This is a genomic window from Paraburkholderia phosphatilytica (genome assembly GCF_003443895.1).
Classification (GTDB): domain Bacteria; phylum Pseudomonadota; class Gammaproteobacteria; order Burkholderiales; family Burkholderiaceae; genus Paraburkholderia; species Paraburkholderia phosphatilytica.
In genome coordinates this window covers 1-55,903 of the sequence record NZ_QQOA01000015.1, presented here as the reverse complement: position 1 = coordinate 55,903, position 55,903 = coordinate 1, and the positions used below count along the sequence as shown (strand labels likewise).

Sequence of the window (55,903 nt, the reverse complement as noted above, 5' to 3'; positions counted from 1 at the left end):
GGTCTTGCTGAACGCGGGCTTGAGCGTCGGGATCTTGTCGAGGTTCGCCTTGAACGGCTGCTCGTCGCGCTCGATCGTCGCGTCGCCCTTGCGGCTTTCCACCTTCACCGGCGCGATTTCCCATGCGAACGTGCCGTCTTCGTTCGCGCGCTTTGCACGCGTCAGCGATTCGATCGCGAACGCGTCCTGCGCGGCGCGCGTGAAGTCGAACGATGCCGCGCATTCCTCGGCGAACGTGCCCATCAGGCGGCCTTTGTCGTACGCGTCTTCGAGGCCGTCCAGGAACATGTGGTCGAGCACCTGGCCGTGACCCATGCGCATGCCGGCGCGCGCCTTCGGCAACAGATACGGCGCGTTCGTCATGCTCTCCATGCCGCCCGCCACCATCACGTCGACGGAGCCGGCCGTGAGCATGTCGTGCGCGAACATCGCCGCGCGCATGCCCGAGCCGCACATCTTGTTGACCGTGGTCGCGCCGGTGGACAGCGGCAGGCCCGCGCCGAGCGCCGCCTGGCGCGCGGGTGCCTGGCCCTGGCCCGCGGGCAGCACGCAGCCCATCACGGCTTCGTCGATCTGTTCGGGTTTCAGGCCCGCGCGTTCGACCGCCGCAGCGATTGCCGCGGCGCCGAGCTGCGGAGCGGTCAATGCCGCGAAGTCGCCCTGGAATGCGCCCATCGGCGTGCGCGCCACCGATGCGATCACGATCGGATCGCGCGTCGTCTCACTCATGTTCACGTTTAAGCTCCTTGATCACACCTTCCACTATTGCCGGCACATCGCCGAGTTGCGCGGCATCGGCGGCGACCACGTCGTTGTCCGCCTTGTGGGCGCGACTTGCCGATACCGCGGCGACGCAACGTTCATACGTTGCATCGAGTTCACCAGGTGCCGAGACGGTCATGCCGAGGTCGCGCATGCGGCCATCGTGCACGCCATACGCCCAGCCATGCACCGTCAGCGCCTGTCCGCGCGACCATGCGTCGTTGACGATGGTCGTGCGGCATACGTTGACGACCTGTTCGATCGTATTCAGTTCGACGAGGCGGCGGTGCCGCGCCTCGCCGAGCGGCCACTCCTCGAGCATCGCGGCGTGCTTGTTGCGCACGTCCTGCACGTGATGCAGCCAGTTGTCCGCGAGGCCGACGCGCTTGCCGTGCAGCGCCGCGCCGACGCCCGAGCAACCGTAGTGGCCCACCACCATGATGTGCTTCACCTTCAGCAGGTCCACCGCGAACTGGATCACCGAAAGGCAGTTCAGATCCGTATGCACGACGACGTTCGCGATGTTCCGGTGTACGAACACTTCGCCCGGCGGCAGGCCGATGATCTGGTTCGCGGGCACGCGCGAATCGGAGCAGCCGATCCACAGATACTCGGGCGCCTGCTGATGCGCGAGGCGCGAAAAATATTCGGGGTCCGCGGCGAGCTTCGACGCGACCCACTTCTCGTTGTTGTCGAAGAGGTGCGCGAGGGTGTGCTGGGAGGATTCGTTCGGTGAAGTCATGAGGTTTGCGTTGCGAGTTGGTCTGCCGGGCGCTGCGCATCTTTTTCGTCCGCGGCAGGCGTCACGAAGCGTTCGGGGTAGCGCATGCAGAAGCGCACCGCTTCGTCGTACGGAAAGAAATCGGGTAGCTCGCCCTGGAGCAGATGATCCTTGTGGCTTTGCCACAGCGCGGGTTCGAAGAAGTCCGCGTGGTGCTTCATGAAGTATTCGCGCACGCGCGGATCGCCGAGCAGGAACGTGCCGTAGGTCTCGGGAAAAATGTCGTGCGGGCCGACCGCGTACCACGGCTCGCCGGAGAGCTCGTCTTCTTCGTTGCGCGGCGGCGGCACCGCGCGCACGTTGCAGTCGGTCAGGTATTCGATCTCGTCGTAGTCGTAGAACACCACGCGGCCGTGACGCGTCACGCCGAAGTTCTTGTACAGCATGTCGCCCGGGAAGATGTTCGCCTGCATCAGCTCCTTGATCGCCTTGCCGTATTCCTTGATGCCGTGCTCGACCGCCGCGTCGTCGCCGCTTTGCAGGAAGAGGTTCAGCGGCACCATGCGGCGCTCGATATACAGATGCTTGATGACGAGGTTCTCGCCCTCGAACTCGATCATCGACGGCACTTCCTTTTCGAGCTCGCGCAGCAGTGCATCGTCGAGACGCGACAGCGGCAGCGCGACGCTCGAATATTCGAGCGTGTCCGCCATGCGGCCCAGGCGGTCGTGTCGCTTCACGAGCAGATACTTCTGCTGGATCTGTTCGCGCGTGGTTTCCTTCGGCGGCGGGAAACTATCTTTGATCAGCTTGAACACGTACGGGAACGACGGCAGCGTGAACACCAGCATCACGAGGCCCTTGATGCCGGGCGCGATCACGAACGGGTCGCTCGAATGCGACAGATGATGCAGCAGGTCGCGATAGAACAGGTTCTTGCCCTGCTTCTGCAGACCCACGGAGGTATAAATCTCGGCCTTCGGCTTGCCGGGTAGCAGCATGCCGAGAAACGACACGTACGCCGACGGCACTTCCATGTCGACGAGAAAGTACGAGTGCGAGAAGCTGAAAATGATCGCGAGCTGTTCGCGGCGCAGCAGCACGGTATCGAGCGCGAGCAGCCCCGGCTGCGTATGCCGGATCGGCACCGCGAACGGCAACATCACATCGCCGTTGATGATGCGGCCCACGATATACGCGGCCTTGTTGCGGAAGAACAGCGACGACAGCACGTGAATCTGGAAGTTGGGCGCTTCGTCGAAGTCGCCGAAGCCGTCGTGGATCGCCTGCATCGCGCAGCCGACGTCGCGCGTCAGGTCTTCGAACGGCGGTTCCAGCTGGAAATTCGTCACGATGCGTTCGAGCGTCGCGGCGAGCCCGTCCTTGCCCGGGTAATACGCGCGATAAGTCGGCTTCGCGGCGGGCTCGTCGTTCTCGATGTATTCGGTCGAGATCGCGGGCCGCACGAAAATGAAATCGTTGTTGAAGTACGAACGGTGCAGGATCTTGCAGCACACGGAGTTGAAGAACGTCTCCGCGCATTCGGGCTGGCGGTGCGTCGTCAGCAGGCCGATGTAGTGCAGCTTGATCTGCTGCCACACTTCGTCGTCGATGTTTTCCGCGTCGTACTCGTCTTCCAGCAGCTCGACGCATTCTTCCACGCGATCGTCGTACGACGTGATGCGTTCGCGCGCGAGCCGCTGCAGGCCGTGCCAGTCGCACGCTTCGAACAGCGTCTTCGCTTCGACGGCCGCCTCGCGGAAGATCCGGTAGTGATGGTTGAATCCCTCGAGCATCGTCTGCGCGACGTCGAACCCGATCTGCGACGACAACAGTTTGGGGAAGTGATTCATGGCGCCGGTGCGTTCGTCAGTGTGAGGAGACTTCGTTTGCGTTGCCGCTTTCGGTGCCGCTGCTTTCGTTACCAGCCTGCGCGTTGCCCCCGGTCGTGCGCTCGAGCAGCATGCGCGCCTGGCTTTCGTACTGCACGAGGTCTTCGAGCGTCGCGTCGAGATCTTCGCGCTGCCGCTCCAGTATCTCGCGATGACGTGTCACCGTCGCGAGAAACGCGTGCAGTTGCGGCACCGTGTCGGTCGGCGATTCGTACAGGTCGAGCAGCGTGCGGATCTCGGACAGCGTGAAGCCGAGCCGCTTGCCGCGCAGCGTGAGCTTCAGCCGCGTGCGGTCGCGGCCCGAGTAGACGCGGCGCAGTCCGCCCGATCCTTCGCGGCTGGGTGAGAGTAAACCCTGGTCTTCGTAGAAGCGGATCGCGCGCGGCGTGACGTCGAATTCCCGCGCCAGTTCGGTGATCGTGTAGTGAGTCGTCATGATTCGCGGGCGGCGAACGCGGCGGCCCGCCGCGTGTGGCGGGTGAGCGGCCGCGCAGGAAGCCGGATTGAACGATAGAATCGACGTTTACGTTATCGTCAACCTGAGCGAAGCGCAATCCGATCTCATTCCCCACGATGAACGCACTCGAACACCAACTCGACTATCCGTTCGGCGCCACGCTGCCGGAGCCCGGCCATGTTTTCGACGTGGCGCCCGGCGTCAAATGGCTGCGCATGCCGCTGCCGTTCGCGCTCGACCACATCAACCTCTGGCTGCTGCGCGATGAGATCGATGGCGAGGCGGGCTGGACGATCGTCGACTGCGGGATTGCGTCGGACACGATCAAGGCGCATTGGGAGCAACTGTTCGACAGCGCGCTCGAAGGCCTGCCGGTACTGCGCGTGATCGTCACGCACTGCCACCCGGACCACCTGGGCCTCGCGCACTGGCTGTGCAACGGCGGCGACCGCGCGCGCTGGAACGTGCGGCTGTGGATCACGCTCGGCGAGTACATGCTCGGCCGCGTGATGTCGGCGGGCGACGGTTCGAATGCGGGCGGCGAGGGCGCGGCGCGACATTTCGCGCGGCATGGCCTGACCGACGAAAACTCGCTCGACAAGCTGCGCAACCGCAAAAGCTACTACTCGAACCTCGTGCCGGCGGTGCCGAGCCAGTACCGGCGCCTGCGCGAAGGCGCGACGGTCGCGATCGGCGGGCGCTCGTGGCGCGTCGTGACGGGCTTCGGCCATTCGCCCGAGCACTGCGCGCTGTGGAGCGAGGCGGACGGCGTGCTGATCTCCGGCGACATGGTGCTGCCGCGCATCTCGACGAACGTGTCGGTGTTCGACATCGAGCCGGAGGGGAATCCGCTCGCGCTGTATCTGGAATCGCTCGGCCGCTACGAGACGATGGCGGCGGATACGCTCGTGCTGCCGTCGCACAGCAAGCCGTTTCGCGGCTTGCATACACGCATTGGGCAGCTACGCGACCATCACACGGCGCGCCTTGCCGAAGTGCGCGACGCGTGCAGAGAGCGGCCGCACAGCGCCGCCGACATCGTGCCGCTGATGTTCAAGCGCGAACTCGACATTCACCAGATGACGTTCGCGATGGGCGAAGCGCTCGCGCACCTGCATCTGCTGTGGCTCGACGGCACGCTCACGCGTTCCATCGACGAAGATGGCGTGATCCGCTTCGCGCTGGCGCGTTGACTGACGGCAGCGCTGAGCGGATCACGTGGCGTGACACGACGCTAACGGCTTACTGCACGCTCACCGTCGTGAAGTTCTGCCGGCCGAACGGGCTCACGCTGTAGCCGCTGACGTCGGTGCGCGTGATCGCGGCGGCCGTCGGGTAGCCGAGCGGAATCCACAGCGCCTGATCGTGGATGATCTTCTGCGCGGCTTCGTAGTCTTTCGTGCGCTGCGCGATATCCGCGGTTTCCTTGCCCTCCGCGATCAGCTTGTCGAGCTGCGGGTCGCAGAAGCGCGCGAAGTTGATGCCCGATTTCACGCCGTTGCAGCTGAAGAGCGGCGTCAGATAGTTGTCCGGGTCGCCGTTGTCGCCGGCCCAGCCCATGAACAGCGTGTCGTGCTGACCCTGCTTCGCTTCCTTGATCAGCTCACCCCACTCGATCACCTTCACGTCCGCCTTCACGCCGATCTTCGCGAAGTCCGCCTGCAGCAGTTCAGCGCTCACCTTCGGGTTCGGGTTGAGCACGCTGCCGTTCGGCCGCGTCCAGATCGTCGTCTGGAAGCCGTTCGGGTAGCCCGCGTCCGCGAGCAGCTTCTTCGCCTGCGCCGGATCGTACGGATACGGCGAGATTGCCTTGTCGTAGCTCCACGTGTTCGGCGGATACGGATTGTTCGCGGGCGTCGCGGTGTTGTCGAACACCGTCTTCAGGTAGGTCGCGCGGTCGAACGCGAGGTTCAGCGCCTCGCGCACCTTCGGGTTGTCGAGCGGTTTCTTCTGCGTGTTCAGCGCGACGAACGCCGTCATGAACGCGGGCGTCTCGACCACCTTCAGCGACTTGTTGCCCTTCGCGTCCGCCACATCCTGCGGCTTCGGCGACAGCGCGATCTGGCATTCGCCCGTCTTCACCTTCTGCGCGCGCACCGATGCGTCCGGCGTGATCTCGTAGATCAGCTTCTCGACCTTCGGTTTGGTGCCCCAGAACGACGGGTTCGCGTCGTAGCGGATGATCGCGTCCTTCGTGTAGCTCTTCAGCACGAACGGGCCGGTGCCGATCGGCTTCGCGTTCAGATCGGTCTGTTTGCCGGCCTTCAGCAGCTGGTCCGCGTATTCGGAAGAGTAGATCGACGCGAAGCCCATCGTGAGGATCGACAGGAAGGTGGCGTTCGGTTCGTTCAGATCGAAGCGCACCGTGTGGTCATCCACCTTCGTGATCGACTTGATCAGCTTCGGCAGACCCATCGACTGCGCGTGCGGGAAGCCGCTCGGCCCCGCGACCTGGTGCCACGGGTTGTTCGCATCGAGCATGCGGTTGAAGGTGAACAGCACGTCGTCGGCGTTCAGCGGCCGCGTGGGCTTGAAGTAGTCGGTGGTCTGGAACGCGACGTTCGGGCGCAGATGGAACGTGTAGCTCAGGCCGTCGCTGCTGACCTCCCACTTCTCGGCGAGCGAGGGCACGACCTTCTTCTGCGCTTCGTCGTACGCCACCAGCGAATTGAAGATCACGTCCGCCGACGCGTTGGTCGTGACGAGCGAGTTGTACTGCACGACGTCGAAACCGTCGGGGCTCGATTCGGTGCAGACGGTCAGCGGTTTCGCGAGGACGGACGCGGGCGCGGCGATGAGTCCGGCCAGTCCGGCGAGCACCGCGGCAGCGGGCAGATTGAAGCGCATAAGGTCTCCGTGACGAAGCGTGGCCGGCAGGCGTGTGGCGATCGCGTCCGGCGCGTTGCACGACTGCGACGCGCAGTCTCAATCGAAAAGCTTAACGAACGGCGATTGTGGCGACAACAATTTAATCCGCATACCGGTATGGCGCATTTCATTGCGCGGTGTTGCGCGGCTTATTGGGTGGCCTGCTGCGTGGCGTAGCGCATCAGGTAGCCGATGCCTTCTATCGCGCGTGAGCCGTACCACGACGCCATTTCGCCGTCGATCAAAGCAATCTGCTTGCCCGCCAGCCGCGGGTCGCCGCGCAGCGTATCGACGTGCGCGGCCGTGAAGCGGTAGGGCTCGGACGACAGCAGCACGCGGTCGACCTCCGCGAACCATGGCGCGTCGAAGTCGAACGACGGATAGCGTGCCGCGCCGTGCTCGCCGCCGTCCGCCGCGGGCAGCGTCTGCCAGTTCACGAGCCGCAGCATCGCCGAGATGTAGGTGTCGCGCGCGACCGTCATCCACGGTTCTCGCCAGATCGCGTAGAGCACGCGTTGCGGAGGCCATGCGCGTGTTGCGACGTTATGCAGCTGTGCTTCGAGCTTCCCGGAGAGCTGCGCGGCTTCAGCATCGCGGCCGAAGATCGCACCGAGCAGCGCGTAAAGCGCGAGGTTGTCCTGCGGCGTGAGCGGATGCGTAACCACGATGTGCGGCACGAACGCGCGCAACGCATCGACGGTGTCGCGCTCGTTCTCGTCGATGTTCACGATCACATGTGTGGGCCCCAACGCGCGGATCGTGTCGAGCTTCACGTCTTTCGTGCCGCCGACTTTCGACACCTCGCGCACCGCGTCGCGCGGATGCACGCAAAAGCCCGTGCGTCCGACGATCTGCGCGGCGAGCCCCAGCGCGAACAGGGTTTCGGTGACGCTCGGCACGAGCGACACGATGCGCGCTTCGACGCCTGCTGTGTCGTGTTCGACACCGGCTGCATCGATCGCGCGGGAGGCCATCGCTAGTCGGCCGCGGCGCGCGGTTTGCGCGGCGCGCGCTCGAACAGGCGGTCGTAGAGCCAGCGCGGCATGCCGTGCAGCAGCGTTGCGGTGACGCGCATCTGCCACGGAAACACCGCGAAACGCGTGCCGCGCGCGACGGCGTTGGCCACCTTCGCGGCGAAGCGGTCGGCGTCCATCAGGAACGGCATAGGGTAGGGGTTGTGCTCGGTCATCGGCGTGCGGATGTAGCCGGGCGCGATGGTGACCACCGACACGCCCTTCGGCCGCATCTCGACCCGCAGCGCTTCGAGATACTTCAGCGCGGCCGCCTTCGATGCGCTGTACGCGCCGGAGCCCGGCAAGCCGCGCACGCCCGCAACGCTTGCGATGCCGACCAGCGTGCCGCGCTTCGCGTCGGCCATCGCGGCGGCGAACGGCTCAAAGGTGGCGACCATGCCGAAGTAGTTGACGTCCATCACTTCGCGAAACGTGCGCAGGTCGCCATGACCGGTGACGGCGCCGCGGCTGATGCCCGCGTTCGCAATCACGACGTCGGGCATGCCGTGCTCGGCGATGAACTGCGCGGCCGCTTCGGCGAGCGCTTCCGCGTCGCGCACGTCGACGGGGTAGATCGAGATGGAATGCTGGGGATGGGCTTGCCGGAATCCGGCGAGGGCCTCGCCGCGGCGCGCGACGAGCCCGAGGGTGGCGCCGCGCCGCGCATATTCGGCGGCGAGCGCGAGACCGATACCGCTGGACGCGCCGGTGATGAATACCTTCAGCGGTGTGCTCATATTCATGCCGGCGCCCCGGGGTTACATCTTCTTCGCGCGGACCTGCGAGACGAGGTAGTCGAGCACCTGCAGCGTGCCGGGCAGGCTGTTGGTGGCGGCCGGGCCGGTTTCGTACTTGCCCTGCACGGCGAGCGTCGGCACGCCTTCGATCTTGTAGTCGTTGATCATCTTCGCGTCACGCTGGATCGCGCTTTGCGTCGAGAACGAGTTGTACGCGTCCATGTACTTCTTCGGATCCACGCCCTGGGTGGCGAGGAATTTCGCCTGCGCTTCCGGCGTCAGCAGATAGTCCTTCTTCACGTGGATCTCGTTGAACACGACCGGCGTGAGCTTCTGCGCGAGGCCGAGCGCGTCGAGCGCGTGATACATCTTCGAGTGCGGGATGAAGTCGTCGCGGAACGCTACCGGCACGCGCTTGAACACGACGTCCGGACCCTGCTTCTTGATCCACGATTCGAGATACGGGTTGAATTCGTTGCAGTGCGGGCAGCCGTACCAGAAGAACTCGATCACCTCGATCTTGCCGGCGGGGACGTCGGTGGGTTGTGCGTTCGGCAGGACCGAGTAGTCCTTGTTGACGGCGGGTGCGTCGGGCGAGGCCTGCGCGGCGCCGGCGACGACGCCGAGTGTCAGGAAAAGAATGCCAAGCAGTTTCTTCATGTTCGGTGAGCCCAAGGTACGTTGGTACGGTGTCTGGTCGGTGGCGGAGACGGCGCTTCGAAACGTCGGCGGATTATCGCCCGCGGCACGGTTTCGTGCCGCGAACGTGACCGCAACTTACTGTTTCGTAAAACGGATGACGGCCGTCTCGATGCCGGCGTCGGCAAGGCGCTGACGCGTGGAATTCATCTCGTCGAACTTCGCGAACGGCCCGATCCGCACGCGGTAGTACGTGATGCCGCCGGCGTCGCGCTGCGTGACCTTCGATTCGAAGCCCTGGAACGCGAGCCGTGCGCGCTGCTGCTCGGCGTCGGAATCCGTCTTGTACGCGCCCACCTGCAGGAAGTAGCCGGTGTTCGCGTCGTTCGCGCCGGGTGCGGGCGCGGCGGGGTTCGAGCCGTTCTTCGCGGCCTGCGCTGGCTTTGCCGCGGAGACTGCGTTCGCCGTGGCCGGGTTCGAAGGCGGCCGCGGCACGCTCGCGTTTGACGCATTGTTTTCCTGCGCCGGCTGCGGCGGCACCGCGACGCCGTTGGACGACGGCGGCACTTCGACGATCTGCGGTTCTTCGAGCATGCCCGACGACTGCGTCTGGTTGGTGCTCTGGCCAGGCGCGGTGTTGGGCGGCGCCGGCTGCGCGGCTTGCGGCACCGGCTGGCCCGGCGTCTTGCCTTGCAGCACGCGGTTCGGATCGAATTGCGCGGAGCTCGCGCCCGCGTCCGACGCGGACGGCGGTGCGACCTTCGAGACGAACGGCGTGGGTGCGCGCGTGATGTAGAGCGCCACCACGACCGCGATTGCGAGGCCGACGATCAGCCCCAGTACGACGCCGAGGAACGTGCCCCCGGATTGCTTCGACTGCTTCGGAGTGCGGCGCGGTTTTGCCATCGTGCGAATTACCTGCGAAAAGTATCCCGTAACGACCGTCGATTATAGCGACGGCCCCGTGCGTGCCCTGCTAACTTGATCACATCTTGTCGGGTGCGGACACGCCGATCGTCGCGAGGCCGTTCGCCAGCACCTGGCGGGTCGCGGCGAGCAGCGCGATGCGCGCGTTACGCGGCGCCTCGTCGTCGACCAGAACGCGTTCGGCATTGTAGAACGAGTGAAATTCGCCCGCGAGGTCGCGCAGATAGAACGCGATCGCGTGCGGCGCGAGTTCGTCGGCGGCGTGCGTGAGCACGTCCGGATACTCGGCGAGCTTCTGCAGCAGCGCGAGCGCGCGTTCGCTGGACAGCGGCGCGAGGTCGACCGACGGCAGCACGGCTTCGTTCGCGCCGAAGCGCGACTTCCACTCGTTCATCACCGAGTTGATGCGGGCGTGCGCGTACTGCACGTAGTACACCGGGTTCTCGTCGTTCTGCTTCAGCGCGAGATCGATGTCGAACACGAATTCCGTGTCGGCCTTGCGCGAGATCAGGAAGAAGCGCACGGCGTCGCGGCCGCGGCGGATGGTGGCTTCGTCGAGCAGATCCGGCGAGGCTTCCTCGCCCGGCGTCGCCCCGCCCGACCATTCGATCAGGTCGCGCACCGTCACGTAGCTGCCCGCGCGTTTCGAGATCTTCACTTCCTGGCCGTCGCGCATCACGGTGACCATCTTGTGCAGCACGTAGTCCGGATAGCCGGCCGGAATGCCGACGCCGAGCCCCTGCAGGCCGGCGCGCACCCGCGCGATCGTGCCGTGGTGGTCCGAGCCCTGCACGTTGATCACCTTCGTGAAGCCGCGCTCCCACTTCGTCTCGTGATACGCGACGTCGGGTACGAAGTACGTGTAGGTGCCGTCGGACTTGCGCATCACGCGGTCCTTGTCGTCGCCGGCGTCGGTCGTGCGCAGCCACAGCGCGCCTTCCTGCTCGTAGGTCATGCCGGAGCCGATCAGCTCGTTCACGGTCTTTTCGACGCGGCCTTCCGTGTACAGCGACGACTCCAGGTAGTACTGGTCGAACTTCACGCCGAATGCCTGCAGGTCCATGTCCTGTTCGTGACGCAGATACGCGACCGCGAACTTGCGGATCGCTTCGAGGTTCTCCACGTCGCCCTCGGCTGTCACCGGTTCGCCGTCGCTGGCCGTCACGGTTTCGCGCGCGAGGTAGTCACGCGCGATGTCGGCGATGTACTCGCCGTTGTAGGCCGAATCCGGCCAGCCGGGCTCGTTCGGCTTCAGGCCGCGCGCGCGCGCCTGGGTGGACACCGCGAGGTTGTGGATCTGCACGCCCGCGTCGTTGTAGTAGAACTCGCGGTGCACCGCGTAGCCCTGCGACGCGAGCACGTTCGACAGCGCGTCGCCGAGCGCCGCCTGGCGGCCGTGGCCCAGGTGCAGCGGACCGGTGGGGTTCGCGGACACGAACTCGACCAGCACGCGCTTGCCGGCCTCGCGCTGCGAGCGGCCGAACCGCTCGCGCGCGGCGAACACGGCGCCGACCACCGCCTGCTTCGACGCTGCCGTGACGCGCAGGTTGATGAAGCCCGGGCCCGCCACTTCGGCGCCTTCGACGAGGCCTGCTGCGAGCGGATGCGCGAGCACGCGCTCGACGATCTGCTGCGCGAGCTGGCGCGGATTGGCGCGCAGCGGCTTCGCGAGCTGCATCGCGACGTTGCAGGCGACGTCGCCGTGCGCGGCGACTTTCGGCCGCTCCAGCGTGATCGTGGGCGCGACGAACGCGGCTTCGGCCGCGCCTTCGGTCGCGGTAGCGACCTCTTTCACGGCGTCCGCGAAGAGGGTTTCGAGAGTGTGCTTGTGGTCAGGCAGCATGCTTGGTGCGGGTCCAGTGTGTTGTCGGCACCCGCGCCGCGATGGCGCGGCGCGGGGCCGTCGATCGGTGGAAAGCGGGCGGATGCCGGCGCGAGGGCGGTTGGTTCCGTTTGGTTCCGGCAGGTCGCGGTTTGTGCGCTGCGCGAGGGCGGCGTGCACCGCGGCAACCCGGACCGCGTGACCGCCTCGCGCGACGGGAACGTGCCATGCTTTTCCGTTTAGGCAGATTTTAGCAGGTGCTAATATCTCCTTTAGACTTGCGCCGCCGCGAGGACGCTGACGAGCGCGCCGCTGGATGCCGTGTCGCGCATCCGGCTACGCGCCCGCTTGCGCCATCGGACGGTACGCGGTCGGACCGGATGGGGACTATCCGCCGAACCACACAAAACGAAAAGGGAATTGTGATGTTGATTACGTTCAAATGCCGTGCCACGCCGGATGTCGTGATGCTCGAGAATCTCGCCCAGTACCTGGTCGGAATCGTCGGCAAACGGCTGGGTGAGCGCGGCGTGATTACGCACGAAGAACTCGACGCGGCGATCACGAAGCTCGAAGCAGCCATCGTGACGGACAAGCAGGAGCGCGCGGAGCACGACGGCCATTTCCACGAAGACGAAGAAGGCCACGAGCATCACGAGATTCCGATCGGGCTCGCGCAGCGCGCTTATCCGTTCCTCGACATGCTGCGCGAAGCGAAGAAGGAAAACTCGGACATCATGTGGGGCGTTTAAGCTTCCGCTTACATTCGCGCATCGCATGACACGTGCATTCCCGCGCGCTGATGGGCGCGCAGGCGGCGTGTGCTGCGGCTGAAACGACAGGAGCCCGCTTCGAGCGGGCTCCTGTCGTATACCGCTGGCATCGTCGCGATCGAAACAGCCGGCGCGCGATGACGAGCCCGAGCTCCGGGCTTTACTGGCTCGCGGCTTCCGCTGCCGAAGCCGCCGGCTTCATCTTCTTTTTCTTCGCTTTCTTGACGTGCTTCTGGGTGGGCGGCGAATAGCTGCTCGCCGAGCTCGCCGGGCCCTGCGCGAACGCGATCTGCGCGCCGGCGGCCAGCGAAACGGCGGTCAACAACAGCGTGAGCTTCTTCATAGGATTCTCCGTTGACGGTTGCAATGACGTGAGCCGACGCGACTTCGCGCGCGTCTGGCAGGGATAAAGCGGAGTCAGTCTACAAAGCCGAAAATTGTGCGTCCGCAAATCTTCAGCCTCACGTCATGCATATGTCGGCGCGAGAAACTTTCGCTCAGAGCAGCGGCGCGAGCGCCCGTTCGGCATCCGCCTTCGAGAGCGCCATGCGCTGCGCGAAGTCGTCGAGCTGATCCGCCGCGATCTTGCCGACGGAGAAGTAGGTGCTGTCCGGATGCGCGAGATAGAAGCCCGACACGCTCGCGGCGGGCAGCATGGCCAGCGATTCGGTGACGCTCATGCCGACCTCGCCCGCCTGCAGATACTCGAACAGATCGCGCTTCACGAGGTGGTCCGGGCAGGCCGGGTAGCCCGGCGCCGGGCGGATGCCGCGATACTTTTCCGCGATCAGTGCGTCGTTGTCGAGCGTTTCGCCGCCCGCGTAGCCCCACAGGTCGCGGCGCACGCGCGCGTGCATCGCTTCGGCGAAGGCTTCCGCGAAACGGTCGGCGAGCGCCTTCAGCATGATCGCGCTGTAGTCGTCGTGATCCTGCTCGAACTGCTTTTCCTTCACGTCGACACCGATACCCGCCGTTACCGCGAACATGCCGATGTAGTCGGCGACGCCCGAATCCTTCGGCGCGATGAAGTCGGCGAGGCATCGGTTCGGCCGCTGCACGCCGTCCACCACCGGCCGCACCGACTGCTGGCGCAGGTTGCGCCAGGTCAGCGCGACTTCACTGCGCGATTCGTCGGTGTAGATCTCGATGTCGTCGTCGTTCACCGTGTTCGCGGGCAGCAGCGCGATCACGCCGTTCGCCTGCAGCCAGCGGCCCTGAATGAGCCGCGACAGCATCGACTTCGCATCCGAAAACACGCGCCGCGCCGATTCGCCGACGATCTCGTCGTTGAGGATCGCGGGATACGGGCCGGCCAGGTCCCACGTCTGGAAGAACGGACCCCAGTCGATGTAGTTCGCGAGGTCGCTCAGATCGGCGTTCTTGAACACGCGGCGGCCGATGAACTTCGGCTTGACCGGCTGATATGCGCTCCAGTCGATCTTCGTCTTGTTCGCGCGCGCTTCGGCGAGCGTGACCATCGGCTGCGCCTTCTTGTTTGCGTGCTGGTGGCGAATGCGCTCGTAGTCGGACTTGAGTTCGTCGAGATACTTCGTGGCGCCTTCGTCGGACAGCAGGCTCGATGCGACCGAAACCGAGCGCGACGCATCCGGCACGTACACGACGGGGCCCTCGTAGTGCGGCGCGATCTTCACCGCCGTGTGCACGCGCGACGTGGTTGCGCCGCCGATCAGCAGCGGAATCTTCTTTATGCGGAAATAGTCGTCGCGCTGCATTTCGGACGCGACGTAGGCCATTTCTTCGAGACTCGGCGTGATGAGACCCGACAGGCCGACGATATCCGCGCCTTCGACCTTCGCCTTCGCGAGGATCTCGTTGCACGGGACCATCACGCCCATGTTGACCACTTCGAAGTTGTTGCACTGGAGCACGACCGACACGATGTTCTTGCCGATGTCGTGCACGTCGCCCTTCACAGTGGCGATGACGATCTTGCCCTTCGCGCGCACGTCGCCGCCCGCTTCGGCGAGCAGGCGCTTTTCTTCTTCGATGAATGGAATCAGGTGCGCGACAGCCTGCTTCATCACGCGCGCCGACTTCACGACCTGCGGCAGGAACATCTTGCCCTGCCCGAACAGGTCGCCGACGACGTTCATGCCGTCCATCAACGGCCCTTCGATCACGTTGATCGGGCGGCCGCCGTCGCCCATGATCTTCTGGCGCGCTTCTTCGGTGTCGTCGACGATGAAGTTCGTGATGCCGTGCACCAGCGCATGCGCGAGGCGCTTTTCGACTGGCTGGTTGCGCCACTCGAGGTTCTCTTCCTTCTTCGCGGCGCCCGTCTTGAACTTGTCCGCGATTTCGAGCAGGCGATCCGTTGCGTCGTCGCGGCGATTGAGCACGACGTCTTCGACGCGTTCGCGCAGTTCGGGATCGAGGTCCGCGTACACGCCGAGCTGACCCGCGTTGACGATGCCCATGTCCATGCCGGCCTGGATCGCGTGGTACAGGAACACGGTGTGGATCGCCTCGCGTACCGGGTCGTTGCCGCGGAACGAGAACGACACGTTCGACACGCCGCCGCTGATCTTCGCGTGCGGCAGGTTCTGCTTGATCCAGCGCGTCGCGTTGATGAAGTCGACCGCGTAGTTGTTGTGTTCCTCGATGCCCGTTGCGACCGCGAAGATGTTCGGGTCGAAGATGATGTCTTCGGGCGGGAAGCCCACTTCGTTGACGAGGACGTCGTACGAGCGCTTGCAGATTTCGGTCTTGCGCTGGAACGTGTCGGCCTGGCCCTGTTCGTCGAACGCCATCACCACGCTCGCCGCGCCGTAGCGGCGGATCAGCTTCGCGTGGTGCACGAATGCGTCCTTGCCTTCCTTCAGCGAGATCGAGTTGACGATCGGTTTGCCCTGCACGCACTGCAGACCTGCTTCGATCACGTCCCACTTCGACGAGTCGATCATGATCGGCACGCGCGCAATGTCCGGCTCCGATGCGATCAGATTCAGGAAGCGCACCATCGCCGCCTTCGAATCGAGCATCGCCTCGTCCATGTTGATGTCGATCACCTGGGCGCCGTTCTCCACCTGCTGGCGAGCGACCGCGAGCGCCTCGTCGAACTGGCCGTTCAGGATCATGCGGGCGAAGGCCTTCGAGCCGGTCACGTTGGTCCGCTCGCCGACGTTGATGAAGAGCGTGCCGGTCGTGACGTTGAACGGCTCGAGGCCGGAGAGGCGCAGGGTGTGATCGGTCATGGCGTGGGTCGTGGTCGGTTCGGCTTCAATGCTCGGCTGCTTGTGCGCTGACGGATGGGCCTGTTTCAGGCTGCATCGCGATACTGGTTCGGCCAGCGGCGCGGCTTGATCTCGGCCAGCGCCTGCGCGATCGCGGCGATGTGTTCCGGCGTCGTGCCGCAGCAGCCGCCCGCTACATTAACGAGCCCAGCCTGCGCGAATTCCTTCAGGAGACCGGAGGTATCTGCAGGCAGTTCGTCGAAGCCGGTGTCGCTCATCGGGTTCGGCAGGCCGGCATTCGGATAGCACGACACGTACGTGTCGCACAGATTCGAGAGTTCCGCGATGTACGGGCGCATCAGCGCGGCGCCGAGCGCGCAGTTCAGGCCGAACGTGAGCGGCTTCGCGTGGCGCAGCGAATTCCAGAACGCTTCGACGGTCTGGCCGGACAGGATGCGGCCCGACGCGTCCGTCACGGTGCCGGAGATCATGATGGGCAGCACTTCGCCGGTGTCGTCGAAGAGTTGGTCCAGCGCAAAGAGCGCGGCCTTCGCGTTGAGCGTGTCGAAGATCGTTTCGACGAGGAACAGGTCCGCGCCACCATCGAGCAGCGCCTTCGCCTGCTCGTAGTACGCTCGGCGCAGTTCGTCGAACGTGACGTTGCGCGCGCCGGGATCGTTGACGTCGGGCGAGATGCTCGCGGTTTTCGGCGTCGGCCCGATCGCGCCCGCGACGAAGCGCGGCTTGTCCGGCGTCGAATACTTGTCGCACGCGGCGCGCGCGAGCTTCGCCGATTCGAGGTTCATCTCGACGGCGAGGTCTTCCATGCCGTAATCGCCCTGCGCGACGGTGGTCGCGCCGAACGTGTTGGTTTCGATGATGTCGGCGCCCGCGGCGAGATACTGCTCGTGAATCTCGCTGATGATCTGCGGCTGCGTGATGGACAGCAGTTCGTTGTTGCCCTTGATGTCGCGCGGGTAATCCTTGAAGCGCTCGCCACGGTAGGCGGCTTCGTCGAGCTTGTAGCGCTGGATCATCGTGCCCATCGCGCCATCGAGAATCAGGATGCGCGCCTCGAGCAGGGCGGGCAGCTGCTGGCCGCGCGTATAGCGGGCGGCGGCGGGAAGAACGGAACGGGCTGGCTGATTCATGGCGGACGAAGGGCGTGGGCCGGCGTTTTCGAAAGAACCTGTCATTGTAGCGTCAGGCGGGTGAGGCTGCCGGAGGCGGGCGGCGGTGCCTGTCGACTGATGAGTGCGGTACCGCACGCACGTTGCACACGGAAAGTCGCTTGATGCGAAGCGGTACGCTTAAAAGCAGCCACGCATGAAAGCTGCGACGTTTAAAACGTACAGTTCAACTGGAACGCGGCAAGAAAAAACCCCGGCGGCTCGCGCCGCGCGGGGTTCGCTTGAAGCAGGGTGCCGCCTGTGCCGTCGTCAGTGCAGGACGACCGGCTGGAACATCAGGCTGTCGAACTGGCCGAGGAACTCGTCCACTTCATCGAGCGACGGTTCTTCCTCGATCAGCTTTTGCACGCTTTCGCGAAAGCGTGCCGCCACTGCACCATCGATATAGATCTCGCGCTGCGTGTTCTTGTCGACGATTTCGTAGCCACCCGAGCGCATGGCCAGGTGACCGGCATCAGGCGGAAATTCAACGACACAGTAGTTCGGGCTGTTGTAGATCATTTGCATGGCGACACTCCTTCTTTCCGTGTGGCTCCCGGCCATTCTTGCACCGTATCTGGAGCGCTATCGTTGGAATTCAAGGGGTGGACCCGGATTGACGCTTGTAAAACTTTCCGGACCTCCCGGTTAGACCGGGCTTTGCAAAAACGTTTCCAGCAATGCCGCGAAACGATGCGATTGCTCGATGGGCGCGAGGTGCGCGGCATCCAGTAGTTCGAAACGTGCGCCAGCGATCCCTTCGGCAATCTCCTTGGTTAGAGCAGGGGGCGTGCCTATGTCGTGCGTTCCTGCCACGGCGAGCGTCGGCACCTTCATTTCAGCGAGACGCCCGCGCACGTCGAAGTCACGCAGCGCTTCGCTCGCGAGCGCAAAGCCTTCGGGCGGCGTGCGTTCATACACTTCGCGAATCAGCTCGATCGCTTCCGGATGTGACGAATGGAAGTCAGGCGTGAACCAGCGGTCGAGCGATCCCGATGCGAGCGACTTCATGGCGTCGTTACGCGCCGACGCCGCGCGCTGGTCCCACACGCTGCGCTTGTCCGCGGGCGTGCCGGCCGCCGTGTCCGCAAGGGTCATCGTGTCGATGCGGGACGGGTAGTCGAGCGCGAACTGCTGGGCGATCATGCCGCCCATTGACATACCCACGATGTGCGTGGACCGTGCGCCGAGCGCATCGAGGAGCGCGGCGAGGTCGCCCGCCAGGTCCGCGACCTGGTAGGCGTGAGCGGGGACGGCCGTTTGGCCATGACCGCGCACGTCGTAGCGCAGCACGGTGAAGTCGTCGCGGAAGTAGCCGGCGAGCTGATCCCAGATCGAGAGATCGCCGCCAAGTTGATGAATGAACGTGAGCCAGGGTCCGCCGCCTTCATTGCTCAGGACATAGCGCGTATCCAGGCCATTGATGGTCAGTTGCATGCGTGCTCCGTCAGCGGGATGCGGTGGTTGAAATGATCCGGGCGGGTCCGTTCACACTGTGCGAACGGGTCCGATGCCCAGACGGGCGCGACTGCATTGCTAACGTTCAGTGTCGGGCGAATCCGCTCGCGCGCCAAGGGGTAAAGGCACCGCGCGTAGGGGTATTGATGCGCGGGCGCGTCAGTGCCTGTCGTCAGGCGATGCGTCCCGCGATGCAGGAGCAGATGAGGGCGCAGCTTCCGTGCCCGCCGCCTGCGATGGCGCAGGTGCGGGCGTAGCGGGCATCGGCGGCAATGGGGGCGCCGTTGCATCGCTGCTGGCGGCGGTTTCTCCGCTCGCAGGCGAGGCGATTCCGGATGCATTGACCGGTGCATTGGAAGGTGGGCTCGCGGGTGGAGTCGATGCTCCATTCGAGGTTGCGCCACTCGCGTTGCGTTCCGGTGACGAAGTGTTCGAAGCGCCACTCATCGTCACATTGCCTTGCGGCGGCTCCAGCTTGCCGCGCCACAATAGTTCGACCTGCGTACCGTTCGGTTCGGTCTGCACGAGGCGCGCCGGCAGCCAGCCGAGCGATGGCGCGAGCCAGACGTCGATGCGGCGTTTGTCGCCATCGTGACGCGGAAGTCGCATGAAATGACGGGCCGTCACGAAACCTTGCGCGGTGCGCACGGTTTCGTCGCCGATGGTCTCGATCGGCCAGTTTTCGCCGCTGTCGTTGTCGACCACGAAGAATTGTCGCGTGACGCCCGGCTTGTACGCATCGGGGTCGCCGCGCACCAGACTGGCGAGCTGCATCACCATGCTGAAACGGTCTTGCGCGCCATCGGTGAGCGGCAGCTTCGTTGGCGTCTTCGTGAAGACGATCTGCTTCGTGTCGCGATTGAAAATCGCGTAGTCGGCCGGACGATGGCCGCGCTGTTCGATGTACTGGTCCGGCGCGAGTCCGAATGCGTCGACCCTGCCTTCGCTCGTCCAGCTGAACGTGCCGACGAATGGCAGCGGCACCGAGACGATCATCTGGTAGCGGTGACCGTCGCTGGCCCAATGAATGGTGCCAGCCTGGTTGCGCACGCCGTTGTAGAAAGTGTCGTAGTCGAGATCGCCGGAGGGTGGCACCGAGAACTTCACGCCAGGGGCGGTGGTTTTAGCGGCCGCGTTCGGCTGGGCTCCGGCGGTTGCACCGCTAGCTGCACCAGCACCGCTCGCCGCACTCGCACTTGCACCGCTCGCCGGTGTAGCGGCTGCCGCGCTTGCTGCTTCGGACGCCGCTGCAACCTCAGGCTTGACGTCGGTTCGCGTGGATGTGAGCACATGCTCCGCGGGCGCGCGCGGCCTCGATTTCGGTGCTTGTGCGGGGCGCGGCGATGGCGCAGGCACGGCCGGATGCGCAGCCGCGGCTGCCGCTTGCTGCTCGATGCGTTCAGGCTTCAACAACGCGACCTGCACCGGCACGTTCTTCGTATCGACCGGGCGAAACGCCTGATGGTGCCGCTCGAACCACAATGCCGCGAGCCCATGCAGCACGATCACGACGACGAACACGACCATCCAGCGCCACGCTCGCGGCGTGCCGGCATGTGACGCATCAAGTGGCGACTCGTGGCGTGGAACGGCAGAAGGCGACGACATCAGAACGAAAGCAGACCGAAGCGATGAGAGAAGAATGTTAAATGATGTGCTTGCGTCAGCGCGGTTGAGCGCTGTGCCCAAGCTCGTACGACAGTTTGTCCGCGCACTCGCGCAACGCGGTGGCAACCGCGCCGTCCCATGCGATATCGAACGCGCCTTCGTGGCCGAGCGCAATCAGGCCGAGCGCAAGGTCGCCGGTCGAATCGAACACCGGCATGCAGAACGCGTGAATCGTCGGCAGCAGCATCCCTTCGACGCGCGCCGCGCGATGCTCGCGCACTTCGTCGAGCAGCCGTTCGACGTCGCCGATGCTGCGCGGCGCACCCGGCAGCGACGAGCGCCGTGCATCCGCGAGTTCGCGTTCGAGCATCGCGGCGGTCCTGCTGCGCGGCAGGTACGCGGCGAACAGCAGGCCCGTCGCGGAGCCGAGCAGCGGCATCACGTCGCCGAGCTTCAGCGAAGCCTTCGCAGGATAGCTCGACTCCATCCAGTGCACGACCGTCGGCCCCTGGTTGCCCCACACGGCGATGCCGACCGTGAGATCGAGCTGATCGCGCAGCTGCGCGAGCGCGATGCGCGCAAGCTTCACGCCGTCCACCCGCGCGAGCCGCGCGAGGCCAAGCTGCAGCGCGAAGCCGCCGAGCTCGTAACGCCCCGATACCGGATCCTGTGCGACGACGCCGAGCCGCTGGAAGCTCACCAGATAGCGGTGCGCTTTCGCCGGGCTCATGCCGGCGCGCTGCGCGAGATCGCGCAGCATCATCGCGCGCGGCTCGTTCGTCAGCACCTCGAGCAGCCGGAAGCCGACCTCGATCGACTGGATGCCCGAACGCAGCTTCTCTTCGCCGGCTTCGGCGGGCTCGTCGGCATCGGTGTCGTCCGCGGCGTTCAACGGCGAGGTGGCGGACGGATCGTCGTCGGTGGCGGGAAGTGACGGGCGGGCGGATGGCGGCATGACGGCGAAAAACGAAAGAGGACGGTGAAAGATGATGAAAGACGCGATCGGCACGACAGGCAGCGCGCAATCACCAACCACCACAAAAAGCGCGCCGCTTGGGCCACGCGGATTCACCATCGTAGAATAGATTCCTTCCATCGTCACTCCAACGCATACATCGCCTATGAAACTTGCCTCGCTGAAGGACGGCACGCGCGACGGTCAACTGATCGTCGTGTCGCGCGACCTGCGCACCGCCGCGATTGCCGATGCGATCGTCCCGACGTTGCAGCGCGCGCTCGACGACTGGACCTTCTACGCGCCGCAACTGCTCGACCTGTACGGGGCGCTGAACGCGGGCCGCGCCCGCAACGTCTTTTCGTTCGAACCGAAAGACTGTATGGCGCCGCTGCCGCGCGCGTTCCAGTGGGCCGACGCTTCGGCGTACGTGAACCACGTCGAGCTGGTGCGCCGCGCGCGCGGCGCAGAGATGCCGCCCGAGTTCTGGACCGACCCGCTGATGTACCAGGGCGGCAGCGACGACTTCGCCGGCGCGCACGACGACATCGTCTGCGCATCGGAAGAGTGGGGCATCGACTTCGAAGCGGAAGTGGCCGTGATCACCGGCGACGTGAAGATGGGCGTGACCCCCGAACGCGCGTTGAAGAGCATCCGGCTCGTCACGCTCGCGAACGACGTGTCGCTGCGCAACCTGATTCCCGCGGAACTCGCAAAGGGCTTCGGTTTTTTCCAGAGCAAGCCGGCCACCGCGTTCGCGCCGGTCGCGGTCACGCCCGATGAACTGGGCGAGCACTGGCGCGAAGGCCGCGTGTACCGCTCGATGATCGTGCACTGGAACGGCAAGAAAGTCGGCCAGCCCGATGCGGGCACGGACATGGTGTTCCACTTCGGCCAGCTGATCGCGCACGCCGCGAAGACGCGCAACCTGCGCGCGGGGTCGATCGTCGGGTCGGGCACGGTGTCGAACAAGGATGCGAAGCGCGGCTACTGCTGCATCGCCGAGAAGCGTTGCCTCGAAACCATCGAGCACGGCGCGGCGCAAACGGAATTCATGCGCTACGGCGATACGGTGAAGATCGAGATGTTCGACGATTCCGCGAAGTCGATCTTCGGCGCGATCGAGCAGGCGGTGGCGCCGCTGGAAGGCTCGCACTGACGTTTCGGCGAGGGCCGCGAGGCGAAAGGGTTTCGCCCGATGGCCGCGCGGGAATGCGCCGCTAAACTGACGCTCGACGCGACGCAATGGGACCGTTGCATAGCGCCCGCGTGCACCACACACCACGATACGAACGACAAAGGTGAGGAGACAGCGATGCCCGAAGCGAACACCCGCATCAGCGCAAGCATTGTCGGCGTGCTTGGCGTTGCGCTGGCGGTGACATTCCCGGCAGCGGCGATGGCCCAGGTGAAGATCGGGCTCGTGCTGTCGCTGACCGGCCCGGCAGCTTCGCTCGGCATTCCCGCGCGCGATACGGCCGCGATGCTGCCGAAGCAGATCGGCGGACAGCAGGTCGAGTACATCGTGCTCGACGACGCATCGGATACCACGCAGGCCGTGCAGGACACGAAGAAGCTGATCAGCGAGGATCACGTCGACGCGATCATCGGTTCGTCGATCACGCCGAACTCGCTCGCGATGCTCGATGTCGTTGCCGAAGGGCAGACGCCTGCGATTTCGCTCGCGTCGTCGGCGAAGATCATCGAGCCGGTGGATGCGAAACGACACTGGATGTTCAAGACGCCGCAGACCGACGCGATGATGGCCTCCGCGATCATGGCGCACGCAAGCGAACACGGCGTGAAGACGATCGCGTACATCGGCCAGGCCGATGCGCTCGGCGAGACGTTCTACGCGGAGGTTGCGAAATTCGCGGAGATCCATCACATCAACGTGGTCGCGAGCGAGCGCTTCAACCGCACCGATCCGAGCGTGACCGGTCAGATCCTGAAGATCATGGCGGCGCATCCGGATGCGGTCGTCGTGGGCGCGGCCGGCACGCCCGCCGCGCTGCCGCCGAAGACGCTGAAGGAACGCGGCTACAAGGGCCTCATCTATCACAATCACGGCGTGGGCAATAACGATTTCCTGCGCGTGTGCGGCGCGGATTGCAACGGCACGTTCCTGCCCGCGAGCCCGGTGCTCGTCGCCGCGCAGCTGCCGGCGGATCATCCGGCGCGGCGCGTGGCGCTCGACTACATCGGCCGCTTCGAAGCGGTGCACGGCAAGGGCAGCGTGTCCGCGTTCGGTTCGTACACGTGGGACGCCGGCATGCTGCTGCAGAACGCGATTCCGGTCGCACTGAAAGCGGGCGCGCCGGGCACGCAGGCGTTCCGCAGCGCGCTGCGCGATGCGCTCGAAGCCACGCACGGGCTCGCCGACACCAACGGCGTGGTGAACATGAGCCCGACCGACCATCTTGGCCTCGATCAACGCGCGCGCGTGATGGTCGAGATCCGCGACGGCAAGTGGGTGTATCAGCCGCACTGACCCGCACCGACCGTCGATGAAGACGCAAGTCAGTATCGAGGAACGACCGCCATGCACGACGACGACACGACACCGGCTACGCCCAGCTTCTACTCGCACTACCGGTCGTTGCGGATGCGGCGGCATCCGCACGGCATCCTCGAGATCGTGATGAGCGGCGAAGGCGCGAACCGTAGCGGCCTCGCCACGGCCGATGCGAACATGCATCGCGAACTCGCGGACATCTGGCGCGATGTCGATCGCGATCCCGATACGCGCGTCGCGGTGATCCGCGGCGAAGGCAAGGGATTTTCGGGCGGCGGCGATCTGCATCTGGTCGAACAGATGGCGACCGACTTCGACGTGCGCGCGCGGGTCTGGCGCGAGGCGCGCGATCTCGTCTACAACGTGATCAACTGCGGCAAGCCGATCGTCTCGGCGATGCACGGGCCGGCCGTCGGCGCGGGGCTCGTCGCGGGGCTGCTCGCGGACATCTCGATCGCGACGAAGAGCGCGCGCATCATCGACGGCCATACGCGCCTGGGCGTCGCCGCGGGCGATCATGCGGCGATCGTCTGGCCGCTGCTGTGCGGGATGGCGAAGGCGAAGTACTACCTGCTGCTGTGCGAGCCGGTGTCGGGCGAAGAGGCGGAGCGCATCGGGCTCGTGTCGCTCGCCGTCGACGATCACGATCTGCTGCCGAAAGCGTTCGAGGTCGCGAAGAAACTCGCCGATGGCTCGCAGACCGCGATCCGCTGGACCAAGTACGCACTGAACAACTGGCTGCGCACCGCGGGACCGGCGTTCGATGCGTCGCTGGCGCTGGAATTCATGGGCTTTGCGGGGCCGGACGTGCGCGAGGGCGTGGAGTCGCTGCGCGAGCGGCGCGCGCCCAATTTTCCTGGCGGCGATCCGTTCGTCGAACGGCCGGGCAAGCCTGCGGGCGATGTGTAAGCACCGATGCGTGCATCGAAGCGATAGGCGATGCGGCGCCAAAGCGCACGAACCCCGTGGCGCGCGATTTGCGCGAACCCTGCTTGTGCCGTCACGGGCTCGCGGTAACATCGGGTCGATGCGCCGCCCCGATGCACGGTATTCGCGCGACCCGCGGCATTCCCTTTTCAACGACGGTGTGAGGAGAAACGCATGACCGATCCGACTGGCTCCACGCCGCCCTTTCCGGGCTTCCCCGGTTTTCCGCCGGCTGAAATGCTCGACCGCATGTGGGACATGATGCGGCTCACGCCGTTCGGCCAGGCGTTTCCGGGTGCGACGCCGGGCGCGGGCCAGGGCTTCGCGCCTTCGCTGTCGATGATGTCGGACATGATGGCGCCGCTCACCAACGTCGAAGAGCTCGACAAGCGCATCACCGACATGCGCGCCGTCGAGCAATGGCTGAAGCTCAACCTGAACATGCTGCAGTCGGCGATCCAGGCGCTCGAAGTGCAGCGCGCGACGCTCGCGACACTGCGCGCGTTTGGCGCGTTCGCGCAGGCGCCGATGAGCGCGGCTTCGTCGGCGTCTTCCGCAGCTTCGCCATCGTCATCGTCGTACTCGACGTCGTCGGGCTCGTCGGCGTTCTCGAGCTCGCCGCGCGCGGAAGAACCGAAGCGCGCCGCTGAAGACGCCGCGCCCGCCGACGCGGCCGAAGGCGCGGGCTTCGATCCGAGCCCGTGGTGGAACCTGCTGCAGTCGCAGTTCAACCAGCTCGCGACGTTCGCGATGGCGCAGCAGGGCGCGATGGCGAATGCCGCCGCCGAGGGCGTGCAGGCCGCGGCCGAAGCCGCCGCCGCACCGAAGGCAGCCGCCGCGAAGCGCGCGAGCGCGCCCCGGAGCGCCACGCCGAAACGCAGCGGCGCGACGAAGAGCACGGGCACCCGCACGCCGAAAAAGACCCCGCCGCCGGCGGAATGAGCGCCTGTGCGCGGCGTTGCAGCGCCTTCGCAAAGCGGGGCCTGAAACTTCGGCATGCTATGATCATGTAAGCTTCGCGGGGCGTCGCGGGCAGCCGGCAACACTCGCCGGACAATGCTCGAACCGACTGTCCACGAGCCGGTCGGGGCCGGCGCGAAGCTTGCTGGGCTGCGGTATGTCGCGGCCGGCTCGACTCCAGGCACGGGCTTTCCCTACCCAGGGTACGGCGGCATGACGCGGTGCGGCGATTGCGGCATCATCCGGTGCCGCAGGCGCTTCTTCGCTGCTCAACGTGCGTCGAAGTGCTCAAATACCGCTTAAAATTGAATTCTTGACCGGGTGGCGACGCATGCTGCCCGGCCGGTCGAACAAGCCTGACACAACAGACGTCGCAATGCGCAGAACAGGGGTGGGACTATGAACACCATGCTTTATCCGGAACTTTACAAATCGCTCGAATCGGTTCGCTGGGACATGGAGAAAGACATCCCCTGGGACAAGTTCGACGCTTCGCTTCTCACGGACGAGCAGGCTGCCACCATCAAGATGAACGCGATCACCGAATGGTCCGCGTTGCCCGCGACGGAAATGTTCCTGCGCGACAACCACCATGACAGCGATTTCTCCGCGTTCATGAGCGTCTGGTTCTTCGAGGAACAGAAGCACTCGCTGGTGCTGATGGAGTACCTGCGCCGCTTCAAGCCCGAGCTGTGCCCGACCGAAGAAGAGCTGCACGCGGTGCGCTTCGAGTTCGATCCGGCCCCGCCGCTCGAAACGCTGATGCTGCACTTCTGCGGCGAAATCCGCCTGAACCACTGGTATCGCCGTGCTGCCGAGTGGCACACCGAGCCGGTCATCAAGCACATCTACGAAACCATTTCGCGCGACGAAGCGCGTCATGGCGGTGCGTACCTGCGCTACATGAAGAAGGCGCTCGTGAACTGCGGCGACGTCGCGCGCGCGTCGTTCGCGAAGATCGGCGTGCTGATGGCATCGGCGCGCCGCACCGAAAAGCCGCTGCATCCCACCAACCTGCACGTGAACCAGGCGCTGTTCCCGCGCGACACCGTGCAGTCGCGTCTGCCCGATCCGGAATGGCTCGAGCGCTGGCTCGACGAACAGATCCGTTTCGACGATACGTGGGAAAAGAAGGTTATCGAGCGCATCCTGCACAACCTGTCGCTGCTGTTCGAGCGCACGTTCGCCACCGCGCAGGAACTCAACCGTTACCGCAAGGAAATCGTGACGCGGCTCGCCGCCGAACAGGGAACGAGCCAGCCGGCCTGACCGGTTGCCCCTTCCCGCACGCATCGAACGCGATGATCGATCACGGCCCGGCAGGCTAGCGCTTGCCGGGCCGTTTTCATGTGAATGTCACTGAACCGAACCGCTGAACTGCCCGAACCTCTATGCCAGCACCTTTCGAACGCAAGCTCATCAGCCGCGACGCGCTTGCCGCGCGCCGCGCCTCGTTGCCGGGACCGGTGATCTTCACCAACGGCGTGTTCGACATCCTGCATCGCGGGCATGTCACGTATCTCGCGGACGCGAAGGCGCTCGGCGCGACGCTCGTCGTCGGCGTGAACAGCGACGCGTCGGTGCGGATGCTCGGCAAGGGCGACGACCGCCCTATCAACCAGCAGGCCGACCGGATGGCGCTGCTGGCGGCGCTGGAATGCGTCGACTGGGTGGTGGGCTTCGAGGAGCAGACGCCGATCGAGCTGATCGGCGCATTGCGTCCGGACGTGATCGTGAAGGGTGGCGACTACGACATGGACAAGCTGGCGGAATCGGCGCTGGTGCGCAGCTGGGGCGGCCGCGCGATCGCGATTCCGTTCGAGCACGACCGCTCGACGACGGCGCTGCTCAAGCGCGTGCGCACGCAGGGTTGATGCGCGTGATTGCGCGCGGGCACGTAATCCACGGACTCATTGCGCGCCGATTGACTGCGCGCGGCTTCACTGCCCGAGCGTAGAAGCCCGCACGACGGGCGACGGCGCCGGGCCGCCGACCACCGCCTGATCGGCCGCGTCCGCCGAGGACAGCGGCTCGACGCGCAACATTTCCGGACGCACCTGGCGGTTCAGATGCGCGGGCTCGCGCGGGCCCGACGACGGCAGCGGACCGAAGGCGCCGCGCACCGCGCCGAACGCCACCAGGTTCGCCAGGATGAGAATGCCGATCAGCCAGCGCAGCATCGTCGAAATCTCCGAGAAAGGATCAAGCTCAGGTGATGCGTGGAGTACAGCCGCACGCCGCACCCACTGCGCGCGCGTGATACGCGTAACCCGCGTGACACGCGACCCGGATCATGCCACGCGCCCCGTGCTGGCGTCCGCCGCGATCAGCGCGAGACCCGCCAGCACCAGCGCGTCGTGGCGAGTATGCGGCACCTTGACGATGCCTGTCACCTCGTCCGCGGCACCGCCGCCGATCACGAGGCGCACCGGCACCTGCCAGTCGTCCTGAAGGTCCGCCCACGCGCGCTCGATCAGCGCGGCCTGCGCGAGCGCGCTGCCCGCCGACAGCGAGCGCGGCGTGTCCGTTGCGAAACGCGCGCGGCGTGCATCGCGACCGTCGTTGCCACCGGCGCCGCCGCCGTCCGCGCCGAGCAGACCACGTGCCGCGTGGGTATCGAGCGTCGGCAGTTGCGCCGTGTGTTCGCCGAGCGAGCGCATCATCAGCGCCCAGCCCGGCGCGATCAGCCCGCCTTCGAAGGTGCCGTCCGCGCGCAGCGCTTCGAGCGTCGTTGCGGTGCCGAAGGTCGCGATCAGCAGGTTCTCGCCGGGAAACGCGGCATGCGCGCCGATCAGGCCCGCCCAGCGGTCGCTGCCAAGCTGCGACGGCGTCGTGTAGCGGTTCGTGACGCCGCATTGGGCAGTCTGCGCGCGGATCGTCGTGCGTGGCAGATCCGGCCAGTGCGCGTCGATCAGCCGGTCGATGCGAGCGGCGACCGCTTCGCCCGCGACATTCGAGATCCACGCGCCGCCCGGCTGCGCGACCTGCGGCCACAGGCCCCCGCCGGCGGGCGCGTGCGCCGCGTCGTGCGCGAACGCACCGCCATGCTGCTGCTTGCCTTGCGCGTCGACCAGCGCCCACTTGACGCGGCTGTTGCCCGCGTCGATCAACAGCGATCCCGCGCCGCTCATGCAGCGCCGCCGGCCGGATGCGCGAGCCGCAGCGACACGTCGCCGGTCGAGATCAGCTGACGGCCTTGCGCCGTATCGAGCTGCAGCTGGCCGCGTTCGTCGACGCCGGCCGCCACGCCGCGCGTCGTGTCCGTGCCCTGCTCGATCAGCACGACTTCGCGGCCCGCGTACGCGTGACACGCATTCCAGCGAGCCTGGAACGGCGCGAAGCCTTCGGCGCCGAAGCGTGCGAGCGCGGGTTCGAGCGCGTTCAGCTCGGCGGCGAGCGTATCCGTGAGGTTCGCGTTCGGCAGCGCGCGCGAGAGCGCCGTCGGCACCGTGCCGCGCACGTCGGGCGGCAGTTCGGCCTGCGCGCCGGCATTGAGCGTCGCGATCTTCGCCGCGAGTTCGTCGGCGCCCTTCACGTTGGTGCCGATGCCGATCACGACGGCGCTCGCCGTGTCCGTGCTCCACGCGGTTTCGATCAGGATGCCGGCGAGCTTGTCGCCTTCGAGCAGCACGTCGTTCGGCCACTTCAGCGCGATCTGGCCGGGCCCGGCCACCGGCAGCGAACGCAGCCCGTCGACGAGCGCGACGCCCACCGCGAGGCTCAGGCCCGCGAGTCCTTCGAGCGGCCGCGGCAGCACGCACCCAACGGAGAACAGCAGCGCATTGCCCGGCTCCGCGTACCACGGACGCCCGCGCCGGCCGCGCCCGGCCGTCTGCAGGTACGCGACCCGCACGACCGGCCGCGCGAGCGCATCGGCGCGGCGCGGCAGCGCCTTCATGCGGGCCATCAGGTCGGCGTTGGTCGAGCCGGTTTCCTCGACGATCTCGACGGGCCAGCCGTGCGCCGCGGCGCCGAAGAGCTGGATCGCGCGATCACGGTCGATGCGCCAGTCGCCCGCAGGGGCGCCGGACGGTGAAGCGGAAGAGGTCGTATTCATAGCGCGTATTGTAGCCACCCGAGGTTCGATCGAAGGCCGGAAGCCCCAGCCGCCAAGGCTTCGTTACAATGGCCGTGATCCGATAACCCGAATCCCAGCGATCCTTGAACTACGATACGCCGCCTGGTCTGGAAATATCCACCGGCAACCAAGGAAAGATCGTCCGGCTGTCAGGGCAGTGGACCGCGCTCGCCCTCGCGCGCGACCGCCACCGGGGCCGCGTGACGCAGCGTCTGCGCGAGCTGGGCCGGGACACCGTCGGCCAGTGGGACCTGTCGCGCATCGAGCGGATGGACCACGTGGGCGGCCAGGCGCTATGGCGCCTCTGGGGACACCGGCTGCCGAAGGACATCGTCGCGCTCACCGACACGCAGCGCGACATCTTCAACCGCATCGCCACGCTCGATACCGTCCGCGAGCCGGCCGAACTCGTGCCGCGCATCGATCCGTTCACGCGCCTCGGGCTCGCGATCTTCGCGTTCGCCGAGCATCTGTATGGCGGCGTCGCGATGTTCGGCCGCGTGGTGATGGACCTGCTCTATGTGCTGCGCAATCCGAAGACGGTGCCGTGGGTCGAGATCTCGGCGAACATCTACAACGCCGGCGCGCGCGCGTTGCCGATCACGGCGCTCGTCGCGTTCCTGATCGGCATCGTGCTCAGTTATCTGTCCGCGCAGCAGCTGCGGCTGTTCGGCGCGAACCAGTACATCGTGAATATTCTCGGGCTGTCGGTGATCCGCGAGCTCGGGCCGGTGCTGTCCGCGATTCTCGTGGCGGGCCGTTCGGGCTCCGCGATCACCGCGCAGATCGGCGTGATGCGCGTGACCGAAGAACTCGACGCGATGCGCGTGATGGGCATTCCGCACGGGCTGCGGCTGATCCTGCCGCGCGTGCTCGCGCTGGGTGTGGCGATGCCGCTGCTCGTGGTGTGGACCAACATCATCGCGCTGACGGGCGGCGCGCTCGCCGCGAAGCTCGTGCTCGGCATCGACATGAACTACTTTTTTCGCGCGCTGCCGAGCGTGGTGCCGTCGGCGAACCTGTGGATCGGGCTCGGCAAGGGCGTGGTGTTCGGCATGCTGATTGCGATCGTCGGCTGCCATTTCGGCTTTCGCATCAAGGCGAATTCGCAGAGCCTCGGGCAGGGCACGACGTCCTCGGTGGTGTCGTCGATCACGATCGTGATCCTCGCCGACGCCGTGTTCGCGATCCTGTTCCAGAACGTGGGGCTGACGTCATGACCGCACCGATCACCCAGGCCGTGCGCGGCCAGCCGAAGCCCGAGATCGCCGAAACGGTGATCGAGGTGCGCGACCTGACCAAACGCTACGGCCGCAACATCGTCCATCAGCATCTGAACTTCGACGTGCGGCGCGGCGAGATCGTGTCGCTCGTCGGCGGATCGGGTTCGGGCAAGACCACGCTCGTGCGGCAGATTCTCGGTCTCGAGCGGCCGACGTCGGGCACCATCAAGGTGTTCGGCGAAGATACGGCCACCATCGATCCCGCCAAAGCGCGCCTGATGCGCAGCCGCTCCGGCATGCTGTTCCAGCACGGCGCGCTGTTCTCGTCGCTGTCGGTGTTCGACAACATCGCGCAGCCGCTGCGCGAGCTCGGCAAGATTCCGGAGGACCTGCTGCGCGACTTCGTGATGCTGAAGCTCGAGATGGTGGGCCTGCCGTGCAAGCATGCGTCGAAGATGCCCGCTGCGCTGTCGGGCGGCATGGTGAAGCGCGTGGGCCTCGCGCGCGCGATCGCGCTGGAGCCCGAGCTGCTGTTTCTCGACGAACCCACGGCGGGGCTCGATCCGCGCGCGTCCGACGAATTCGTTGAGCTGATCAGCGGGCTGCATCGCGCGCTCGGTCTCACGGTCGTGATGGTGACGCACGACCTCGACACGATGGTCGCACTGTCCACGCGCGTCGCGGTGCTCGCGGACCGCAAGGTGCTGGTCGCGGCGCCGGTGGAAGAGGCCGCGAGCGTCGACCATCCGTTCATCCGCGAGTACTTCCTCGGGCTGCGCGGCCGTCGCGCGCTGCAGGCGCTGCCGGTGGAGCGGCGCGTGAAGCTGCCGCCCGCCGCGCTCGCGGCGGCAACCTCGGACACCGAACCATCATGAACAGCATGCGCACTCGCGACGCGAACCAGGAAACCTGACAATGGAAAACAAATCGCACGCGTTCTGGGCCGGGCTTTTCACCATCGTGCTGCTCGCCGCGATCGCGGCCGCGGCGTTCCTGTTCAACGTGGACCGCACGGTGCGCATTCCGTACGACCTGCTCGCGAGAACCAACGTGACGGGGCTGTATACTGACGCCGCCGTGCGTTACCGCGGCCTCGATGTCGGCAAGGTGTCGTCGATCAAGTTCGACCGCACGCATCCGGGTCAGATCGTGATCCGCATTCTCGTCGACCAGCACGCGCCGATCACGCGCTCCACCTTCGGCACGCTCGGCTTTCAGGGCGTGACGGGCCTCGCGTTCGTGCAGCTCGAAGATACCGGGAAGGACCCGTCGCCGTTGCCGTCGTCGATGAAGAACGTCGCGGAAATTCCGATGCGCCCGGGGCTGCTCGACCAGTTGCAGGAACGCGGCGACGTGCTGATGCGGCAATTGCAGAAAGTCGTGAACGACGCGGACAACATGCTGTCCGACGACACGCGCAAGCAGTTGATGGCCACCGCCGCGAGCCTCCAGCACGCGGCGGACGGCGTCACCACCTTGACCCAGCAGATTGGGCCGGTGGCAGGCAAGCTGCCTGGCACGGTCGATCAGCTGAACCATACGCTGGCATCCACGAACCAGCTCATTACAACGCTCAACCGGCCCGACGGTCCGTTCGAAACGAACCTCAACAAGGTCGGCACCGCAGCGGAGCAGGCAGGCGTCGCACTGACGTCCATGGAAGAGACACTGCAGGACCTTTCCGCGCGCGTCGGCTACGACACGTTGCCGCGTGTGAACGGGCTCGCCGACGACGTGCGTTCGGCGGCCCGCGCCGTGGATCGCGCTGCCGACACGTTCAGCAACAGCCCGCGCAGCGTGCTGTTCGGCGCGCCGGCGGCCGCGCCCGGCCCGGGCGAGCCCGGCTTCACGTGGCCCGCCGCGCGCGCTCCCCAGTGACGATCGAGGATGACTGACATGCCACCCCTGACCCAGCGTGCATTTCCTTCAGGTGCGCTTGCCGCGCTCGTGCTCGTGTTCGTGATGAGCGCGGCGCTCGCCGGCTGTGCCGGCACGCCGTCGGCGCTTGCCGACATCCGCTACGACCTCGGACCCAACACCACGCCGTCGAGCAGCGGCTCGCTGCCCGCAATCAAGGTGCTCGACGTGACCGCGCCGTCCACGCTCGATTCCGACAGGCTGATCTACCGGCTGAGCTACGCCGACGCGCAGCGCACCGCCGCCTATGCGAACAGCCACTGGACGATGCCGCCCGCGCAACTGCTCACGCAGCGTCTGCGCAGCGTGCTGACGTCGCGCGGCGCAGTACTGACGGGCGCGGACGGCGTGCGCGCGCCGGTGCTGCGCGTGGACCTCGACGAGTTCGAGCAGGTCTTCGACGGGCAGTCGCAGAGTCACGCCGCGGTGACTGCGCGCGCGACGCTGATCCAGGCGGGCAAGGTGATCGGCCAGCACACGTTCATCGCGCGCGCGCCGGCGAGTTCGGCCGATGCGGCGGGCGGCGCCGCCGCGCTCGCGGCCGCGAGCGACGACCTCGTCGCGCAGATCGATGCGTGGCTCGGCATGCAGACGCTGGTTGCCGCGCAGTGAGGCAAGCGTCGATGCGCGCGCCGGGATCCGCAGCGATGCGATTCGCGGTGACGTCACCAGCGGCGACGTCACTAGCGGCGACGTCATGAGCGGGCGGCGGCGCGCACGGTACGACGCATCGCGCACGGCGGCAATTGCTGTTGCGGGTTGTGACCAAACCGGTCACCAAAGCAGTCACCGGAGCGCCGCATGACCGGCAAGCCCTGGGAGCGGCGCGCATCGCCGTTGTCGCGCCAGGCGCTCGCCGTGTACACGGCGCTGATCGTGTACGGCTCGTGGTATCCGTTTTCCGGCTGGCGTTCGCTCGGCCTCGGTCCGTTCGACTATCTGTTCGATCCGTTTCCGCAGTACTGGACCAGCTTCGACGTCGTGACCAACGTGCTTGGCTACATGCCGTTCGGCGCGCTCGTCGTGCTCGCGCTGTATCCGCGCTGCCGCGGTGGCGCGGCGGTCGCGCTGGCGCTGGTGTCGGGCACGCTGCTGTCGAGCGTGATGGAGGCTGTGCAGACCTATCTCCCCACGCGTGTCGCGTCGAATCTCGATCTCGCCACCAATGCGCTCGGCGCGCTGCTCGGCGCCGCGCTGATGGCGCCGGCCACCGGCGCGCTGCTCGATCGCGGCATGCTGCGGCGGTTGCGTTTTCAGTGGTTCGAGCGCGAAGCCGCGGCGATCATGGGGCTCGCCGCGCTGTGGCCGTTCGCGACGATGTTCCCCGCGCCACGCCTGTTCGGCCTGGGCGACTGGCCGCGCACGCTGTGGCTGCACGCCGATCCGTCGATCCAGAACGCGCTCCTCACGTGGCTGCCTTCGCTGTGGCAGGTCGGCGCGTGGCCGGCCGCGCTCGGTGGCCTGCTGCCCGACGACGGCTGGGAAGCCATCGTCACCGCGCTGAATCTTTTTGCCGCGTGCGCGCTTGCGTCGGTGCCGATGCGGCCGCGCGCGCCGCGTGTGCGTCTGCTGCTCGTGCTCATCGCGGGGACGCTCGTCGTGAAGGCCGGCGCGACCTATCTGCAATCGGAATCCGGTCTCGCGTTCGACTGGGCGACGCCCGGCGCGCTCGGCGGTCTCGTGATCGGCGCGGTGCTCGGGCTGATCGCGTTGCGTCTGCCGGTTGCGTGGCGCGCGGCACTCGCGGCGTGCGCGCTTGTCGTGTCGCTGCTGCTCGTGAACCTGTTGCCGGTGAATCCGTATTACGACGTCGTGCTCGCCGACTGGCGGCAAGGGCGCTACCTGCATTTCAACGGGCTCGCGAGCTGGCTTGCGTGGACGTGGCCGTATGCGGCGCTGGTGTGGGTCGCGTTTTCGGTGGAGCGGGCGTGGCTCGCACGACGCATGCGGCGGCGCATGCGCTAGCGGCGGGCGGTCTGCGGCGTCACAGCGCGCTCGTTATAATCGTTCGAAGTCTCCGGGCGTTTTCACTACCCGACAACTCACTCTTCTTGCCCACTTCATGGACAACTTCTACAAGTACCACGTGTTCTTCTGCCTGAACCAGCGCGACCCCGGCGCGGAACGGCCGAGCTGCGCGAACTGCAACGCGCAGGCCATGCAGGAGCACGCGAAAAAGCGCGTGAAGCAACTCGGTCTCGCGGGGCCGGGTCAGGTGCGCATCAACAAGGCCGGCTGTCTCGATCGCTGCGAGGAAGGCCCAACCGTCGTCGTGTATCCGGAGGGCGTCTGGTATACGTATGTCGACGAAACCGACATCGACGAGATCGTCGATTCGCATCTCGCGCAGGGCAAGATCGTCGAGCGTCTGTTGATCGACCGGTGAGCCGCGCATGAACGTCCACACGAAGAAGTACACGATCGACGGACCCGTCGGCAAGATCGAGGTCGCGCTCGATCTGCCTGACGACGCGCGCGAAGCCGGCGGCAACGGCGCGGCCACGGCGCGCGGCATCGCGCTCGTCGCGCATCCGCATCCGCTCTACGGCGGCTCGCTCGACAACAAGGTCGCGCAGACGCTCGCGCGCACGCTGGTCGGTTTGAACTACATCGTCTATCGCGCGAATTTCCGCGGAGTCGGCCTGACCGAAGGCGAGCACGACGAGGGCAAAGGCGAGCAGGACGATCTGCTCGCGGTGCTCGCGCACATGCGCGCGCAGCCGGGGCAGCAACAGCTGCCATTGGTGCTCGCGGGCTTCTCGTTCGGCACTTTCGTGCTGTCGCATGTCGCGGCGCGTCTGCGCGATGCGGGCGAAACCATCGAGCGGATGGTGTTCGTCGGCACGGCGGCGAGCAACTGGAACGTCGCGCCGGTGCCCGAGTCGACCATCGTGATCCACGGCGAGAACGACGAAACGGTGCCGATCCTGTCCGTCTACGAGTGGGCGCGGCCGCAGGAACTGCCGGTGATCGTGATCCCCGGCGCCGAACACTTTCTGCATCGCAAGCTGCACATCCTCAAGCGGATCATCGTCGACGCGTGGCGCTGAGCGTCGCTTCCGGTCTTCGCTTCGAAAGCCTTCTGAATGCATCGCGCAGTGCGTGACGCGCGCAGCGGTTGTGCGCGCGTCACGCTGCGTTCCGCGCGCGCGTCTCGCTGCACGCGCCGCCTCCACGCATCCGGCGAAAACCGCTGCACGTCCCGCATTTCGGCTGAATCGCGAAGGGCGGCGCGTATAATGGGCGCAAATTTTTTTGGGCGCAGCGACGCTCGATGCCAGCCACGCCAGGTGTTATCCTGGCTGCGCTGGCCGCGACGCTGCGCGATCCGATCGCGTGGCCGGAAGTCCCGCGAGCGCCGCGTCGCAACGCGGCCGGGTGCTCGCCGACCGGCTCTTCCAAACCGCGCGTCCCGACACGCGCGATGCACTTTTCTGCCCGAATCGATCCTATGCGTTTCTTCTCCTCCGGCTTCTCCGCTCCGTCGCAATTCGTTCCCTCCGCCGCCAGTCACTCGCTTCGCCGCGCCGTCGCGCTAGGCGTGCTGCTGCCCGCGTCGCTCGTCGCCGCGAGCAGCGCATGGGCGCAGGTGCCGCCACCCGCGGTCAACGCGCGTTCGTGGGTGCTCGTCGATGCGACGAGCAATCAGGTGCTCGCATCGGGCAACCCCGATGAGCGCGTCGAGCCGGCTTCGCTGACCAAGCTGATGACGGCCTACCTCGTGTTCGAGGCGCTGGACACGAAGAAGATCACGATGGACCAGACGGTGATGCCGAGCGATGCGGTGCGCCGTGTGAAGACCGACGAATCGCGCATGTTCATCGAGGCGAACAAGCCGGTGACCGTGCACGACCTCGTCTACGGGATGATCGTGCAGTCGGGCAACGACGCGGCCATCGCGCTCGCCGAACTGGTTGGCGGCAGCGAGTCGCAGTTCGTGAACATGATGAACACCGAGGCGCAGAAGCTCGGCATGACGCATACGCATTTTGCGGACGTCAACGGCATGCCCGATGCGAATCACTACACGACGGCGGGCGATCTGGCCGTGCTGTCGGCACGGCTGATCCGCGACTATCCCGAGTACTACAACATCTTCTCGGTCAAGGAATTCACGTACAACAAGATCAAGCAGCCGAACCGCAACCGTCTGCTGTGGATCGACCCGACGGTGGATGGTCTGAAGACTGGCCACACGGAAGCAGCGGGCTACTGCCTGATCGCGAGCGCGAAGCGGCCGCTGCCCGGCTCGCCCGATGCGTCGCGCCGCCTCGTCAGCGTGATGATGGGCGAGCAGAAAGAGCATGACCGCGTGCAGGACAGCCTGAAAATGCTGAACTACGGCTACACCGCGTACGACACGCTGCGCCTGTACCGTGCGAACCAGTCGATCGACACGCCGCGCGTCTACAAGGGCGCGAGCGATACGGTCAAGATCGGCGTGAAGACCGACCAGTACATCACCGTGCCGAAGGGCATGGGCGACAAGGTGAAGCCGCAGGTCACCGTGAACTCGCCGCTGATCGCGCCGATCGCGAACGGCCAGCAGGTCGGCACCGTGCAGATGGTGGCGGATGGCAAGACCGTCGCGCAGTTCCCGGTCGTCGCGCTGCAGGCGGTGCCGCAGGCGGGCATCGTCGGCCGCGTGTGGGATTCGCTGATGCTGATGTTCAACAAGAAGAAGTGAGTCCGATGAGCGAGGCCGCGATCGAGCCGATCGTCTGGCTGAACGGCGAACTGACGCCGCTTTCCGAAGCCCGCGTGCCGGTGCTGGATCGCGGCTTCATCTTCGGCGACGGCATCTACGAAGTCGTGCCGCTCTATGCGTATGCGAGCGGCGGCGCGCAGGCGCACGTGCACGTGCCGTTCCGTTTCGCGCAGCACATGGCGCGGCTCGCGCGTTCGCTCGCGAAAGTCGGTATCGCGAATCCGTTCGATGCCGACGGCTGGCGCGCGCTGATCGCGCGTCTCGTGGCCGCGAACGTTCGCGACGCCGGGCTGCCGGCGGACCAGAACGCGCTGGTCTATCTGCAGATCACGCGCGGCGTCGCGAAGCGCGCGCATGCGTTCCCGACGGGCGTACAGCCCACCGTGTTCATGATGGTCAACCCGCTGAAGCTGCCCGGCGCCGCCGAGCGGGAACGCGGCGTGCGTTGCGTGACCGCTGAGGACCGCCGCTGGCTCAACTGCGACATCAAGTCGACGTCGCTGCTGGGCAACGTGCTGATGGCGCAGTTCGCGAGCGAGCAGCAGGCGGCGGAAACGATCCTGCTGCGCGATGGCGTGCTGACCGAAGGGTCGTCGTCGAACGTGTGGGTCGTGAAGGATGGCGTGCTGCTCGCGCCGCGGCGCGACGAGAAGATTCTCGAAGGCATCCGCTACGGCCTGCTCGCGGAACTCGCACAGGTGTGCGGCATTGCGTTCGAGTCGCGCGATATCGATGCGGCAACGCTCTTCGCCGCCGACGAGATCCTGCTCAGTTCGGCCGGACGCGAGGTGCTGCCGGTCACGCAGCTCGACGGACGCCCGGTGGGCAAGGGCCAGCCTGGGCCGGTGTATGCTGCGCTGTACGACGCGTATCAGCGCGCGAGAGCGCGGGAAGCAGTCGATGCGCTGCAAGGAGTGGAAGATGAGTCCGGTGAACGAATCCCTGTTTGAATTTCCCTGCGATTTCCCGATCAAGGTGATGGGCAAGTCGCACCCCGAGCTGACGGAAACGATCGTCGGCGTGATCCGTCAGTTCGATGCGGAATTCGATGCGACGCGCGTCGAGACGCGTGCATCGAGCGGCGGCAACTACACGGGCCTGACGGTCACGGTACGCGCGACGAGCCGCGACCATCTCGACGACATCTATCGCGCGTTGACGGGCCACCCGATGGTCAAGGTGGTGCTGTAAGCGCGCGCAGCGTGGCGGTCGCCACTTCGGCGCCGCGCTTCGCGCCCTCGGTGCACGCTTCCTCGAACAGCGTCCTGAAGACCGCGACTTCCGCGAACAGCCAGTCACGAAACGCCCGCACCCGCTCCGTCTGCATCATGTGCGGCGGACAGATAAAGTAGTACTGCCACGGGCTCGGTCCATCGATATCGGTGAGACGCACGAGCCGCCCCGTCACGATTTCCTGCAGCGCGATCGAGCGGCGCGTGAGCGCGATGCCCTGGCCATTGATGGCTGCCTGCAGCAGATTCGACGAATCCTGATACAGCACGCCGCGCTTCGGTTCCGCGAGGTCGGCGAGACCGGCGGCGTCGAACCATGGACGCCACAGCTCGTCGTCCGAGCGCATCAGTGGCAGCTTCACCAGCTCCGCTGGCGTTTTCGGCAGCTTGCCGCCGTTGAAGGTCGGCGCACACACGGGAAAGAAAATCTCGTCCAGCAGCAGCTCGGCATGCAGGCCCGGGTATTTGCCGTAGCCGAAGCGGATCGCGGCGTCGACGTCGTCGCGGGCGAAATCGGCGAGCGCGTTGGTGGACAGCAGCTCGAGGTCCCACTGCGGATAGGTCTCGATGAAGCTGCCGATGCGCGGCGTCACCCAGCGCGCCGCGAACGACGTCAGCACCGACACGACGAGCCGCCGCTCGCGGTCGCCGGCGCGCAGTTCGCGGGTGGCGTCGGCGAGCGCGGACAGCGCTGAACGGACCTGCGCCGCATAGCGCCGGCCGGTTTCGGTGAGGCGCACGCGCTTGCCGTCACGCGCGAACAGCGTGACGCCGAGATCGGCTTCGAGCGCGCGGATCTGGTGGCTGACCGCGCCGTGCGTGACGAACAGTTCGTCCGCGGCGCGGGAAAAGCTCTCGTGACGCGCCGCGGCCTCGAAGGCGCGGACGGCGTTCAGAGCGGGGAGCTGTTTGAGGTCCATTGCAATTTTTCTCACAAACCCGTCAAAATTCATCGTTTTGTGCTTTCCCCTGCTGCGCCTACGATTGTAGGCGTCGAGGCAGCTTTCTGGAGAGCATCATGCGAGAAATTTATTCGAGTATTGCGTTTGAAATCCGTAGTGGCGAAACGGTGCCGATGCGCGTCACGCGCAGCACCCGGCTCAAGGTCTCTGGCGGTGCGGTGTGGGTCACCCGTAGTGACGACACCTCGGACTACTGGCTCTCGCCGGGCCACACGCTGCGGCTGCGCCGCGGCGAGCGGCTGTGGCTGAGCGTCGAAGGTGCACCATGCGCGCGGGTGGCGTTCTCGGTGCCGAAGCGGGTCGACGAGCGGGCGCTGCACTGGCTCGCGCGGGTCGGCGAGCGGCTGGTTTGCCGGCTGCGTGGGGGCTGGCGCACGGTTTGATCGAGGCTGGCCCCGGCGGGTTATCCCAGATTTCGGTAAACTGCCGGGATCATGTGTTCCTCGCCGGTTTCCTCACCCGATGTTTCTGCTGCCGAACCCGTGCCGGTGATCCCGGCACTCGATTCGGCACAAGGCGCGTCGCAAAACGCGTCGCTCAACCCGCCGCCCGATCTGCCACTCACGGTCCGCTGGCTAGGCGTCGCGCCCTACGAGCCGATGTTCGACGCGATGCGCGAATTCACCGCGGCCCGCACGACGGATACGCCCGACGAGATCTGGCTCGTCGAGCATCCGCCCGTCTTCACGCTGGGGCTGGCCGGCAATCCGGCGCACCTGCTCTTGGCCGACAGCGGCATTCCGCTGGTGAAAGTGGACCGCGGCGGGCAGATCACCTATCACGGGCCCGGTCAGGTCGTCGCGTACCTGCTGCTCGACCTGCGTCGCCGCAAGCTGATGGTGCGCGAACTGGTCACACGGATCGAGCAGTCCGTGATCGACACCCTCGCGGCGTATAATCTCGCTTCCGAACGCAAGGCGGGCGCGCCTGGCATCTATGTCGCGCCGGGCCCCTTCGCCGGTAGTCATGCAGGCGCGAAGATCGCCGCGCTCGGGCTGAAAATCCGCAACGGCTGCAGCTATCACGGCCTGAGCCTGAACGTGCGGATGGACCTCGCGCCGTTTCTGGCGATCAACCCGTGTGGCTATGCGGGGCTCGAAACGGTCGACATGGCAACGCTTGGCGTCGCCGCCGGCTGGGACGACGTGGCCGCGACCCTGGCGTCGTGCCTTGAAGCAAACCTCCGCGCACACCCCGGCGCAAACCTCGACGGCGCAGCCGCAGCCGTCGCCCAACCGCAGGCTGGTCCGCTGGCCGCCTCTTTGGATCGAACGAATGACTGACGCTACCGCGAACCTCGCCGGTGCAACGACTCCGGACGCTACCCCTGTCGCTTACGACGCCACGAAGAAGCAGAAGGCCGAAGCCAAGACGGCGCGCATCCCGATCAAGGTCGTGCCGATCGAGAAGCTCAAGAAGCCGGAGTGGATCCGCGTGAAGGCCGCCACCGGCAGCTCGCGTTTCTACGAGATCAAGGAAATCCTGCGCGAGCACAACCTGCACACGGTGTGCGAGGAAGCGAGCTGCCCGAACATCGGCGAGTGCTTCGGCAAGGGGACGGCCACGTTCATGATCATGGGCGACAAGTGCACGCGGCGCTGCCCGTTCTGCGACGTGGGCCACGGCCGTCCCGACCCGCTCGACGCGAACGAGCCGGCGAACCTCGCGCGCACGATCGCGGCGCTGAAGCTCAAGTATGTGGTGATCACGAGCGTCGACCGCGACGATTTGCGCGACGGCGGCGCCGGCCACTTCGTGGAATGTATCCGCCAGGTGCGGGAGCAGTCGCCGGACACGCGCATCGAGATTCTCACGCCGGACTTCCGCGGCCGTCTGGACCGCGCGCTCGGCATCCTCAACGCCGCGCCGCCCGACGTGATGAACCACAACCTCGAAACGGTGCCGCGCCTGTACAAGGAAGCGCGCCCGGGCTCGGACTACGCGCACTCGCTGAAGCTCCTGAAGGACTTCAAGGCGCTGCACCCGGATGTCGCGACGAAGTCCGGTCTGATGGTCGGCCTCGGCGAAACCGAAGAGGAAATCCTCCAGGTGATGCGCGACCTGCGCGCGCACGACGTCGACATGCTGACGATCGGTCAGTATCTGCAGCCGTCCGAGCACCATCTGCCGGTGCGCGCGTACGTGCATCCGGACACCTTCAGGATGTACGAGGAAGAGGCGTACAAAATGGGCTTCACGCACGCGGCCGTCGGCGCGATGGTGCGTTCGAGCTACCACGCCGATCTGCAGGCGCACGGCGCCGGAGTCGTGTAACGACCCGCTGCGCTGCAAAGCACCGCAAAGCAAACAAGGCCCGCGTTGAAGAGCGCGGGCTTTTTTTCGTCTGCTGGATCGCAAGCGTGTTTCGCATAAAGAGAAGCGGCGGGCGCATGAGACAGTGGCCTCCGCGCCTTTCCAAGACTAACCTTCCATCACGCCATGTTTTTTTGACAGTGTCATGATCTAGTCCCCTTCGACCGATATGATCCGCCGCGGAATCCGCCCCCTGTCGCGCCATCCGGCGTCGGTTGCACAGTGAGGCTGCATTAAAAAGACGTAAAACAGCAGTTTTCCCAACGTAGCAACTTCGGCAGAGAATGGAGATACGATGAAACGCACCGCGCCTCATCTGGTTTCGGTAACGGCTTTCGCGGCGATCGCCGCGGCAATGGCAGGCAGCGCGCACGCGGCGGCGTCCGATGCGCTCGTCGCGGCGGCGAAGCAGGAAGGCCAGCTGACCGTGATCGCGCTGCCCCACGACTGGTGCGGCTATGGTCCGATGATCGAGGCTTTCAAGGCCAAGTACGGCATCAAGGTCAACGAACTGAATCCGGACGCCGGCTCGGGCGACGAGGTCGAGGCCATCAAGGCGAACAAGGGCAACAAGGGTCCGCAGGCGCCGGACGTGATCGACGTGGGTCTGTCGTTCGGCCCGACGGCGAAGGCGGACGGCCTGCTGCAGCCGTACAAGGTGTCGACGTGGAAGTCGATTCCGAACGACCAGAAGGATGCCGACGGCTACTGGACCGGCGATTATTACGGCGTCCTTGCGTTCGAAGTGAATGCCGACATGATCGACAAGGCGCCGACCGACTGGAGCGATCTGCAGAAGTCCGACTACAAGAACGCGGTGGCACTCGCGGGCGATCCGCGTTCGGCGAACCAGGCGATCCAGGCCGTGTACGCGGCGGGTCTGTCGTCGGCGAAGGGTGACGCCAGCAAGGCCGACGCAGCGGGCCTCAAGTACTTCGCCGAGCTGAACAAGAACGGCAACTTCGTGCCGGTGATCGGCAAGGCCGCATCGGTTGCGCAGGGCACGACGCCGATCGTCGTGCGCTGGGACTACAACGCGCTCGCCGACCGCGACACGCTGAAGGGCAATCCGAAGGTGCAGGTGGTCGTGCCGAAGACGGGCGTCGTTGCGGGCGTCTACGTGCAGGCGATCAGCGCGTATGCGCCGCACCCGAACGCCGCGAAGCTGTGGATGGAATACCTGTATTCGGACGAAGGCCAGCTCGGCTGGCTGGCAGGCTACTGCCACCCGGTCCGCTACAACGAGCTTTCGGCGCAGAAGAAGGTGCCGGCCGCGCTGCTCGCGAAGCTGCCGGCCGCGAGCCTGTACAAGAACGCCGTGTTCCCGACGCTGCAGCAGCAGGACGCGACGAAGACGGCCGTGACGAAGCAGTGGGATAGCGTCGTCGGCGCGAACGTCAAGTAAGCGTTACGACGAAAGACGAGGATGCGGGCGCTGCGCGCGAGACGGTTTGCCGTTCTCGCGCGTTCGCCCGCATTCGCGCGTACGAGCATCCGCGAGCTTTCCATCGCTCACCCATCGTTCCGGGATGACCTATGAGCGCATCATCCAATGTGGACCCCGACGGTCCCGATCTCGTCTCGCCGCCCGCGCCGGGTCCGCTTGCCGGCCGGCCGTCCGACCCCGCGCGTCTCTTGACGCTGATCGGCGTCGCGCCGTTCTTCATCTTCGCGCTGCTGTTCCTGATCGTGCCGACCGTCTACCTGATGGTGGGCGCGTTCCAGAACGCGCAGGGCCAGTTCACGCTCGATAACTTCAGGCAGCTGTTCGACCCCGAAGTGCTGAGCGCGTACTGGATCAGCATCAAGGTGAGCGCGGCATCGGCGGCGGGCGGCGCGGTGCTGGGCGTGCTGCTCGCGTGGGCCGCGGTGCTTGGCCGGCTGCCCGGCTGGATCCGCCCGACGCTGATGACCTTCTCCGGGGTCGCGTCTAACTTCGCGGGCGTGCCGCTCGCGTTCGCGTTTATCTGCACGCTCGGCCGCGTCGGTCTCGTCACGATGCTGCTGCGTCACTACGCGCACGTGAATCTGTATTCGACGGGCTTCAGCATCCTGAGCTTCTGGGGGCTGACGCTCACTTACCTGTACTTCGAAATACCGCTGATGGTGCTGATCGTCACGCCCGCGCTCGATGGCCTGAAACGCGAATGGCGCGAGGCGTGCGACTGTCTCGGCGGCACCGCGTGGCACTACTGGCGGCTGATCGCGCTGCCTGTGCTGTGGCCGAGCGTGCTCGGCGCGGCGCTGCTGCTGTTCGCGAACGCGTTCGGCGCGGTCGCCACCGCGTATGCGCTGACAGGCAGCTCGCTCAACATCGTGACGATCCTGCTGTATGCGCAGGTGCGCGGCGACGTGATGCACAACCAGAACCTCGGCTATGCGCTCGCGCTCGGCATGATCGTGATCACCGGCTTCTCGAACGGCGGCTATATCTGGCTGCGTTCGCGCGCCGAAAGGGGGCGTCGATGAACAGCCAATCCCGTGTCGGCGCGTGGATCGCGATGATCGTCGGCGCGCTGTACTTCCTGATTCCGCTCGTCGCGACTTTCGAATTCAGCCTGAAGATGCGGCGCGACACGTACAGCTTCGATGCGTACAAGGTCGTGCTGAGCGATCCGCACTTCCAGTCGTCGTTCGGCTACTCGGTGCTGATGGCGCTCATCACGATCGTGATCGGCGTGCTGCTCGTCGTGCCCACCGCTTACTGGGTGCAGCTGCGGTTGCCGAAGCTGCGGCCCATCGTCGAGTTCATCACGCTGCTGCCGCTCGTGATTCCGGCGATCGTGATCGTGTTCGGCTACCTGCGCATCTACAACAGCAGCTCGTGGCTGCCGATGACCGGCAACGAGCGCGCCACCGACCTGCTGCTCGCTTTCGGTTACGTGACGCTGTCGCTGCCGTACATGTACCGCGCAGTCGATGCCGGCCTGCGCGCGGTTGACGTCCGCACGCTCACCGAAGCGGCGGAAGCGCTCGGCGCCGGCTGGCCGACCATCCTGTTCAAGGTGATCTTCCCGAACATCCGCTCGGGCATCCTGTCGGGCGCATTCCTGACGTTTGCCGTCGTGATCGGCGAGTTCACGATGGCGAGCCTGCTCGACCGTCCGGCGTTCGGTCCCTATCTGCAACTGATCGGCGCGAACCGCGCATACGAGCCGTCCGCGCTCGCGATCATCGCGTTCATCGTCACATGGGCATCGATGGGCCTGATCCAGGTCTTCGGCTCCGTGCGCGCGGTGGCCGCTCCCAAACCCTGATGAACTGAGGCGCGAGTCATGGCATTCCTTGAGATCGAAAGTCTGCACAAGTCGTTCGGCACGCATACCGCGTTGCATCACTTCGACATGCAGATCGAGCGCGGCGAGTTCATCACGTTTCTCGGGCCGTCGGGCTGTGGCAAAACCACCGTGCTGCGAATGATCGCCGGCTTCGAGAATCCGACGCGCGGCGCGATCCGCATCGCGGGCAAGGACGTCACGCGTCTGCGCACGCGGCAGCGCAAGGTCGGTATGGTGTTCCAGTCGTACGCGCTGTTTCCGAACATGACGGTCGCGGACAACATCGGCTTCAGCCTGAAAGTGGCGGGGCGGTCGCCGAACGAGATCAAGAAGCGCGTCGACGAGATGCTGCAGCTGATCAAGCTGCCGCTCTTCGGCGAGCGCTTCCCGTGGCAGCTTTCCGGTGGCCAGCAGCAGCGCGTCGCGCTGGCGCGCGCGATCGCCGGCAAGCCGGAGGTGCTGCTGCTCGACGAGCCGCTGTCCGCGCTCGACGCGAAAATCCGCATCTCGCTGCGGCAGGACATCCGGATGCTGCAGCGCGAGCTCGGCATCACGTCGATCTTCGTCACGCACGACCAGGAGGAGGCGCTGTCCATCTCCGACCGCATCGTCGTGATGAACGAGGGGCGCGTCGAGCAGGTGGGCACGCCGTCGGAGATCTACAACTTCCCGCGCACGCGCTTCGTCGCGTCGTTCGTCGGCACGCTGAACCTGCTGCCGGGCAAGATCGTCGACCCGGCGACGGGCCGCATCGCGGTGGACGGCCAGGAGCTGCGGACCACCCACACGCTGCCCGCCGACGATGCCGGCAAGGCGCGGCTGCTCGCGGTGCGTCCCGAGGCGATCCGGCTGGAGGCGCCGGTGCCGGGGCGCAACTCGCTCGCCGCGACCGTGGAAGAAATCGACTTCCTCGGCGCGGTGGTGCGGATTCGCGCGCGCGTGAAGGAGGCGATCGTGTCGCTCGACATCTTCAACGACCCGAACCGCACGCTGCCGGAGCGCGGCGAGCCGATCGCGCTCGGCTTCTCGCACGAGAACCTGCTGGTGCTCGAAGAGGGCGCCTGAGAAAACGGCTCAGCGAGCGCCGCGCAGTCATCGGAGTCCGGATTCCGCGACGCCCGTCGTCCGGAATTCCGGAAACCCGGATCGAAGCGCGGCGTCGGCTTATAAAAACCCAGCAAAATCAAGGCTTAACGTCGAGCCTTCAACTGGCATTGCCCTTGCAGATGTAGCGTCCGCGGCCACCATGGCCGGACAACTACAGACAAGGAGACAGTCAATGCAAACCTTCTTCCCTTTCCGGTTCACCTGAACGCGGCCCACTGTGCTGCGCGCCCCTGTTCGGCCGTCGCGCGCCCACAGTAACCCGTTCGAGCGTCCGTCGCCGCCGATGCATGCATGCGTGCGCAGGCGACGATGGACAAGGCGGCCATTCACCCGCTTGTTCTAATTGCAGGAATCATCGTGAAAAAGCCCATCCACAAAGTGCTCTACGTGCAGGTGATCGTCGCCATCGTCATTGGCGTGATCCTCGGCCATTACTCGCCCGCCATCGCCGTCGACATGAAGCCGTTCGGCGACGCGTTCATCAAGCTGATCAAGATGGTGATCGGGCCGATCATCTTCTGTACCGTCGTCACCGGCATCGCCGGCATGCAGGACATGAAGAAGGTGGGCCGCGTCGGCGGCAAGGCGCTGCTGTACTTCGAGATCGTGTCGACCTTTGCGCTCGTGCTCGGTCTGATCGCGACGCACGTGCTGAAGCCGGGTGTCGGCTTCAACGTGAATCCGGCGACGCTCGACGCGAAGGCGGTCGCTTCGTTCGCGGAAAAGGCGCACGGGCAGTCGTCGGTCGATTTTCTGATGCACATCATCCCGGACACGATCACGTCGGCGTTCGCACAGGGTGAGATCCTGCAGATCCTGCTGATCGCGCTGCTGTTCGGCAGCGTGCTCGCGACCATCGGCGAGCGCGGCAAGGTCGTCACCGACCTGATCGACAGCTTCTCGCACGTGCTGTTCGGCGTCGTGCGGATCGTCACGAAGCTCGCGCCGATCGGCGCGTTCGGCGCGATGGCGTTCACCATCGGCAAGTACGGCATTGGCTCGCTGATTCCGATGCTCAAGCTGATCGGCACGTTCTATCTGACGTCGGTCGTGTTCGTCGTCGTGGTGCTCGGCATCATCGCGCGTGCGGTGGGCTTCAACATCCTGCGTTTCGTTGCGTACATCAAGGAAGAGATGCTGATCGTGCTCGGCACGAGCTCGTCGGAAGCGGCGCTGCCGCAGCTGATGCAGAAGCTCGAAAAGCTCGGCTGCTCACGTTCGGTGGTGGGCCTCGTCGTGCCGACCGGCTACTCGTTCAACCTGGATGGCACCAACATCTACATGACGATGGCCGTGCTCTTCATCGCGCAGGCCACCAACACGGACCTCACGCTGACGCAACAGCTGACGCTCCTCGCGGTGACGATGCTGACGTCGAAGGGCGCGAGCGGCGTGACGGGCGCGGGCTTCATCACGCTTGCCGCGACGCTGGCCGTGGTGCCGACGATTCCGCTGTCGGGCATGGTGCTGATTCTCGGCATCGACCGCTTCATGAGCGAATGCCGCGCGCTGACGAACATCGTCGGCAACGGCGTGGCGACGGTCGTCGTGTCGGCCTGGGAGAAGGAGCTGGATCGCAACCGCCTGAACGCGACGCTGAAGGGCGAAGTGCGTGTGAGCGAAACGGCCGGCGCCTGAGTTTTTTCGCCCACCGTGCCGCGGCGGCGCGCCTCTCGCAACCGCAGAACCGCCGCGGCACGGCATCCGGCGCCTGACCCTGGATGAGGGAAACCCTCCGGGCCGGGCGCCCGACGGCGTGTGCCACAATGAAAGGCCTCGTTCCTGCCGTGGAAGCGCACAACGTGACGCGCCGTCTCCTGATCCTCCTTGCGCTCGTCGCCGGTCTTGCTGTGGCCTGCGGTCTCACATGGGCCATCAAGTGGCAGCGCGGCATCGACACGCTCCGGCAGAACGCCGCGGTACGCGTGAATCGCACCACCAGCGCGCTCAAAGCCACGCTCGACCGCTACGAATCGCTGCCGTATCTGCTCGCCGGCCATCCGCTCGTGCAGGACGTGCTGGCCGATCCGACGCCTGCGGGTGTCGATCGCGCGAACCGCTACCTCGTGGACATGAACGCGCACGCACGCGCCACGGCCACCTACATCATCAAGGCCGATGGCCTGTGCATCGCCGCGAGCAACTGGTCGCAGCCGGACAGTTTCGTCGGCGTCGAATACCGTTTCCGGCCGTATTTCGACGATGCGGTGAAAGTGGGCAGCGGCCGCTTCTTCGGCATCGGCACGATTTCGCACGATCCGGGCTACTACATTTCGCAGGCCGTCTATCGCGACGGCAAGATGGTCGGCGTCGCCGTCGTGAAGCTGAACCTCGAGTGGTTCCAGGGCGTCGATGCGACCGATCCGCTGCTCGTCACCGATACGCACGGCGTGATCTTCCTGAGCTCGGTGCCGGCATGGAAGTACCACACGATCCGGCCGCTCTCGGGCGAGGTCGAAGCGTCGATCTTTCAGACGCAGCAGTACGCGCAGCAGCCGATCGCGGCGCTGCCGGTGACGGTGGAGCGCAAGCTCGAAGGCGACGCGCAGATCGTGCGCGTGGGTGGCGGACGTTACGCGCCGCGCTACCTGGAGACGCGCCGTGCGCTCGGCGAGCCGGACTGGCATCTGATTACGCTGGCGTCGCTCGACCCGGTCGTCTCCGATGCGCGCAACGCGACGATCATCACCGGCTTCGGCTACGTACTGTTGTGCCTGTTCGCGTTCTACTGGCGCATGCGGCGCGCGCGGGTGCGCGAGATGATCCGCAGCCGCGCGCTGCTGCAGCAGGCGTATGCGGAACTCAACGAGCGCGTGGCGGAGCGCACCGCCGATCTGTCGGAGGCGAACGAGCAACTGCAGAAGGAAGTCGCGGAACGCACGCGCGCCGAACAGGAACTGCGCGCCGCGCACGACGAACTGATCCAGGCGAGCAAGCTCGCGGCGCTCGGGCAAATGGCGGCCGGCATTACGCACGAGCTCAACCAGCCGCTCGCCGCGTTGCGCAGCTTCTCCGACAACACACGTGTGCTGCTCGCGCGCGGCGATCAGGCTTCGGCGCAGGACAATCTCGAAGCGATCGGCGCGCTCACCGAGCGAATGGGCAAGATCACCAACCAGCTGAAGCTGTTCGTCGGTCGCGCGCGGCCGCGCAGTGCGCGCACGCTGGTGCCGCGCGCATTGCGCAACGTCGTCGCGTTGCTGCAGCCGCGGCTGCAGCACGTTTCGTTCGCGGTGACGTTGACCGATGCGGCACTCGTGCTGCCGCTGACAACCTCGTTTACCGATCTGCGCCTCGATGGCCTCGAGCAGGATCATCCCGCGCTCGTCGCGACCTGCGACGAGCTGCGTTTCGAACAGGTGCTGATCAATCTCGTCGGCAATGCGCTCGATGCCGTTGCAGGCATCGCGTCGCCACGCATCGGTATCGACATCGACGCGCAGCCGGAGTCGCTGTCGTTCATCGTGCACGACAACGGCCCGGGCATTCCCGACGACGTGCTGCCGCGTCTCTTCGAGCCGTTCTTTACGACGAAGGAGATGGGGCAGGGTCTGGGTCTCGGTCTTGCGATCTCGTCGTCGATCGCGCGCGATGCCGGCGGTTCGCTGACCGCGCGCAACGGCGCCGACGGCGGCGCGATGTTCGTGCTGACGCTGCGCCGCGCGCGCACGTCATCCACGGCGAGCGTTAGCGCTGGTGCGTCCACATGAAAAAAACATCGAGTCATACGCTATGGTGAGCAACGGCCTCAAGGTGCTGTACATCGAAGACGACGAGCTGGTGCGGCGCGCCAGCGTGCAGAGCCTGCAGCTTGCGGGCTTCGAGGTCGAAGGCCATCCGTCCGCGGAATCGGCGGCGCGCACACTGCAGCCGGACTTCGCGGGCGTCGTGGTCAGCGATATCCGGCTGCCCGGCGCGAGTGGGCTCGAACTGCTCGCGCAATGCCGCGAGCGCGCGCCCGATGTGCCGGTGATTCTCGTCACCGGTCACGGCGACATCTCGATGGCGGTGCAGGCGATGCGCGATGGCGCATACGACTTCATCGAGAAGCCATTCGCGTCGGAGCGCCTGATCGAAACGGTGCGGCGCGCGCTCGAACGCCGCACGCTGGTGCTGGAGAATCTCGCGTTGCGCCGCGAGCTCGCGGAGCAGGGCACGGTCGCGCCGCGCATCATCGGACGCAGCCCCGCGATCGAGCAGGTGCGTCGCCTGATCGCAAACGTCGCGCCGACCGATGCGCCGGTGCTCATCAACGGCGATACGGGCGCGGGCAAGGAGCTGATCGCACGCAGCCTGCACGAGCTGTCGCCGCGTCGCGACAAGCCGTTCATCGCGGTGAACTGCGGCGCGCTGCCGGAGCCGATGTTCGAGTCGGAGATGTTCGGCTACGAGCCGGGCGCGTTCACCGGCGCGGCGAAGCGGCGCATCGGGCGCATCGAGCATGCGTCGGGCGGCACGCTGTTTCTCGACGAAATCGAGAGCATGCCGCTGTCGCTGCAGGTGAAGATGCTGCGCGTGCTGCAGGATGGCGTGCTGGAACGGCTCGGTTCGAACCAGCCGATCCGCGCGAACTGCCGGATCATTGCAGCCGCGAAGGGCGATATGGCCGCGCACGTGACGGCGGGCACCTTCCGGCGCGATCTGCTGTACCGGCTGAATGTGGTGACGATCGCGCTGCCGCCGCTCAACGAGCGCCGGGAGGACATCGTGCCGCTCTTCGAGCACTTCCTGCTGGATGCGGCCGTGCGTTACCAGCGCCCGGCGCCGTTGCTCACCGACCGGCAACGGATGAACCTGATGCAGCGCGACTGGCCGGGCAACGTGCGCGAACTGCGCAACGCGGCGGACCGGCTGGTGCTCGGTGTCGTCGACGATGCGGTGGCGACGTCAGCCGCCGATGGGCCGACGCAGTCGCTGAAGGAGCGCGTCGAGCAGTTCGAACGCGCGGTGATTGCCGAGGCGCTCGAACAGACTGGCGGCGCGGTGGCGGTAGCGGCGGATCGTCTGCAGCTCGGCAAGGCGACGCTGTACGACAAGATCAAGCGCTATGGGTTGGCGGTGCGTGGAGACGGCGAACGGTGAGTTGCTGTCTTTCGCGCCGCGCGACGGCGGCGGCATGCTGAAACGACAACGCCCGCAGTTTGAGCTGCGGGCGTTGTCTTGTATGCGGTTGGAAGCGCGGAGATCAGGTCGTGGCCAGCGCCTTTTCGAGCAGCTTGTCGAGCTCCGCGAACTGCGGTTCGCCGACGTAGCGCTTCAGGATCTTGCCGTTGCGATCGATCACGAAGGTGGTGGGCGTGAGCTGCACGTTGCCGAACTGCTTCGCAGCCGTGCCGTCGTCCATCGCGACCTTGAACGGCAGCTTGCGCGTTTGCGCGTAGTTCGCGACGTACATCGGCGCATCGTAATTCATCGCGACCGCGACGAACTCCAGGCCCTGGTCCTTGAAGCGGTTGTAGGTGCTCACCATGGACGGCATTTCCTGCATGCAGGTGTCGCAGTTCGTCGCCCAGAAGTTGACGAGGTAGACCTTGCCCTTCAGGTCCGCGGTGGAGACCTTCTGGCCCGACAGCAGCGTGAAGGTCGCATCCGGCGCGCGCTGCTGGCTGTTGAACGCGAAGTAGCCGACGACAGCGAGTGCGACGACGACGACCGCGGCCAGAACCAGGCGGACAGGATTGCGGGAAACGGAAGTGGAACTCATGACGAACCTCTTGACGCGGACGGCGCATCCGGACGCGATGCGGGAGCTGCGCTATTGTAGCGTCAATCGTTTGAACGGGCCGTGAACTGTCCGTATCCCGGCCATAAGCAGGCCGTCCGGCGGCGAGATGACGGCTAAGGCGCGATAATGATTTTTTCGGTCCCTGTCTATCCGCTTTTGGTCTTATGCTTCGTCGCCAGCTTCCCCGCTTCCCGAGCTTCTCTTCCCATGTCTCACCCTGGCTGCGCCGCGTGGCGTTCGCGCTGTGCGCGGGCGCGATGCTCGCCGCCTGCTCGCCGACCTACGACTGGCGCACGATCTCGAACGACGACAGCGGCTACACCGTCGACCTGCCCGCGAAGCCGGGCAACGACGAACGCCAGATCGACATCGGCGGTGTGCCGATGAAGATGCGGATGCAGACGGCGGAAGCCGGCCATACGGTGTTCGCGATCGGCACGGTGATCCTGCCGAAGGACGATCCGCAGCTCCAGCAGAGCGTGCTCGCGTTCCTGCGCGACGGCCTCGCGCGCAACCTTGGCGTGGCGCCCGACGCGCGTGCCGCGCAGATTCCGCTCGCGATGGGCGGCAACGTGCCTGGACTCGAGATGGCGTTCAGCGGCAAGGCTGGCCCAAAGGAGGAACAGCGCACGCTGCACGCGCGGCTCGTCGCGAAAGGCAACCATGTCTATCAGGCTGCGGCAATCGGCCGCGAGGAGCTGCCGCCTGAGCAGCTGGACCAGTTCTTCGGATCGTTCAAGCTGTACTGATCGCTTCACCTCGGTAATTCGTGCTGCCGCCGGTCGCGCTAGATGTGAAGACCGAGTGAAAGTCCTTTCGCAGCTTTTGGCGCTAATCGACGGATTTCACAGCAGTTTTCCCGTTACCCACAAAGCCTGTGGATAACTTTGTTGAGAACTCCCCGGCGAATCGCGCCAAAGCCCGTCGCACGGGCATCGAGACAGTTTGCCCGGGAACTTCGCAAATAAAAAATCCCAATAAAATCAACGGTATTGGATTTAACATTTGCGGTCGCCTTTCAGATGTATCAAAACGTACGCGATTCGAGACGGTGTGCATAAGTCAAGTCTTGACAGCATTTTTTTTGCTTCAACCGCCGTTGAAAACCCGTCGATACTGGATCGCCTCGGCGATCTGTCCCGCAGTCGGCGTCGCGTCGCCGGCCAGGTCTGCGATCGTGCGGGCCGCGCGCAGCACGCGATAGTGAGCGCGCGCCGACCAGCCGAAGCGTTCGCCTGCTTCACGCAGCAGCGCTTCGCCGGCGCTGTCCGGCCGGTACACGTCGTCGGCTTCCCGCCCTGAGAGCTCGCGGTTCGTTTTGCCCTGACGGTCCAGCTGCCGTTGCCGAGCCGCCGCCACGCGCGCGGCGATCGCCGCGCTCGGCTCGCCCGGCGTGGTGGCCCGCGCCGACAACTCGGCCGGCGGTACCGCCGGAATCTCGATCTGGATGTCGATCCGGTTCAGCAGCGGACCCGACACCTTGCGCAGATAGCGCGCCGCAATCTCCGGCGTGCACCGGCAGCGACCGCCCGGGTCGCCGCGCCAGCCGCACGGGCACGGGTTCATCGCGGCGATCAACTGGCACGCGGCGGGGAAGTCGCTCTGCAACGCGGCGCGCGAGATCGTGATGGATCCGGCTTCGAGCGGTTCGCGCAGGGTCTCCAGCACGTGCCGGTCGAACTCCGGCCAGTTCATCGAGGAACAGGACGCCGAGATGGGCGAGCGTGATCTCGCCCGGCTGCGGCGGATTGCGCCCACCGACCAGCGCCGCGGCGCTCGACGAGTGGTGCGGCGCGCGGAACGGACGCTTCCTCCACTGCGACGGCGAGAAGCCGGCGCGGCTCGCGGACAGCAGCGCGGCCGAGGTCAGCGCCTCGTCGTCGGTCATCGGCGGCAGCAGGCCGGGCAGGCGCGCGGCGCGCGCCGCGCTGGCCGATCACATCGCGCATGTCGGGTAACTCCGCCTCCCGCACGGCGCCGGCCGGCACGGCGGTGACGGGATAGAGCTTCGCGTCGGGCTCGCCCGCGAGATGCGCGCACAGCGACGGCAGGTCCGTTGCGCCATACACGTCGACGTTCGGCACCAGCGCGGCTTCACGGGCGCTCGGTGCCGGCAGGTACAGTTCGGCCGGGCGCGGTGGATTCTCGTGTGCGAGGTCGGGGTCGTTCTGGGCGCTGGCGTCATCCGCGGTAGTCACGGCTTCGGCTACCCGGCGTGCCCGCCGCGCGCCGCTGCGGGCGGTGCCGCACGCCATCGCGAACGCGCCGCGCATCGGCCGCAACGCACCCGTCAGTGACAGCTCGCCCGCGAACTCGCGGCCGTGCAGCGCCTCGGCGGGCAACTGACCGTTGGCGGCGAGGATGCCGAGTGCGATCGGCAGGTCGAAGCGGCCGGATTCCTTGGGGAGATCGGCGGGCGCCAGGTTCACCGTGATGCGGCGCACCGGGAATTCGAAGCCGCAGTTCTGAAGCGCGGCGCGCACGCGTTCGCGGCTTTCGCGCACTTCGAGATCGGGCAGTCCGACGATCGAGAAAGAGGGCAGTCCGTTGGCGAGGTGGACCTCGACGGTGACTGCGGGCGCACGGCCAGAAGCCGGCGCGCGGCTGCGCACCAGGGCAAGCGACATGTTTTCTCCCTTCAGGCGGCGCGACCGCAGTGCGCCGCCGCCTTCAAATACTGATGAACCGGTTCGCTTGCCGTTGGTGGGGGCGGCCTGAACGCTTACTGCTGGGTGGCGGGCAGCTTCTGCTCCAGCTCGGCGACGCGCCGCTCGAGCTCCTCCAGACGCGCGCGGGTGCGGATCAGCACCTGGGTCTGCGTATCGAATTCCTCGCGCGTGACCAGATCCAGCTTCGAAAAGCCTTGCGACAGCATCGCCTTCACGTTGCGTTCGACATCTTTCGCCGGCGAGTTCTTGAACAGATCGGAGACGCGCGCCTGGAAATCGTTAAAGACGTCGTTCGGTTGCTTCATGGTGTTTCCCCTTGATTGCACAAAAATTGTGCATGTTTCGTTACCGCTGTGCCCGGTTCCAGATCATGTTCGCTGCTGGTGCATGCGCAACCGCTGTCGACCTGGTTGCGGGTGGCTTTGGTGCACGACCGTCCGTCCACAGCCTGCGGACACTCTAGCAACGATCCCGGCAACGTGCCACAAGCCCCGCCGACCTTAGCCGGACAGCCAGGGTGGCGCATCGCCGCTCCGGCATTCCCTTCCGGTCGGTAAATATTGCGCATGGCATAGACGTTGCTGTTACTGCCCCGCGCGCTTCCAGGACACTCGACGGTGGCGCATCGGGACGGAGCGGAACGGGCCGTACCCGACGCAAAAGGCATAGGAAAGCAGGGTGACGCAACCACAGCGAGGGATTTCATGAAACTCATTACCGCAATCATCAAACCGTTCAAGCTCGATGAGGCGCGCGAGGCTCTGTCGGCCATCGGCGTCTCGGGAATCACGGTGACCGAGGTCAAGGGCTTCGGCCGCCAGAAAGGACACACGGAGCTGTACCGCGGCGCGGAGTACGTCGTCGACTTTCTGCCGAAGGTGAAGATCGAGGCAGCGGTCTCCGACGACATCGTTGACCAGGCGATCGAGGCCCTCGAACGCGCGGCCCGCACCGGCAAGATCGGCGACGGCAAGATTTTCGTCACGCCGATCGAACAAGTAATCCGGATCCGCACCGGGGAGACCGGCGCGGACGCCCTGTAATAGCTCAGAGAAAGCGACAAGAGGAAACAGAGATGCGCAAACTTTTGATGTCCTTGATGGTGGCCGGCTCACTGCTGGCGGGCGGCATTGGCGCCGCCCTGGCGGACGATGCGTCCGCGCCGGCAGCGGCTTCGGCGCCCGCTGCCGCGGCTTCGGATACGACGGCGAGCGCGCCGGCCGCGGCTGCCTCGGCGCCCGCTGCCGACGCCTCGGCGGCACCGGCGGCCAGCGCCCCGGCGGACGCCTCGGCC

Annotated in this window: 54 protein-coding genes and 2 pseudogenes (1 of these 56 cut by a window edge); 30 read left to right on the top strand and 26 right to left on the bottom strand. The window is 66.0% G+C overall.

Annotated features, from left to right (window positions below; genetic code table 11):
* The 4 genes in view from DVS29_RS17645 to DVS29_RS17630 are tightly spaced (at most 16 nt apart) and all read right to left on the bottom strand, a layout consistent with a single transcriptional unit that may run on beyond the window.
* Positions 1-729, bottom strand: the 5' portion of a protein-coding gene (locus DVS29_RS17645) for an acetyl-CoA C-acetyltransferase (protein ID WP_118181766.1). Its footprint begins 465 nt before the window's first position; the window shows 729 of its 1,194 coding nt (coding positions 1-729); it begins with the start codon at positions 727-729; the stop codon falls past the left edge of the window.
* On the bottom strand, positions 722-1,504 hold the full coding sequence (can, locus tag DVS29_RS17640) for a carbonate dehydratase (protein ID WP_118181765.1): 783 nt from the start codon (positions 1,502-1,504) through the stop codon (positions 722-724). Before can ends, DVS29_RS17645 begins: the two co-directional genes overlap by 8 nt.
* A complete protein-coding gene (aceK, locus tag DVS29_RS17635; RefSeq protein ID WP_118181764.1) occupies positions 1,501-3,336 on the bottom strand; it encodes a bifunctional isocitrate dehydrogenase kinase/phosphatase in 1,836 nt (611 codons plus the stop codon). The genes can and aceK overlap by 4 nt, the downstream gene beginning before the upstream one ends.
* Positions 3,337-3,352: 16 nt before the next feature.
* Positions 3,353-3,811: a MerR family transcriptional regulator gene (locus DVS29_RS17630; RefSeq protein ID WP_240655669.1), complete on the bottom strand. Its 459-nt coding sequence runs from the start codon at positions 3,809-3,811 to the stop codon at positions 3,353-3,355.
* 137 nt (positions 3,812-3,948) lie between these two features.
* Between DVS29_RS17630 and DVS29_RS17625 the strand changes: the two genes are divergently transcribed.
* The gene (locus DVS29_RS17625) at positions 3,949-5,025 is read left to right on the top strand and encodes an MBL fold metallo-hydrolase (protein WP_118181763.1); all 1,077 of its coding nucleotides are present in this window, start codon (positions 3,949-3,951) and stop codon (positions 5,023-5,025) included.
* Between the two features lie 49 nt (positions 5,026-5,074).
* On the opposite strand, the gene DVS29_RS17620 is transcribed toward DVS29_RS17625, so the two are convergent.
* From DVS29_RS17620 to argS, 6 genes are all read right to left on the bottom strand, one after another.
* Positions 5,075-6,679: an ABC transporter substrate-binding protein gene (locus tag DVS29_RS17620; RefSeq protein WP_118181762.1), complete on the bottom strand. Its 1,605-nt coding sequence runs from the start codon at positions 6,677-6,679 to the stop codon at positions 5,075-5,077.
* Between the two features lie 170 nt (positions 6,680-6,849).
* Entirely contained in the window at positions 6,850-7,674 is an 825-nt protein-coding gene (locus tag DVS29_RS17615) for a helical backbone metal receptor (protein ID WP_118181761.1), read from the bottom strand.
* 2 nt (positions 7,675-7,676) lie between these two features.
* Positions 7,677-8,456: an SDR family oxidoreductase gene (locus DVS29_RS17610; RefSeq protein WP_118181760.1), complete on the bottom strand. Its 780-nt coding sequence runs from the start codon at positions 8,454-8,456 to the stop codon at positions 7,677-7,679.
* Positions 8,457-8,471: 15 nt separating this feature from the next.
* A complete protein-coding gene (locus tag DVS29_RS17605; protein ID WP_118181759.1) occupies positions 8,472-9,110 on the bottom strand; it encodes a thiol:disulfide interchange protein DsbA/DsbL in 639 nt (212 codons plus the stop codon).
* A gap of 117 nt (positions 9,111-9,227) precedes the next feature.
* Positions 9,228-9,995 (bottom strand): SPOR domain-containing protein, encoded by a 768-nt coding sequence (locus tag DVS29_RS17600; protein WP_118181758.1) that lies wholly within the window; start codon positions 9,993-9,995, stop codon positions 9,228-9,230.
* A 79-nt stretch (positions 9,996-10,074) separates the two neighbouring features.
* Positions 10,075-11,859, bottom strand: a complete 1,785-nt coding sequence (argS, locus tag DVS29_RS17595; protein WP_118181757.1) for an arginine--tRNA ligase — start codon at positions 11,857-11,859, stop codon at positions 10,075-10,077.
* Between the two features lie 404 nt (positions 11,860-12,263).
* Here argS and DVS29_RS17590 point away from each other — a divergent pair, with 404 nt between their 5' ends.
* On the top strand, positions 12,264-12,590 hold the full coding sequence (locus DVS29_RS17590; RefSeq protein ID WP_118181756.1) for a DUF1840 domain-containing protein: 327 nt from the start codon (positions 12,264-12,266) through the stop codon (positions 12,588-12,590).
* A 181-nt stretch (positions 12,591-12,771) separates the two neighbouring features.
* On the opposite strand, the gene DVS29_RS17585 is transcribed toward DVS29_RS17590, so the two are convergent.
* From DVS29_RS17585 to DVS29_RS17555, 7 genes are all read right to left on the bottom strand, one after another.
* Positions 12,772-12,954, bottom strand: coding sequence for an acid-shock protein (locus tag DVS29_RS17585; protein WP_118181755.1), 183 nt, complete (start codon positions 12,952-12,954; stop codon positions 12,772-12,774).
* A 154-nt stretch (positions 12,955-13,108) separates the two neighbouring features.
* Positions 13,109-15,856 carry a methionine synthase gene (gene metH / locus DVS29_RS17580; RefSeq protein WP_276314314.1) on the bottom strand — a complete coding sequence of 916 codons (2,748 nt, stop codon included), beginning with the start codon at positions 15,854-15,856 and terminating at the stop codon, positions 13,109-13,111.
* A gap of 35 nt (positions 15,857-15,891) precedes the next feature.
* Positions 15,892-16,956, bottom strand: a complete 1,065-nt coding sequence (locus DVS29_RS17575; protein WP_118181753.1) for a homocysteine S-methyltransferase family protein — start codon at positions 16,954-16,956, stop codon at positions 15,892-15,894.
* A 288-nt stretch (positions 16,957-17,244) separates the two neighbouring features.
* Complete coding sequence (locus DVS29_RS17570) at positions 17,245-17,502, bottom strand: BTH_I0359 family protein (protein ID WP_118181752.1); 258 nt, start codon at positions 17,500-17,502, stop codon at positions 17,245-17,247.
* A gap of 120 nt (positions 17,503-17,622) precedes the next feature.
* Positions 17,623-18,411: an alpha/beta fold hydrolase gene (locus tag DVS29_RS17565; RefSeq protein ID WP_118181751.1), complete on the bottom strand. Its 789-nt coding sequence runs from the start codon at positions 18,409-18,411 to the stop codon at positions 17,623-17,625.
* Between the two features lie 180 nt (positions 18,412-18,591).
* Entirely contained in the window at positions 18,592-20,040 is a 1,449-nt protein-coding gene (locus DVS29_RS17560; protein ID WP_118181750.1) for a DUF3108 domain-containing protein, read from the bottom strand.
* Positions 20,041-20,095: 55 nt separating this feature from the next.
* Positions 20,096-20,995 carry an IclR family transcriptional regulator gene (locus DVS29_RS17555; protein ID WP_118181864.1) on the bottom strand — a complete coding sequence of 300 codons (900 nt, stop codon included), beginning with the start codon at positions 20,993-20,995 and terminating at the stop codon, positions 20,096-20,098.
* 166 nt (positions 20,996-21,161) lie between these two features.
* Here DVS29_RS17555 and DVS29_RS17550 point away from each other — a divergent pair, with 166 nt between their 5' ends.
* From DVS29_RS17550 to rfaE2, 6 genes are all read left to right on the top strand, one after another.
* Positions 21,162-22,154: a fumarylacetoacetate hydrolase family protein gene (locus DVS29_RS17550; protein ID WP_118181749.1), complete on the top strand. Its 993-nt coding sequence runs from the start codon at positions 21,162-21,164 to the stop codon at positions 22,152-22,154.
* 156 nt (positions 22,155-22,310) lie between these two features.
* Complete coding sequence (locus tag DVS29_RS17545; protein ID WP_118181748.1) at positions 22,311-23,486, top strand: ABC transporter substrate-binding protein; 1,176 nt, start codon at positions 22,311-22,313, stop codon at positions 23,484-23,486.
* Positions 23,487-23,537: 51 nt separating this feature from the next.
* Complete coding sequence (locus DVS29_RS17540) at positions 23,538-24,419, top strand: enoyl-CoA hydratase/isomerase family protein (protein ID WP_118181747.1); 882 nt, start codon at positions 23,538-23,540, stop codon at positions 24,417-24,419.
* A gap of 192 nt (positions 24,420-24,611) precedes the next feature.
* Complete coding sequence (locus DVS29_RS17535; RefSeq protein ID WP_118181746.1) at positions 24,612-25,379, top strand: PhaM family polyhydroxyalkanoate granule multifunctional regulatory protein; 768 nt, start codon at positions 24,612-24,614, stop codon at positions 25,377-25,379.
* Between the two features lie 417 nt (positions 25,380-25,796).
* A complete protein-coding gene (locus DVS29_RS17530) occupies positions 25,797-26,666 on the top strand; it encodes a ferritin family protein (RefSeq protein ID WP_118181745.1) in 870 nt (289 codons plus the stop codon).
* A 122-nt stretch (positions 26,667-26,788) separates the two neighbouring features.
* Positions 26,789-27,271 (top strand): D-glycero-beta-D-manno-heptose 1-phosphate adenylyltransferase, encoded by a 483-nt coding sequence (gene rfaE2, locus DVS29_RS17525; protein ID WP_118181744.1) that lies wholly within the window; start codon positions 26,789-26,791, stop codon positions 27,269-27,271.
* Positions 27,272-27,337: 66 nt separating this feature from the next.
* Here rfaE2 and DVS29_RS17520 read toward each other — a convergent pair whose 3' ends face one another.
* The 3 genes from DVS29_RS17520 to DVS29_RS17510 all read right to left on the bottom strand — a co-directional run bounded on the left by DVS29_RS17520 (position 27,338) and on the right by DVS29_RS17510 (position 29,454).
* Positions 27,338-27,577, bottom strand: coding sequence for a hypothetical protein (locus tag DVS29_RS17520; protein ID WP_118181743.1), 240 nt, complete (start codon positions 27,575-27,577; stop codon positions 27,338-27,340).
* Positions 27,578-27,688: 111 nt separating this feature from the next.
* Positions 27,689-28,528, bottom strand: a complete 840-nt coding sequence (locus tag DVS29_RS17515) for a type III pantothenate kinase (RefSeq protein WP_118181742.1) — start codon at positions 28,526-28,528, stop codon at positions 27,689-27,691.
* Entirely contained in the window at positions 28,525-29,454 is a 930-nt protein-coding gene (locus tag DVS29_RS17510) for a biotin--[acetyl-CoA-carboxylase] ligase (protein WP_118181741.1), read from the bottom strand. The genes DVS29_RS17515 and DVS29_RS17510 overlap by 4 nt, the downstream gene beginning before the upstream one ends.
* A gap of 104 nt (positions 29,455-29,558) precedes the next feature.
* On the opposite strand from DVS29_RS17510, the gene DVS29_RS17505 reads away from it, so the two are divergent.
* From DVS29_RS17505 to DVS29_RS17460, 10 genes are all read left to right on the top strand, one after another.
* On the top strand, positions 29,559-30,695 hold the full coding sequence (locus DVS29_RS17505) for an MlaE family ABC transporter permease (protein ID WP_118181740.1): 1,137 nt from the start codon (positions 29,559-29,561) through the stop codon (positions 30,693-30,695).
* On the top strand, positions 30,692-31,573 hold the full coding sequence (locus DVS29_RS17500) for an ABC transporter ATP-binding protein (RefSeq protein WP_118181739.1): 882 nt from the start codon (positions 30,692-30,694) through the stop codon (positions 31,571-31,573). The genes DVS29_RS17505 and DVS29_RS17500 overlap by 4 nt, the downstream gene beginning before the upstream one ends.
* A gap of 40 nt (positions 31,574-31,613) precedes the next feature.
* Positions 31,614-32,576 carry an MlaD family protein gene (locus tag DVS29_RS17495; RefSeq protein ID WP_118181738.1) on the top strand — a complete coding sequence of 321 codons (963 nt, stop codon included), beginning with the start codon at positions 31,614-31,616 and terminating at the stop codon, positions 32,574-32,576.
* An 18-nt stretch (positions 32,577-32,594) separates the two neighbouring features.
* The gene (locus DVS29_RS17490; RefSeq protein WP_118181737.1) at positions 32,595-33,227 is read left to right on the top strand and encodes an ABC-type transport auxiliary lipoprotein family protein; all 633 of its coding nucleotides are present in this window, start codon (positions 32,595-32,597) and stop codon (positions 33,225-33,227) included.
* 189 nt (positions 33,228-33,416) lie between these two features.
* Entirely contained in the window at positions 33,417-34,580 is a 1,164-nt protein-coding gene (locus DVS29_RS17485; RefSeq protein ID WP_118181736.1) for a VanZ family protein, read from the top strand.
* A 97-nt stretch (positions 34,581-34,677) separates the two neighbouring features.
* Positions 34,678-35,001 carry a (2Fe-2S) ferredoxin domain-containing protein gene (locus DVS29_RS17480; protein ID WP_118181735.1) on the top strand — a complete coding sequence of 108 codons (324 nt, stop codon included), beginning with the start codon at positions 34,678-34,680 and terminating at the stop codon, positions 34,999-35,001.
* 7 nt (positions 35,002-35,008) lie between these two features.
* Positions 35,009-35,665, top strand: a complete 657-nt coding sequence (locus DVS29_RS17475) for an alpha/beta hydrolase (RefSeq protein WP_118181734.1) — start codon at positions 35,009-35,011, stop codon at positions 35,663-35,665.
* Positions 35,666-36,066: 401 nt separating this feature from the next.
* Positions 36,067-37,302 carry a D-alanyl-D-alanine carboxypeptidase family protein gene (locus tag DVS29_RS17470; RefSeq protein ID WP_118181733.1) on the top strand — a complete coding sequence of 412 codons (1,236 nt, stop codon included), beginning with the start codon at positions 36,067-36,069 and terminating at the stop codon, positions 37,300-37,302.
* A 5-nt stretch (positions 37,303-37,307) separates the two neighbouring features.
* Positions 37,308-38,273: a D-amino acid aminotransferase gene (locus DVS29_RS17465; protein ID WP_118181732.1), complete on the top strand. Its 966-nt coding sequence runs from the start codon at positions 37,308-37,310 to the stop codon at positions 38,271-38,273.
* The gene (locus DVS29_RS17460; protein WP_118181731.1) at positions 38,245-38,514 is read left to right on the top strand and encodes a DUF493 family protein; all 270 of its coding nucleotides are present in this window, start codon (positions 38,245-38,247) and stop codon (positions 38,512-38,514) included. The genes DVS29_RS17465 and DVS29_RS17460 overlap by 29 nt, the downstream gene beginning before the upstream one ends.
* Here DVS29_RS17460 and DVS29_RS17455 read toward each other — a convergent pair.
* The gene (locus tag DVS29_RS17455; protein ID WP_118181730.1) at positions 38,498-39,475 is read right to left on the bottom strand and encodes a transcriptional regulator GcvA; all 978 of its coding nucleotides are present in this window, start codon (positions 39,473-39,475) and stop codon (positions 38,498-38,500) included. The genes DVS29_RS17460 and DVS29_RS17455 overlap by 17 nt on opposite strands.
* A gap of 98 nt (positions 39,476-39,573) precedes the next feature.
* On the opposite strand from DVS29_RS17455, the gene DVS29_RS17450 reads away from it, so the two are divergent.
* The 10 genes from DVS29_RS17450 to DVS29_RS17405 all read left to right on the top strand — a co-directional run bounded on the left by DVS29_RS17450 (position 39,574) and on the right by DVS29_RS17405 (position 51,297).
* Complete coding sequence (locus DVS29_RS17450; protein WP_118181729.1) at positions 39,574-39,900, top strand: DUF2917 domain-containing protein; 327 nt, start codon at positions 39,574-39,576, stop codon at positions 39,898-39,900.
* Between the two features lie 51 nt (positions 39,901-39,951).
* Complete coding sequence (gene lipB, locus DVS29_RS17445) at positions 39,952-40,800, top strand: lipoyl(octanoyl) transferase LipB (RefSeq protein ID WP_118181728.1); 849 nt, start codon at positions 39,952-39,954, stop codon at positions 40,798-40,800.
* The gene (gene lipA, locus DVS29_RS17440) at positions 40,793-41,791 is read left to right on the top strand and encodes a lipoyl synthase (RefSeq protein WP_118181727.1); all 999 of its coding nucleotides are present in this window, start codon (positions 40,793-40,795) and stop codon (positions 41,789-41,791) included. The genes lipB and lipA overlap by 8 nt, the downstream gene beginning before the upstream one ends.
* A gap of 334 nt (positions 41,792-42,125) precedes the next feature.
* Complete coding sequence (locus DVS29_RS17435) at positions 42,126-43,235, top strand: ABC transporter substrate-binding protein (RefSeq protein ID WP_118181726.1); 1,110 nt, start codon at positions 42,126-42,128, stop codon at positions 43,233-43,235.
* Between the two features lie 131 nt (positions 43,236-43,366).
* Positions 43,367-44,299: an ABC transporter permease gene (locus tag DVS29_RS17430; protein WP_118181725.1), complete on the top strand. Its 933-nt coding sequence runs from the start codon at positions 43,367-43,369 to the stop codon at positions 44,297-44,299.
* Positions 44,296-45,087 carry an ABC transporter permease gene (locus DVS29_RS17425; protein WP_118181724.1) on the top strand — a complete coding sequence of 264 codons (792 nt, stop codon included), beginning with the start codon at positions 44,296-44,298 and terminating at the stop codon, positions 45,085-45,087. Before DVS29_RS17430 ends, DVS29_RS17425 begins: the two co-directional genes overlap by 4 nt.
* An 18-nt stretch (positions 45,088-45,105) precedes the next feature.
* Positions 45,106-46,173 carry an ABC transporter ATP-binding protein gene (locus DVS29_RS17420; RefSeq protein WP_118181723.1) on the top strand — a complete coding sequence of 356 codons (1,068 nt, stop codon included), beginning with the start codon at positions 45,106-45,108 and terminating at the stop codon, positions 46,171-46,173.
* A gap of 399 nt (positions 46,174-46,572) precedes the next feature.
* Positions 46,573-47,853, top strand: coding sequence for a dicarboxylate/amino acid:cation symporter (locus tag DVS29_RS17415; RefSeq protein WP_118181863.1), 1,281 nt, complete (start codon positions 46,573-46,575; stop codon positions 47,851-47,853).
* Positions 47,854-47,981: 128 nt separating this feature from the next.
* The gene (locus DVS29_RS17410; protein ID WP_240655667.1) at positions 47,982-49,925 is read left to right on the top strand and encodes a sensor histidine kinase; all 1,944 of its coding nucleotides are present in this window, start codon (positions 47,982-47,984) and stop codon (positions 49,923-49,925) included.
* A gap of 25 nt (positions 49,926-49,950) precedes the next feature.
* Complete coding sequence (locus tag DVS29_RS17405; protein ID WP_118181861.1) at positions 49,951-51,297, top strand: sigma-54-dependent transcriptional regulator; 1,347 nt, start codon at positions 49,951-49,953, stop codon at positions 51,295-51,297.
* A 103-nt stretch (positions 51,298-51,400) separates the two neighbouring features.
* Here the strand turns inward: DVS29_RS17405 and DVS29_RS17400 are convergent, their stop codons facing one another.
* On the bottom strand, positions 51,401-51,919 hold the full coding sequence (locus DVS29_RS17400; protein WP_118181721.1) for a peroxiredoxin family protein: 519 nt from the start codon (positions 51,917-51,919) through the stop codon (positions 51,401-51,403).
* Between the two features lie 251 nt (positions 51,920-52,170).
* Between DVS29_RS17400 and DVS29_RS17395 the strand changes: the two genes are divergently transcribed.
* Positions 52,171-52,689: a hypothetical protein gene (locus DVS29_RS17395; protein WP_420816122.1), complete on the top strand. Its 519-nt coding sequence runs from the start codon at positions 52,171-52,173 to the stop codon at positions 52,687-52,689.
* A 340-nt stretch (positions 52,690-53,029) separates the two neighbouring features.
* Here DVS29_RS17395 and DVS29_RS17390 read toward each other — a convergent pair.
* From DVS29_RS17390 to DVS29_RS17385, 3 genes and pseudogenes are all read right to left on the bottom strand, one after another.
* Positions 53,030-54,078: pseudogene (locus DVS29_RS17390) on the bottom strand (YifB family Mg chelatase-like AAA ATPase); the annotation flags it as partial.
* 93 nt (positions 54,079-54,171) lie between these two features.
* Positions 54,172-54,567 (bottom strand): annotated as a pseudogene (locus DVS29_RS38340) (magnesium chelatase domain-containing protein); the annotation flags it as partial.
* A gap of 95 nt (positions 54,568-54,662) precedes the next feature.
* Positions 54,663-54,914 carry an accessory factor UbiK family protein gene (locus DVS29_RS17385; protein WP_118181719.1) on the bottom strand — a complete coding sequence of 84 codons (252 nt, stop codon included), beginning with the start codon at positions 54,912-54,914 and terminating at the stop codon, positions 54,663-54,665.
* Positions 54,915-55,313: 399 nt separating this feature from the next.
* Between DVS29_RS17385 and DVS29_RS17380 the strand changes: the two genes are divergently transcribed.
* Entirely contained in the window at positions 55,314-55,652 is a 339-nt protein-coding gene (locus tag DVS29_RS17380; RefSeq protein WP_006048089.1) for a P-II family nitrogen regulator, read from the top strand.
* Positions 55,653-55,656: 4 nt separating this feature from the next.
* On the opposite strand, the gene DVS29_RS38160 is transcribed toward DVS29_RS17380, so the two are convergent.
* A partial coding sequence (locus DVS29_RS38160; protein WP_205962472.1) for a hypothetical protein occupies positions 55,657-55,903 on the bottom strand: 247 nt, incomplete at its 5' end.

Bases quoted from the DNA above. Each gene is read 5' to 3' on its own strand.
- DVS29_RS17570 (WP_118181752.1), bottom strand. From the start codon at position 17,502: ATGCAAATGATCTACAACAGCCCGAACTACTGTGTCGTTGAATTTCCG.
- DVS29_RS17590 (WP_118181756.1), top strand. From the start codon at position 12,264: ATGTTGATTACGTTCAAATGCCGTGCCACGCCGGATGTCGTGATGCTC.
- DVS29_RS17550 (WP_118181749.1), top strand. From the start codon at position 21,162: ATGAAACTTGCCTCGCTGAAGGACGGCACGCGCGACGGTCAACTGATC.
- DVS29_RS17410 (WP_240655667.1), top strand. From the start codon at position 47,982: ATGAAAGGCCTCGTTCCTGCCGTGGAAGCGCACAACGTGACGCGCCGT.
- DVS29_RS17425 (WP_118181724.1), top strand. From the start codon at position 44,296: ATGAACAGCCAATCCCGTGTCGGCGCGTGGATCGCGATGATCGTCGGC.
- DVS29_RS17560 (WP_118181750.1), bottom strand. From the start codon at position 20,040: ATGTCGTCGCCTTCTGCCGTTCCACGCCACGAGTCGCCACTTGATGCG.
- DVS29_RS17530 (WP_118181745.1), top strand. From the start codon at position 25,797: ATGAACACCATGCTTTATCCGGAACTTTACAAATCGCTCGAATCGGTT.
- DVS29_RS17520 (WP_118181743.1), bottom strand. From the start codon at position 27,577: ATGCTGCGCTGGCTGATCGGCATTCTCATCCTGGCGAACCTGGTGGCG.
- DVS29_RS17480 (WP_118181735.1), top strand. From the start codon at position 34,678: ATGGACAACTTCTACAAGTACCACGTGTTCTTCTGCCTGAACCAGCGC.
- DVS29_RS17515 (WP_118181742.1), bottom strand. From the start codon at position 28,528: ATGAGCGGCGCGGGATCGCTGTTGATCGACGCGGGCAACAGCCGCGTC.
- DVS29_RS17630 (WP_240655669.1), bottom strand. From the start codon at position 3,811: ATGACGACTCACTACACGATCACCGAACTGGCGCGGGAATTCGACGTC.
- argS (WP_118181757.1), bottom strand. From the start codon at position 11,859: ATGCTGCCTGACCACAAGCACACTCTCGAAACCCTCTTCGCGGACGCC.
- DVS29_RS17540 (WP_118181747.1), top strand. From the start codon at position 23,538: ATGCACGACGACGACACGACACCGGCTACGCCCAGCTTCTACTCGCAC.
- DVS29_RS17460 (WP_118181731.1), top strand. From the start codon at position 38,245: ATGAGTCCGGTGAACGAATCCCTGTTTGAATTTCCCTGCGATTTCCCG.
- DVS29_RS17575 (WP_118181753.1), bottom strand. From the start codon at position 16,956: ATGAATCAGCCAGCCCGTTCCGTTCTTCCCGCCGCCGCCCGCTATACG.
- DVS29_RS17600 (WP_118181758.1), bottom strand. From the start codon at position 9,995: ATGGCAAAACCGCGCCGCACTCCGAAGCAGTCGAAGCAATCCGGGGGC.
- DVS29_RS17585 (WP_118181755.1), bottom strand. From the start codon at position 12,954: ATGAAGAAGCTCACGCTGTTGTTGACCGCCGTTTCGCTGGCCGCCGGC.
- DVS29_RS17475 (WP_118181734.1), top strand. From the start codon at position 35,009: ATGAACGTCCACACGAAGAAGTACACGATCGACGGACCCGTCGGCAAG.
- DVS29_RS17485 (WP_118181736.1), top strand. From the start codon at position 33,417: ATGACCGGCAAGCCCTGGGAGCGGCGCGCATCGCCGTTGTCGCGCCAG.
- DVS29_RS17430 (WP_118181725.1), top strand. From the start codon at position 43,367: ATGAGCGCATCATCCAATGTGGACCCCGACGGTCCCGATCTCGTCTCG.
- DVS29_RS17625 (WP_118181763.1), top strand. From the start codon at position 3,949: ATGAACGCACTCGAACACCAACTCGACTATCCGTTCGGCGCCACGCTG.
- DVS29_RS17450 (WP_118181729.1), top strand. From the start codon at position 39,574: ATGCGAGAAATTTATTCGAGTATTGCGTTTGAAATCCGTAGTGGCGAA.
- DVS29_RS17400 (WP_118181721.1), bottom strand. From the start codon at position 51,919: ATGAGTTCCACTTCCGTTTCCCGCAATCCTGTCCGCCTGGTTCTGGCC.
- DVS29_RS17470 (WP_118181733.1), top strand. From the start codon at position 36,067: ATGCGTTTCTTCTCCTCCGGCTTCTCCGCTCCGTCGCAATTCGTTCCC.
- DVS29_RS17565 (WP_118181751.1), bottom strand. From the start codon at position 18,411: ATGCAACTGACCATCAATGGCCTGGATACGCGCTATGTCCTGAGCAAT.
- DVS29_RS17465 (WP_118181732.1), top strand. From the start codon at position 37,308: ATGAGCGAGGCCGCGATCGAGCCGATCGTCTGGCTGAACGGCGAACTG.
- DVS29_RS17490 (WP_118181737.1), top strand. From the start codon at position 32,595: ATGCCACCCCTGACCCAGCGTGCATTTCCTTCAGGTGCGCTTGCCGCG.
- DVS29_RS17500 (WP_118181739.1), top strand. From the start codon at position 30,692: ATGACCGCACCGATCACCCAGGCCGTGCGCGGCCAGCCGAAGCCCGAG.
- DVS29_RS17420 (WP_118181723.1), top strand. From the start codon at position 45,106: ATGGCATTCCTTGAGATCGAAAGTCTGCACAAGTCGTTCGGCACGCAT.
- DVS29_RS17385 (WP_118181719.1), bottom strand. From the start codon at position 54,914: ATGAAGCAACCGAACGACGTCTTTAACGATTTCCAGGCGCGCGTCTCC.
- DVS29_RS17555 (WP_118181864.1), bottom strand. From the start codon at position 20,995: ATGCCGCCATCCGCCCGCCCGTCACTTCCCGCCACCGACGACGATCCG.
- DVS29_RS17610 (WP_118181760.1), bottom strand. From the start codon at position 8,456: ATGAATATGAGCACACCGCTGAAGGTATTCATCACCGGCGCGTCCAGC.
- can (WP_118181765.1), bottom strand. From the start codon at position 1,504: ATGACTTCACCGAACGAATCCTCCCAGCACACCCTCGCGCACCTCTTC.
- lipB (WP_118181728.1), top strand. From the start codon at position 39,952: ATGTGTTCCTCGCCGGTTTCCTCACCCGATGTTTCTGCTGCCGAACCC.
- aceK (WP_118181764.1), bottom strand. From the start codon at position 3,336: ATGAATCACTTCCCCAAACTGTTGTCGTCGCAGATCGGGTTCGACGTC.
- DVS29_RS17380 (WP_006048089.1), top strand. From the start codon at position 55,314: ATGAAACTCATTACCGCAATCATCAAACCGTTCAAGCTCGATGAGGCG.
- rfaE2 (WP_118181744.1), top strand. From the start codon at position 26,789: ATGCCAGCACCTTTCGAACGCAAGCTCATCAGCCGCGACGCGCTTGCC.
- DVS29_RS17620 (WP_118181762.1), bottom strand. From the start codon at position 6,679: ATGCGCTTCAATCTGCCCGCTGCCGCGGTGCTCGCCGGACTGGCCGGA.
- DVS29_RS17455 (WP_118181730.1), bottom strand. From the start codon at position 39,475: ATGGACCTCAAACAGCTCCCCGCTCTGAACGCCGTCCGCGCCTTCGAG.
- DVS29_RS17535 (WP_118181746.1), top strand. From the start codon at position 24,612: ATGACCGATCCGACTGGCTCCACGCCGCCCTTTCCGGGCTTCCCCGGT.
- DVS29_RS17605 (WP_118181759.1), bottom strand. From the start codon at position 9,110: ATGAAGAAACTGCTTGGCATTCTTTTCCTGACACTCGGCGTCGTCGCC.
- DVS29_RS17545 (WP_118181748.1), top strand. From the start codon at position 22,311: ATGCCCGAAGCGAACACCCGCATCAGCGCAAGCATTGTCGGCGTGCTT.
- DVS29_RS17615 (WP_118181761.1), bottom strand. From the start codon at position 7,674: ATGGCCTCCCGCGCGATCGATGCAGCCGGTGTCGAACACGACACAGCA.
- DVS29_RS17435 (WP_118181726.1), top strand. From the start codon at position 42,126: ATGAAACGCACCGCGCCTCATCTGGTTTCGGTAACGGCTTTCGCGGCG.
- lipA (WP_118181727.1), top strand. From the start codon at position 40,793: ATGACTGACGCTACCGCGAACCTCGCCGGTGCAACGACTCCGGACGCT.
- DVS29_RS17495 (WP_118181738.1), top strand. From the start codon at position 31,614: ATGGAAAACAAATCGCACGCGTTCTGGGCCGGGCTTTTCACCATCGTG.
- DVS29_RS17510 (WP_118181741.1), bottom strand. From the start codon at position 29,454: ATGAATACGACCTCTTCCGCTTCACCGTCCGGCGCCCCTGCGGGCGAC.